The following is a 44,466-nucleotide window of genomic DNA, read 5'->3' as shown; positions in this document are numbered from 1 at the left end:
GCGAGCCGGGAGGCGGCCGGCGAGGTGAAGGGCCTGGTCGAGGGCCTGCGGCGGCGGGGCGAGCCGGAGGCGGATGCCCACCGGCTGATGTACCGGCCGTGGGGCTCCTACCAGCGGATCGACATCGGCGCGCGCTTCCAGGTGAAGCGGATCACCGTGAAGCCGGGCGGCCGGCTGTCGTTGCAGAAGCACCATCACCGGGCCGAGCACTGGATCGTGGTGCGCGGCACCGCCGAGGTGACGATCGACGGGGTGGTGCGGCTGGTGCACGAGAACGAGGCGGCGTACCTGCCGATCGGTTGCGTGCACCGGCTGGTCAACCCGGGCAAGATCCCGCTCGAGCTGATCGAGGTCCAGGTCGGCAGCTATACCGGCGAGGACGACATCATCCGCATCGAGGACGTCTACGGCCGCGGGGGCGGCTAGAGAATTTTCCGACGAAGCGGATACCGGTCCGTCGTAGAAAATGCGGCAAGATCGAAGATTCTAGAGCGGCGTTCGATTCCGACGTGATCGGGCGCGGCTCTCGAGCGTTTTCCGACGAGGCGGAGGCCGGTTCGTCGGAGAGGACGATGCGAAGGCGAAGATCAGGGCAGCGTCGCGTCGTGCCGCTCCGCCAAGGGCAGGCTCGACCACCCGGCTCCCGGGCGAAAAACGGCGCGCCCGACGACGATACCGTGCATGTCGTCGTTCATCTCCGCAGCGATCTCGGCAATTCTGCCACCGAATTTGGTTAAATAGTACCAGTATAGGAAAAATTTCAAAATAAATTTTTTGCAACGTTAAGCGACGTGTAGGTATTTATGACCTAAGGACAGCAATCCATGCCGCAGGTGCGGCGCAGGAAGGCAGCGACCTTGGCTACCGGCTGTTCCACAGGTCCCGACTCGTCCGGCCGCCTGGACTGGCTGCTGCGCTTCGATGCGCGCACCGAGGCACGGTACCAGGCGGAGCACGGTGCCGAGCGCGGTGCCGCGTTGCGCCAGATCATCCTGGTCGGCCTCATCTTCTACAACGTCTACAATTTCACCAGCATGGTGCTGATGCCGGACATCGCCGACCTGAGCGTCGTCGCGCGTCTGCTCGTCATCACGCCGGCCTCCGCGCTGCTGGCCTGGCGGATCGTGCATATCGGGCCGAACCTGCGCGAAGCGCTCATCTTCTACGCGATGATCGGGGTCGTTGCGGCGCCGCTTTTCTTGTTCTGGCTGACGATGGCGCCGCTCGGCGCCTACGCTTTCGCCGATTCGACCCTCGCCATCATCTACGGCAACCTGCTTCTGACCCTGCGCTTCCGGTACGCCCTCGCCTTCACGATCGTGGTCCTGCTCGGCGCCATCCTGGCCGTCGTCACCAAGGTGGGCCTCGACCCGGACCTGCGCCTCGCCCTGCCGGTGCAGTACGGCACCGGCTGCGCCTTCAGCATCTACGCCAATTACCGGATCGAGCGGCAGCGCTGCACCGAGTATCTCCGTGTCCTGGCGGCGCAATCCGCCTCGGAGGCGGCGGAGGAGGCGCGGCGGCGCTACCAGGGCCTGTCGCATACCGATCCCCTCACCGGCCTGCCGAACCGCCGCGTCCTCGACGAGACCGCCGAGGCATGGTGCGCCGAGGAGCCGGCCGTCGCCGTGATGATGATCGACGTCGATCACTTCAAGCCGTTCAACGACACCCTGGGGCATCCGGAGGGCGACGCCTGCCTGCGCCGCCTGGCCGCCCTGTTCGCGAATCTTGCCGCCGGGCCGGACGTCCTGGCCACGCGCTTCGGCGGCGATGAGTTCACGTTCATGCTTCGAGGGGGCGGGGCCCTCGCCGCGGCGCGGTTCGCCGCCGCCCTGGTGCGCAATGTCGAGGAACTCGGCATCGCCCATCCCGGCCGCCCGGACGGCCTCGGCTTCGTCACGATCAGCGTCGGCGTGGCGCTCAAGGAAGCGGGGGTGGCTCGGACCCGGGACGGGCTGTTCGCACAAGCCGACCAGGCCCTCTACCGGGCCAAGCGCCGGGGGCGGAACGGGTACGCCCTCGCGGAAGGCGACGGGGCGGTCGCGGCGATCCCATCGATGGCGGTGGTCGCGTAACCTGCCTGACCCACCCGGCGCGGCCGGACGCGTCCCGCCGCGATCCCGGCGGGGTGCGTCAGCGTGAGGTGCAGTGCAAGGCCTCGCGCTGGCACGCGAAGCCCGGGGTGGAGCAATGGACCCCGTCGGCGCCGCGGGTGCAGATGCGACAGGAATCGGTCCATTCGCGGCAGCCGGGGTCGTCGGCCGGCGACACGATTCCCGCGGAATGCACCGGCCCGCGGGCCGGTGCGAGATGGGCGACGAAGATCGTCGCCAGGGTGGCGGCGGCGGCGATCCACGCGAAGGCGGCGTCGCGGGAGCGGTCGGGTCGGAGTTCGGCCATGCCGGGGGTCCTCACCTGCGGCTCCCTGCCTGTCAATCCAGGTCGGCTTATTCGGCCGCCCGGACCTCGGGCGTGGCGACGCCCGCGGCGGCGAGGCGCGGGGCAGCCGAGGCCTCGGCCACCGGCAGCTCGTCCTCCTCGGCCAGGACCACGAAGCGGCCGGCCTCGCCGTCATAGACCAGCAGATGGCCGGTCTCGATCTCGAACAGCCAGCCGTGCAGGGTGAGCTGGCCGGCGGCGAGCGCGCTCGCCACCGCCGGGTGGGTGCGCAGGTGGTTGAGCTGCACCAGGACGTTCTCCATCGCCAGGGCGTGCAGGCGGCGCTTGTCGTCGATGTTGTCCGGATAGGCGTCGCAGACGATCTTGCGGGCGGCCTCGCCGTGACGCAGCCAGGCGCCCACGTTCGGCATCTTCTCGGCGAGGCCCGGGGTCAGCAGGCCCTTCATGGCGCCGCAATCCGAGTGGCCGCAGATCACGATGTCGCGCACGCCGAGCGCCATCACGGCGTACTCGACCGCCGCGGTCACGCCGCCCAGCATGGTGGCGAAGGGCGGCACGATGTTGCCGACATTGCGGGTGACGAACAGCTCGCCCGGGCCCGCCTGGGTGATCAGCTCCGGCACGACGCGGGAATCGGCGCAGGAGATCACCAGGGCCTTCGGCTTCTGGCCGTCATGGACGAGGCGTTGATAGACCGAGCGCTGGCTCGGGAAAACCTGCTCTCGGAACTGGGTGAACCCCTGAACGATGTTGTCCATCATCGGCAACCTCCTCTCTCACGGCCGCGACCGCGCCGGCCCCGGAGGGCCGCGCCATGGTCCCGAGAACGTGGCTGGCGCCCGCGGGTTGCCCCGGGGGGCGCGTCTGCCTGTGCGTCATCTGGCCCGGCGCCGGGGCGGGATGAGGATCCCGACCTCGGCCGTGACCGGGCGCGGCGGCGCTCGACCCCACCGTGACGGGGACGGACGGATCGGGTTGGGCGACGCGCAGGCGCGGTGCGCTATGACGGCGCGGCGATTTCTGCGACGAAGGGCGCGCCCGCGAAGCCGAGCCCCCGTCCGGAGCCCCGTTCATGCACCCGCACACCTTCCTCTGCGTCGACGCCCATACCTGCGGCAACCCGGTGCGGGTGGTCGCCGGCGGCGGGCCGGTCCTGCCGAATGTCGGCATGGGCGAGAAGCGGCAGATCTTCGTCGCCGAGCACGACTGGGTGCGCCGGGCCCTGATGTTCGAGCCGCGCGGCCACGACGCGATGTCCGGCTCGATCCTCTACCCGCCGTCGCGGGAGGATTGCGAGCTCGGCATCCTGTTCATCGAGGTCTCGGGCTGCCTGCCGATGTGCGGCCACGGCACGATCGGTACCGTCACGGTGGCCTTGGAGCAGGGCTTCGTCGTGCCGCGCGTCGAGGGCCGCCTGTCCCTCGAGGTGCCGGCCGGCAAGGTCGAGGTCGAGTATCGCCGCGACGGCCGCTTCATCGACGAGGTCCGGCTCTACAACATCCCGAGCTACCTGCACGCCGCCGACGTCCGGGTCGAGGTGCCGGGCCTCGGGGCCCTCACCGTGGACGTCTCGTATGGCGGCAACTTCTACGCCATCGTCGAGCCGCAACCCAGCTGGGCCGGCCTCGACGCTATGACCTCCGCCGACATCCTGACCCTCTCCCCGCGGGTCCGCGAGGCGGTGCAGCGGGCGGTGGCCCCGGTCCACCCCGAGGATCCGCGCATCCAGGGCTTGAGCCACGTGATGTGGGCCGACCGGCCGAAGCACCCGCAGGCGCATGCCCGCAACGCCGTGTTCTACGGCGACAAGGGCATCGACCGCTCGCCCTGCGGCACCGGCACCTCGGCCCGGATGGCGCAGCGGGTCGCCCGGGGCCTCCTGAAGGTCGGCGACGACTTCGTGCACGAGAGCATCATCGGCACGCTGTTCCACGGCCGGGTCGAGGCGGCGGCGGAGGTCGGCGGTCGCGCCGCCATCCGCCCGAGCATCGGCGGCTGGGCCCGGGTGATCGGGCACAACACCATCCTGGTCGATGAGCGCGATCCGCTGGCCTTCGGGTTCCAACTGGCGTGACAATGCGGGGGCGAAGCGTCGAGCCGGCAAGTCGAACCTGCGGTTCTCCGATCCTCGACGTCGAGGGGATTTCGTTGCCGGATGACGCGGTTCCGGGAGGGCGTCCTACTGCGACGCCCCCTCCCCGATCACCGTGAATCCTTGCGCCTCGAAGAAGCGCCGGGCGGCCTTGCTCCTGAGATAGGTGAGGAAGCGCGGACCGCCCTCGCCCTTCGCGTCCGCCGTCACCGCGAAGGGATAGATCACCGGCGGGTGGCTGCCCTCCGGAAAGACCCCCACCACCTTCACCCCCGGATCCGACTTCGCGTCGCTCTCGTAGACCACGCCGAGCGGTGCCTCCCCGCGCGAGACCAGCGCCAGGGCGGCCCGCACGTTGTCGGCCTGGGCGAGCCGCGGCTGCACCTGCGCCCACAGGCCCAGCTTCTCGAACGCCGCCTTGGCGTACTTGCCGATCGGCACGGCGTTCACCTCGCCGGTGGCGAGGCGTCCGTCGGGCCCCAGCGCCCGGGCGAACCACTCCGGCGTGAAGGCCGCCTCGGCCGCCGCCGAGTCCTTCGGTGCCACCACGACGAGGCGGTTGGCGAGCAGGTTCACCCGGGTCCCGGGCCGGATCAGCTTGCGGGCGGCGAGGTAGTCCATCCATTCGAGGTCCGCCGAGGCGAACAGGTCGGCGGGCGCGCCCTGCTCGATCTGGCGGGCCAGCGCCGAGGAGGCGGCGTAGCTCGCCCGGACAGGGATCCCGCTCTCGGCCGTGAACGCCTTGCCGGCCTCGTCGAGGGCGTTCTTCAGGCTCGCCGCCGCGAACACCGTCGTCGGCTCCGCCGCGGCGGCGCCCGTCACGGACGTTCCGGCGGCGAGGAGGATCAGGCAGGCGGCCCGGAGGGCGCGGGTGCGTCGCATGGGGTCTTCGTCCTTCGTCGCGGCCGGGCAGGTCGGCTGTCGCGCTATATGCAGCCGCGCAGATCGCCGGCCAGCCCCGATCCCTCCACCAACCATCGTCGGGTTCCCGTGACGCGCTGCCGCGTGCGACACTCCCCCAAACGAACAAGACGGCTTCGGGGGGAACCATCGCCATGCTGCTCTACGAGCACCCGCTCTCGTCCTATGCGCAGAAGGTCAAGATCGTCCTGCGCGAGAAGGGCGTGGCCTTCACCGCCGAGTTGCCCGAGACCTTCGGCACCGGCCGGAGCGACGGCCCGTTCGCGGCGGCCAACCCGCGCACCGAGGTGCCGGTGCTGATCGACGGCGAGGCCCGGATCTTCGAATCGACCGTGATCCTCGAATACATCGAGGAAAGCTGGCCCGTGCCACCGCTGCTGCCCCGCGACCCCGCCGCCCGCGCCTTTGCCCGCATGACCGAGGAGGTCTGCGACACCCAGTACGAGGCGGTGAACTGGGGGTTCGGGGAGATCCTGTGGTTCCGCCGCGCCACCGGGGCGCTGGCCGACCGCCTGCGGGCCGAAGCCGCGGCGCAGACGACCGTGTTGCAGGACTGGCTCGCCGGCCGCCTCGGCGAGGCGGACTGGTTCGGCGGCCCGTCCTTCGGCTGGGCCGACGCGGCGGCGGCGCCGATGGTCAACCGCTCGGTGCATTACGGGCTCGGGCCGCCCGAGGGCAGCCCGCTCGCCCGCTGGCACGCGAGGGTGCGCGAGCGCCCCGCGGTGGCGCAGACCTTCCGGGAATTCGATGCGGCGGCCGCCCGGATGGCCGAGGCCTCCGACCTTTACACGACCGGCGGGCGCCGGCGCGAATACCGCGACCACCGGCTCGAATGGATGGTGAAGTCCGGCGGCGTCGATGTGGTGCTGGCGGGCCTGCGCGACCGCAACATCCGTTTTCCCTGGCCCGGCGCCGCAACCGGCCCCGGCGCCGACACGCCCTGACACGCCCCCCGACCGCCCTCCCGGGAGACCCCATGCACCCCTTGCGCATCCTCGACCGCCTCGAGGAGATCCTGATCGCGAGCCTGATGGCCGGCGCGACGTTGCTGATCTTCGTCGCCGTCGTGCACCGCTACGCCTCCGGCATCGACCTGCTCTACCCGCTCACGACGGCGATCCACCTCTCCTGGGCCCAGGAGCTGTGCATCTACATGTTCGTCTGGATGGCGAAGTTCGGCGCCGCCTACGGCGTGCGCACCGGCATCCATGTCGGTGTGGACGTGGCGGTGAACCAGCTGCCGCCGGCCTGGCGCAACCGGGTCGTGCTGTTCGGCCTGCTCTGCGGCGCCCTGTTCACCGCCATCGTCGGCACCATGGGCGCGCGCTTCGTCTACGGCCTCGTCGACACCGACCAGACCACGCCCGACCTCGAGATCCCGAGCTGGATCGTCTACCTGGCGATCCCGCTGGGCTCCTACCTGATGTGCTTCCGCTTCCTGCAGGTCGCCTGGAGCTTCTGGCGCACCGGGGAGCTGCCCCACCACGATCCCGGCCATGTCGAGGGCGTGGTCGAGAGCCCGCACGCCGCGCAGGACCTCGCGCAGGACCTGGCACACGAGACCCGCACCGGAGGTTCCGCGCGATGAACGCCGCCATCATCTTCGGGCTGCTCATCGCCCTGATGCTCACCGGGATGCCGATCTCGATCGCCCTCGGCCTCTCGGTGCTCACCTTCCTGTTCACCATGACCACCGTGCCGATCGAGGCGGTGGCGCTCAAGCTGTTCACCGGGATCGAGAACTTCGAGATCATGGCGATCCCGTTCTTCATCCTGTCGGGCAACTTCCTCACCCATGGCGGCGTCGCCCGCCGGATGATCAACTTCGCCACGTCGATGGTCGGCCACTGGCACGGAGGCCTCGGGCTCGCCGGCGTGATGGCCTGCGCGCTGTTTGCCGCCATCTCGGGCTCGAGCCCGGCCACCGTGGTGGCGATCGGCTCGATCATCCTGCCCGCCATGGTGGCGCAAGGGTTCCCCAAGCGCTTCGGTGCCGGCGTCATCACCACCTCGGGCGCGCTCGGCATCCTGATCCCGCCCTCGATCGTCATGGTGATGTATTCCGTCGCGACGAGCGGCGCGGTGGTGACCGGACCCGACGGCCAGCGCGTCTCCTCGGCCTCGATCTCGACCCTGTTCGTCGCCGGCGTCATCCCGGGCCTGATGCTGGCCGCGCTCCTCGGCCTCACCACCTGGTACCGGGCGCGCAAGTTCGGCTACCCGCGGATGCCCAAGGCCAGCTGGCGCGAGCGCTGGGTCGCGTTCCGCAAGTCGGTCTGGGGCCTGCTGCTGATCGTGCTGGTGCTGGGCGGCATCTATAGCGGCGCCTTCACGCCGACCGAGGCGGCGGCGGTCAGCGCCGTCTACGCCTTCGTGATCGCGCTGTTCGTCTATCGGGATCTCACCTGGAAAGACGTGCCGCGGGTGCTGCTCGATTCGGCCAACATGAGCGCGATGCTGCTCTACATCATCACCAACGCGGTGCTGTTCTCGTTCCTCATGACGAGCGAGCAGATCCCGCAGGCGATGGCGAGCTGGATCACCGGGGCCGGCCTGAACTGGGTGGTGTTCCTGCTGATCGTCAACCTGCTGCTGCTCATCGCCGGCAACGTGATGGAGCCCTCCTCCATCGTGCTGATCATGGCGCCGATCCTGTTCCCGATCGCCGCCAAGCTCGGCATCGATCCGGTCCATTTCGGCATCATGATGGTGGTCAACATGGAGGTCGGCATGTGCCACCCGCCCGTCGGCCTCAACCTCTACGTGGCCTCCGGCATCACCCGGATGGGCATCACCGAGCTGACCATCGCGGTCTGGCCGTGGCTGCTGACCATGCTGATCTTCCTGGTGATCGTGACCTACGTCCCGGCGATCTCGCTGTGGCTGCCGCGGATGCTCGGAATGATGTGAGGACCGCGGGAGCGGCGCCCGGCCCCCCTGCGATCGGGCGCCGCTCCGGTCTCGGTTCGCCGCCATCGTCCGCGACGAACCGTCATCCCCTTCGTCGGACATGCTCCAGTCGGGCGCGATCTTTTCGCGCTCGGCTTTACCGTTCGTCAGGCTGTGGGTCGTAACGGTTATCCGCTTCCCGCGAGCGGATGAACCGACATGCGCCATGCCCGACGGTTCCTCCCGGCCCTGCCCGCCGCCGGCGCCCTCGCCCTTGTGCTGCTGGTCCCCGTCCTCGCCGCGCTCACCCCCCGCTCGGGCCCCGTCGCGGTGCTCGCGCGCCCCGGGGCCGGGGCGGCGGAGGCCGCCCGCATCGTCGCAGCCGCCGGCGGCCTGCTCGTGCGGTCCGGCCGCTTCGACGCGCTGCTGATCGCCGCCTCGGACGAGCCGGGCTTTGCCCGCCGCCTCTACGCCGCCGGGGCCTGGCTCGTCGTGCATCCGGCGCTCGCCGGCCCCTGCGCCCCCYCCCCGACCCCCACGGACCCACCCCCGCGATGATGACCATCGACACGCTCCGGCGCGCCTTCGCGCGCGTCCTGATGACGCTCCTGTGGCTGCACCTGCCGGTGCTCGCCGCCACGCAGATCCTGGTCGGCGGGTTCGACCCCGCCCAGTTCGCCGGCGCCGGCCTGCTCGCCCTGGTCGCCACGCTGCTGTGGTGGCGCGACCCGATCGGCCTGCCGACCCGGCTGGTCGGCGGCGTCGCCCTGATCGGCATGCCGGCCCTGCTGATCGCCGCCCTCGACGGCCATCCCTGGCAGGCCGACACCCACATGTACTTCTTCGCCTGCCTGGCGGTGCTGGTCGGCTGGTGCGACTGGCGGGTGGTGCTGGCGGCGGCGGGCGCGACGGCGCTGCACCACCTCATCCTGAGCCTGACCGTGCCGGCCCTGGTCTTCCCGGGCAGCTCCACCGGCGACATCGCCCGGGTGCTGCTGCATGCGGGGATCGTGCTGATCGAGACCGGCGTGCTGATGTGGATCGCGCACCGGGTCGCGCTCGCCTGCTCGGCCCTCGACAGCGCCGAGGCGGCCGCGGCCGAGATCGAGCGCCTGCGCCGGCTCGAGGCCGAGCAGAGCAGCGCCGAGGGCGAGGCCGAGCGGACGCGCCGGGCCGCAACGCGCCAGCTCGCCGACGGGTTCGAGGTCGCGGTCGGCGGCATCGTCGGCGAGGTCTCGCAGGCGGCGGACGACCTCCAGGCGACCGCCCATACCCTGTCGGCGGCGGCCGGCCGCAACGCCGCCCAGGCGGGCGCGGTGGCGGGTGCCGCCGCGGGCGCGGCCGAGGCGGTCGACACCGTCGCCCGCGCGATGACCGATCTCGGCGCCTCGGTGGCCGAGATCGGCCGCCAGATCGACGCCTCGGCCGAGCGCGCCGAGGCGGCGGTCGGCGAGGCTGCCCGTACCGCCGAGCTGGTGCGCGACCTGAGCGAGGCCGCGACGCGGATCGGCGACGTGGTCGGGCTGATCTCGTCGATCGCCGACCAGACCAACCTGCTGGCCTTGAACGCCACCATCGAGGCCGCCCGCGCCGGGGCCGCCGGCCGCGGCTTCGCCGTGGTGGCGGCGGAGGTGAAGGAACTCGCCGGCCAGACCGCGAAGGCGACCGACGAGATCACCGGCCAGATCGGGCGGATCCAGCGCTCGACCGAGCAGGCGGTCGGCGCCATCGGGACGATCGGCGGCCGCATCCGCGAGATCAGCGCCGTGACCGGGGTGATCGCGGCGGCGGTGGAGCAGCAGGGGGCGGCGACGCAGGCGATCATCCGCAATGTCGGCGAGGCCGCATCCGGGACGGGCGCCGTGCGCGAGACGATCGGCGCCGTCGCCGGCATCGCCGGCGAGACCGGCCACGCCGCCGAGCGGCTGCTGACCTCGGCCTCCGCCCTGTCACGCCAGGCCGGGCATCTCGACGGCGAGGTCCGCGACTACGTCGCCTCGGTGCGGGCGGGGTGACGGGCCCGGGCTTCGCGCGCGTTCGGGATGGGGTAGGCTGACGGGCGATCCGATCCCGGACCTGCCACCCCGGAGCCTGCCATGTCGCTCGTCGTCCCGGTCATCCTCGGCTCGGTGCGCCAGGAGCGCAACGGCCTGCGTGCCGCCCGCTACCTGGTGCGGAGCCTCGAGGCCCGCGGCCACGAGGCGCCGCTGGTCGATCCGGCCGAACTCGGCCTGCCGCTGCTGACGCGGATGTACAAGGAATACCCGAAGGGCGAGGCGCCGGAGGCGCTGGAGCGCCTCGCCGCGCTCCTGCGCCGCGCCGACGGATTCGTGGTGGTCTCGGCTGAGTACAACCACAGCATCCCGCCGGCCCTGTCGAACACCCTCGACCATTTCCTGGAGGAGTATTTCTGGCGGCCCTCGGCGATCGTCTGCTACTCGGCCGGCCGCTACGGCGGCGTGCGGGCGGCGATGCAGCTGCGCGCCATGCTGGGTGAGCTCGGGACCCCGAGCATCCCGTCGCTCCTGCCGATCCCGGAGGTGCACAAGGCGCTGGACGAGGACGGGCAGCCGGTCCAGCCGTGGTTGGAGCGTCCGACCCGGCGCTTCCTCGACGAACTCACGTGGTACGCCGAGGCGTTGCGGGAGAAGCGGCGGGGCGGCGTGCCGTATTGAGGACGGTCCGGGCCGGGACGTTTCGGCGAGCGCCGAAGCCTCCGGGATGCGCGCGGGGCTAGCGTCCGGCGCCGGCCACCGGCCGGAACCGGAGAGCATCAGCCATGAGCGCAGAAACGAGCGCAGACGCCGCCATCCGCCACATCCACGAGCAGTGGCACGACACCGTGGTGCGTCGCGACATCGACGGATTGACGGCGCTCTACGCCGACGACGCCGTCTTCGAGAGCCCGCTGGTCTGGGCCTCCCTGCCGGGGGGCGGCACCGGCCTCCTCGAGGGGAAGGCGGCGATCAGGGAGTTCTTCGAGTGGGGCTTCCGCTCGCCGCAGAACGGCCTGGGCCGCTGGTACCGCACGAGCGTCTTCTTTTCCAACGGGCGGCAACTGGCGTGGGAATACCCGCGCTGGACGCCCGACGGCGATCAGATCGACCTGATGGAGATGATCGACGTCTCCGGCGGGCTCATCGCCCATCACCGGGTCTATTGGGGCTGGGTCGGGGTCGCGACGCTGTCCCGCCGGCCAGGACCCTGACCGGATCGGTCACGGCCGGGCGGGCGCCCTCACACCACCCCCGCCCGCAGGATGTCGTGGATGTGCAGGATACCCACCGGGCGCCCACGCTCCACCGCGAACAGGGCGGTGATCTGGCTGCGGTTCATCAGCTCCAGGGCGGCGCTGGCGAAGGTGCCGGGGGTGGTGGTGATCGGGGTCGGCGTCATGATCTCCTCGACCCGGCGGGCCAGGAGGTCGCTGTGGCCGTCGCCCCGGCTCATGTGGCGGCGCACGTCGCCGTCGGTGATCATGCCGACGAGCTGGCCGTGATCGTCGACGATGCCGGCGCAGCCGAAGCGCTTGCCCATCACGGCGATCAGCGCCTCCGAGACCCGCAGGCCCCGGGGCACCAGCGGCATCTCCTCGCCGGCGTGCATCATCTGGGCCACGGTCTTGAGCCGCGCCGCGAGCTTGCCGCCGGGGTGGAACACCTTGAAGTCGCTGGCCGAGAAGCCGCGGCGCTCCAGCAGGGCCACCGCCAGCGCGTCGCCCAGCGCCAGCTGGATCACGCTCGACGAGGTCGGCGCCAGGTTGTGCGGACAGGCCTCCTTCACCAGCGGCAGCGGCAGCAGGATGTCGGCGGCCTGGCCGAGCGTGCTCGCCGGATTCGAGGTCATGCCGATCAGCCTGACGGCGAAGCGCCGGGAGAAGCTGATGAGGTCGCCGAGCTCCGCGGTCTCGCCCGACCAGGACAGGGCGATGACGATGTCCTGCTGGGTGATCATCCCAAGGTCGCCGTGGCTGGCCTCGCTCGGGTGGATGAACGAGGACGGCGTGCCGGTCGAGGCGAGCGTCGAGGCGATCTTGCGCCCGATATGGCCGCTCTTGCCGATGCCCGACACGATCACCCGGCCGGGGATGTCGTGGATCGCCGCGACGGCGGCGCCGAAGCCGGCCTTCAGCTCGTGGTCGAGGGCGCGGGCGAGGGTCAGGAGCGCCTCGGCCTCGGTGCGGACGCTGCGGATGGCGGAGAAATGCGCCGCCTCGACCACCTGCCCGCCGTCGGCCTCCGCCGCGTAGCTCCCGGCCCGGTTCGAACTCTCCATCGTGCTCCTCGACGCCGACGCGTACCTTCTGAGGGGCGAGCCTGCCGACTCATTTGCGGCCAGAATACGGGTGGTCCCGCACAGCGCCGGAGATTTTCACGGCCTCCGGCGCCGCTGTGGCGCCCGGGCCTCAGCAGCCGCGCCGCGCCGCGCCGAGATAGCCCTCGACCAGCCCGGTCAGCTCCGCGGCGGTCTCGGCCACGTTGTGGTCGGCGGTGTCGATCACCGCCCGGGCGCGGGCATAGAGCGGCTCGCGGCTCATCAGCACCGCCCGGATCTCCCGCAGGGCGTTGTCGCTGTCCGGCAGCCGGGCCTGGGCGAGGCCCTTGGCGGCCTGCTCGCGCACCCGGTGGATGTGCTCCTCCGGCCGCGCCTTGAGCCAGACGGTGAAGAACGAGGACAGCAGCAGGTCGAAGGTGACCGGCTCGGCGACGATGCCGCCGCCGGTGGCCAGCACCATCGGGCCCGGCTGCTCGGCGAGGCGCCGCAACGCCCCCTGCTCCAGGCGGCGATAGGTCTCCTGGCCGTAGATCGCGAAGATCTCCGCCACCGACAGGCCGTTCTCGCGCTCGATCTCGCGGTTGAGCTCGACGAAGGTCCAGCCCATCCGCTCGGCGAGGATCCGCCCGAGGGTCGACTTGCCGGCGCCGCGCAGGCCGATGAGCGCGACGCGCTGCGTCGGGGCGTCGCCGGGCGCCGCGGAGCCCGAGAGCACGCGCTTGGCCTCGGCGATCTGCTCGGCGCTCGCCTTCTGGAGGAGGTCGCGGACGACCGGCCAGTCCGGCGGGCTCTCGACGGCGGCGATCAGGTCCTCCAGCCGCACCCCCATGGCGAGGGCCACCCGGCGCAGCAGGATGATCGAGACGTTGCCCTGCCCGCTCTCGAGCTGGGCGATGTAGCGCTCCGACAGGCCGGAGGTCTGCGACAGGACCTTGCGCGACATCGCCCGCACCGCCCGCATGGTGCGGACGCGCTGGCCGAGGACGGTCAGGAAGTCGGCTTCGGGCTCGCCGGTCTCGTCGGATCTGGGCGAGGCTGGTTTGTGGATGTCGGTCTCGTCCGCGCCCGGGCGCGAACCGGTTCTGCTGGGCATGGCGGACCTTACCGGGGCCGGCGGGCGAAGCGGCGGCTTCGTCCGGGCGGCAGGAGGGCGGGACCGGGGCTGAGGCGGTGGCGGGTCATGGGATTGCTTGCGCCGCGGGATCCGTCCCGCGGGGGCGGGCGCATCGTCCGGGCGGCTCCGTGGGAAGGGCGAAACTGGTTCATACTTAAACCATGCCGCGCGGCCCCGCCATGGTGCAGTGCGGCACGACAGGGCCATCCTCCACATGCGGCGTTCCGCGCCGATCGGGCCCGGGGCGTCCCGCCGCCGGTGACGAGCCCGCGACGGCGGAGCTCTGCTCCGCACGCCCGAGCGAAGCCGAAATCCGCATGGCACCGAAATCGTCATGGCGCCGAAATCCGCATGGCGACGGCGATCCGGCAGGATCGCCGGAGGCAGGCACGCGGATTTCGTATCCGGCTCCGGTCAGCCGACCCGCTCGACCGCCAGCGCCACGCCCTGGCCGACGCCGACGCACATCGTCGCGAGGCCGAGGCGCCCGCCGGTCCGGGCGAGCTGGAGCGCGACGCTGCCGGCGATGCGCGCGCCCGACATGCCGAGCGGGTGGCCGAGCGCGATGGCGCCGCCGTTCGGGTTCACGTGGTCGGCCTCGTCGGGCAGGCCGAGGCCGCGCAGGCAGGCGAGCGCCTGCGAGGCGAAGGCCTCGTTCAGCTCGACCGCGTCGAAGTCCGACGGCTTGAGGCCTAAGCGCGTGCACAGCTTCTCGACCGCGGGGATCGGGCCGATGCCCATGATGCGGGCCGGCACGCCGGCCGAGGCGAGGCCGAGCACCCGGGCGATGGGGGTGAGGCCGTGGCGCTCGGCGGCCTCGGCCGTGGCCAGCACCAGGGCGGCGGCGCCGTCGTTGACGCCCGAGGCGTTGCCGGCCGTCACCGTGCCGTCCTTCTTCACGAAGGGCTTGAGCTTGGCGAGCCCCTCCGCGGTCGTGTCGGCCCGGGGATGTTCGTCGCGGTCGACCTTGAGATGGCCGCCCTTGCGGTCGGGGATCTCGACCGCGACGATCTCGGCCGCGAAGGTGCCGTCCTGTTGCGCCCGCGTCGCCCGGGCTTGCGAGCGCAGCGCGAAGGCGTCCTGGTCGGCGCGGCCGATCTGGTAATCCTCGGCGACGTTCTCGGCGGTCTCGGGCATCGAATCGACGCCGTACTGGTGCTTGAGCACCGGGTTGATGAAGCGCCAGCCGATCGTGGTGTCGTGGATCTCGGCCTGGCGCTGGAACGCGCCCTCGCTCTTGGCCATCACGAAGGGCGCGCGGGTCATCGATTCGACGCCGCCGGCCACCGCGAGGTCGATGTCGCCGGCCCGGATGGCGCGGGCCGCCGCCCCGACCGCGTCGAGGCCGGAGGCGCAGAGCCGGTTGAGGGTCAGGCCCGGCACCCGCTCCGGAAAGCCGGCGAGCAGCAGGGCCATGCGGGCGATGTTGCGGTTGTCCTCGCCGGCCTGGTTGGCGCAGCCGAGAAACACCTCCTCGACCGCCTCCTTGAGGGCCGGGTTGCGCCGGGCGAGTTCCGCCAGCGGCACGGCGGCGAGGTCGTCCGCCCGCACCTTGGCCAGCGCGCCGCCGTAGCGGCCGATCGGCGTACGCACGTAATCGCAGATATAGACGTCCTGCGGCGCGGTCATGGCATTCTCTCCCGTTCTCGATTTCGAAAAATCGGTACGGCGATGCGCGGCTTCGATCAAGCCCGGACGGGCCGTGCGGGCGAGGAGGCCGGTGCGGAGGGCGGAGGTGTCGGCCCGCCGCACCGGCGACACGCGGCGGATCGTTCCGGCGCGTCGCCCGGCGCGCGACGGGTCATACGACATCCGACCGATTGCTTCGCAATGCGGATTTCGGCGTCGCACGGATGCCCCGCGGGCCGGTGATCCCATTTCCGGAGGTCGTCGTTCGGAAACGGGATCACACGGCGGCGGCCGCCGGTTCCAGCGGTTCCCCGCTCCACTTGCTGGGCAGGTCGATCCGCGCCCGGCAGGTCCGGTTGCGGCCGCTGACCTTCGCCTCGTAGAGCGCCGCGTCGGCGAGGCGGAAGAGGTCCTTCGACGAGGGAGTCCGGCGGACCAGGCCGCAGGCGAGGCCGATGCTCACGGTGATCGGACCGACGCCGCCGCCGTCCACCTCGACCGAAAGCCCGGCGACGACCTCGTGCACCCTCCTCGCGACGCAGGCGGCCCCCTCGACGTCGGTCTCCGGCAGGAGGATGGCGAATTCCTCCCCTCCGATCCGGGCGACGACGTCGCTCGGGCGGTGCGCACTGCTCGACAGGGCGCCGGCGAGGGCCTGCAGCACCAGATCGCCCACGGCGTGGCCGTGGCGGTCGTTGTAGCGCTTGAAGTGGTCGGCATCGACGATGAGCAGGGAGAGCGGGCCGCCGCTGCGGCGCGCCTCCACCCATCTCTGCTCGAACGCCGTCTCGAAATGGCGGCGGTTGGCCAGTCCCGTGAGCATGTCCGTATGCGCGGTCCTCTCGATATGCTCGATCAGGATCTCGGCGCGCAGGTATTCGAGGAAGCCGTGACGCTCCGTCCGCTCCAGGATGAACGACCCCATCAGCAGGAGACTCGCGCCGGACAGATAGAAGCTGACGGCGAACTCGAAGGATGCCGCGTCGATCTCCGGCCGGCGCGACAGGCACCAGATCTGGATCGCCACCGCCGCGACGAGAACGACCACGGCCAGCCGGAACCGCACCCTCTGCACCAGCGTGCAGTACGACATCGTGATCATGCCGCCGAACAGATAGATCAGGACGTAGGGCGACGTGCTGAAGACGGAGGCCGCCGACGGCAGCAGGATGGCGACGACCGTGCATCCGACGATGATCAGATCGCTCTGGCGCGTCGTGGTCGTGCGGGGATGGATCCAGAGTGCGAGAAGGGCTACTGGCGTGAAGACGAGCAGCCGCAGGACGGTGAGCCAGCCGGCCATGTCGGCCATGACGCGCCAATCGGCGAAGATGGCGGCATCGTAGATGATGACGGCAGCGAACACGGTGATCTGAGACGAGCGCAGCCGACGGGCCCGGACCTCGGTGTCGAAACGCGCCTCGATGGCGGGGATGAAGCGCAGGCGATTGAGGCGATCGAACTCGATCTGGACCCCAGGCGCATGCGGCAAGTTCGACACGACGGTGTCCTCGGGGTACGAGCGGACTGGTTTTTCCCCTACAGCCCAACCGTTACGTTACCGTTACGTCAATGATGCGTAGGAACTAACGTCTCTTGGGCGCTTGCGAAAATCCAACGGAAGCGTTCGTTCCGGTTCGGAGTGACAATGATAGTATCGGGGAATTTATAGCCGTCATCAATGCCGGCGTCGTCTTCGTTGCGCATGAGGAAGCGGCGAGCGCGATCGAGCTGTGCGAGGTTGACTGGACGGGAGGTCGGGCGGGGCTGCGACCGCCACCATCGACCGTCCTACGACAGAATGTCGCGACGCCTTGTGCGATGCGGCCGGAACCCCCACTGTTCCGCTCTGTGACCGGCCCCCTTTGGACATCTCTCGCGCGTTTCTGCGCGACCGCCCTTGTCGGCCTCGGCCTCGCCCTCCTGGCGGTGTCGGCGGCGGATGCCGCGGCCGGCCGTCCGCAGCCGGTCCTGCGTGCCGGCCACGGCGCCTCGCCGATGGCGAGCCTGCACGCGCACTGGGTGAAGAGCCCGGCCTGCACCCTCACGGCGGCCGGTGTCGACACGCCCCGGCCGGACGACGGCAGCGCAGCGAGCACCAACCTCGCCTGCCCGGCCGAGGATCCGTCGGCGCGCGCCGCCACGCTCATGCCCCCGCGCCGCCTCGGAACCCTGGTCCAGGCCGGCGCCCCCCTGCCCGAGCGCCCGCCGAAGACCTGAGCCTGAAAGATCTGGGCCCGACGGACTCTCCGCTCTTCCCTAACGGAAGTGGGCGTGCCGTCATATCTCCGCCTCGGAACCCTGCGAGCCTTCAGGCTTGCCGCTGCCGTCTGGCAGCCGTGCCGACGCGCGCTCCCGAGGCTCGCCCCGCGAGCCCCGCCCGACCTTTGCCCGGAAGCCCGGCGGCGCGAGGCGCCCCGGCCGCTTCCCCATCGCGCAGGAAAGACCGACCCGTGATCCAACGCCGCCGCATCCTCCTCGGAGCGACCGCCCTCTTCCTCGGGCTCGCCGCCTGCAAGCCGGCCCAGCAGGCCGCCGCACCTGCGGCGCCGGCCGCCCCGCCGGAAGTCTCGATCGTGACGGTCAAGCACCAGCCGATCCCCTACGAGCGCGACCTGCCCGGCCGCGCCGCGCCGACCCGCATCGCCGAGGTGCGCGCCCGCGTCGCCGGCCTCGTCATCAAGCGCACCTTCGAGCAGGGCAGCTTGGTCAAGGAAGGCGACATCCTCTACAAGATCGACCCGATGCCGTTCCGCGCCGACCTCGCCAGCGCCGAGGCGACGCTGGCCAAGGCCGAGGCCGCCCTGGTGCTGACCCGCCAGCAGGCCGAGCGCCTGGAGACCCTGCTCTCCCGCCAGACCGCGAGCCAGGCCCAGTACGACGCCGCCTTCGCGGCCCAGAAGCAGGCCGAGGCCGAGGTTGCCGGCGCCAAGGCCGCCCGCGACCGGGCCCAGCTGAATCTCGGCTACACCGACGTGCGGGCGCCGATCTCGGGCCGCATCGGCCGGGCGCTGGTCACCGAGGGCGCGCTCGTCGAGCAGGGGGCGGCCAGCAACCTGGCGACGATCCAGCAGCTCGACCCGATCTACGTCGACATCACCCAGTCGGTCGGCGAGCTGAACAAGCTGCGCCGCGACCTCGCCAGCGGCGAGCTCGACCGCCTCGCCCCCGACGTGGCGAGCGTGCGGGTCATCATGGATGACGGCTCGCTCTACCCCGAGCCCGGCCGCCTGCTGTTCTCCGACGTGACCGCCGATCCGAGCACCGGGCAGGTGACGCTCCGCGCCGTGGTACCCAACCCGCATGGCGAGCTGTTCCCCGGCATGTATGTCCGCGCCCGGATCAAGCAGGGCATCGATTCCGACGCCATCGCGGTGCCGCAGCAGGCGGTGCACCGCTCCAACGACGGCCGCGCCCAGGTCTGGCTGGTCGGGCCCGACCAGAAGGTGATGCTCCAGCCGGTCGAGGTCGGCCCGGTGGTCGAGGGCCAGTGGGTGATCCGCGAGGGGCTGAAGGAGGGCGACCGGGTCGTCGCCGAGGGCTTCCAGAAGATCGTCGCCGGCACCCAGGTCTCGGCCGTGCCGTTCGAAACCACCACGATGGCGGCGGCGACGACGGGATCCCATCCCGCTCCGGCCTCGACCGAGCAGCGCTGAGGAGACCCGCACCTTGGCCAGCTTCTTCATCGACCGGCCGATCTTCGCCTGGGTCGTCGCACTGTTCATCTGCCTCGGCGGCGTGCTCACGATCCCGATGCTGCCGGTGGCGCAGTACCCGATCATCGCGCCGCCCTCGATCGCCCTCTCCACCGCCTTCCCGGGCGCCTCGGTGGAGGACCTCTATACCGGCACCACGCGCCTCATCGAGGATGAGCTGAACGGCGCGGCCAACATCCAGAGCTTCGAATCGGCGAGCGACTCGTTCGGCGTCGTCGAGATCACCGCCAACTTCGAGCCGGGCACCGATCCGGGCTATGCCGGCGTCGAGGTGCAGAACCGCCTCAAGCGCGTCGAGGCGCGGTTGCCTGCGGAAGTGCGCCAGCAGGGCATCCTGGTCGAGGAGGCCTCGGCGGCGACGCTCAACATCATCACCCTCGTCTCCAAGGACGGGTCGATGGACGAGGTGGCGCTCGGCGACTTCCTGATCCGCAACGTCATCAACGAGATCCGCCGCATCCCGGGCGTCGGGCGCGCCACCCTGTACTCGACCGAGCGCAGCTTGCGCGTCTGGATCGACCCCGACAAGCTGCGCGGCCTGTCGCTCAACGCCTCCGACGTGACCCAGGCGATCACGCGCCAGAACGTCCAGATCGCGTCGGGCGCCGTCGGCGCCCAGCCGAGCCCGGAGACCAACGCGGTCAACTATCCCATCACCGTCAAGGGCCAGATGCGGGCGCCTGAGGAGTTCGGCGCGGTCGTGCTCCGGGCCAATCCCGACGGCTCGACCGTGCGCCTGCGCGACGTCGCCCGCATCGAGCTCGGCGGCGAGGACTACAAGTTCACCACCCGCCTCAACGGCGGGCCGGCCGCCGGCATCTCGGTGACGCTCGCCCCGGACGGCAACGCGCTGGACACCGCCAAGGCGATCCGCGCCAAGATGGTGGAACTGTCGCAGTTCTTCCCCGACACGGTGAAGTGGGACATCCCCTACGACATCACGCCCGCCGTCGAGGCCTCGATCGAGAAGGTGCTGCACACCCTCGTCGAGGCGGTGGTGCTGGTGTTCATCGTGATGTTCCTGTTCCTCCAGAACATCCGCTACACCCTGATCCCGACGATCGTGGTGCCGATCGCCCTGCTCGGCACCTGCACGATCATGCTGCTCGCCGGGTTCTCGATCAACGTGCTCACCATGTTCGGCATGGTGCTGGCCATCGGCATCCTGGTCGACGACGCGATCGTCGTCGTCGAGAACGTCGAGCGGATCATGACCGAGGAGGGCCTGTCGCCGAAGGAGGCGACCCGCAAGGCGATGGGCCAGATCACCGGCGCGATCATCGGCATCACGCTGGTGCTCGTCGCGGTGTTCATCCCGATGGCGTTCTTCCCCGGCTCGGTCGGCATCATCTACCGCCAGTTCTCGATCGCGATGGTGACCTCGATCGCCTTCTCGGCCTTCCTGGCGCTCTCGCTCACCCCGGCGCTCTGCGCCACGCTGCTGAAGCCGGTCGAGGCCGGCCACCACCACGCCAAGCGCGGCTTCTTCGGCTGGTTCAACCGGATCGTCGACCGCGAGACCGCCCGCTACGGCCGCGGCGTCGCCTGGGCGGTGAGGAAGGCCGGCCGGATGATGGTGGTCTACCTGATCCTGGTCGCGGGCGTGGCCTACGCCTTCGCACGCCTGCCCGAGGGCTTCCTGCCGGTCGAGGACCAGGGCTTCTTCACCGTCGACATCCAGACCCCGCCGGGCTCCTCGTTCAACCGCACGCTGGCGGCGGTGAAGAAGACCGAGGAGTACCTGCTGGCCCAGCCGGGCGTGGCGACCGTGACGATCGTCAACGGCTTCTCGTTCTCAGGGCAGGGCCAGATGACCTCGCAGGCCTTCGTCACGTTGAAGCCCTGGTCGGAGCGCGGCAAGGACCAGTCGGCGGCGGCGCTGGTCGCCGGCACCAACAAGGCGATGGCGGGCTATCGCGATGCGGTGATCCAGGCGCTGGAGCCGCCGCCGATCGACAACCTCGGCAACGCCTCGGGCTTCAGCTTCCGCCTCCAGGACCGGGCCCAGAAGGGCTACGCGGCCCTGGTGGCGGCGCAGGAGCAATTGCTCTCGCTCGCCCGCAAGAGCCCGCTCCTCAAGAACGTCTATGTCGAGGGCCTGCCGCCCGCGCCGCAGGCGGAACTGGTGATCGACCGCGAGAAGGCGGCGGCGCTCGGCGTCAACTTCGCCGACATCAACGACACCATCCAGGTCAATCTCGGCTCGGTCTACACCAACGACTTCCCCAACCGGGGCAAGATGCAGCGGGTGATCGTCCAGGCCGAGGACGGCCAGCGCCTCAACGCCACCGACCTCTTGAACTACGGCGTCAAGAACCAGCAGGGCACGATGGTGCCGATGTCGTCCTTCGCCCATCTGAAGTGGAGCGTCGGCCCGGCCCAGATCATCGGCTTCAACGGCTACCAGTCGGTCCGCTTCACCGGCGAGCCGGCGGCGGGCTTCACCTCGGGCGAGGCGATCGCCGAGATGGAGCGGCTGATGACCCAGCTGCCGAAGGGCTTCGGCTATGCCTGGACCGGCCAGTCGCTGCAGGAGAAGCAGGCCGGCTCGCAGGCGACGCTGCTGCTCGCCCTGTCGGTGCTGATCGTGTTCCTGTGCCTCGCCGCGCTCTACGAGAGCTGGTCGATCCCGCTCGCGGTGATGCTGGTCATCCCGCTCGGCGTGATCGGCTCGGTCGCCGGCGTCCTCATCCGGGACATGCCCAACGACGTGTACTTCAAGATCGGCCTCATCACGATCATCGGCCTGTCGGCCAAGAACGCGATCCTGATCATCGAGTTCGCGCGTGAGCTCTGGAAGCCCGGCACCAAGCTGGTGCCTGCCACGGTCGAGGCCTCGCGGCTGCGCTTCCGTCCGATCGTGATGACCTCGCTCGCCTTCATCTTCGGCGTCGTGCCCCTCGCCATCGCGACCGGCGCGGCCTCGAAGAGCCAGCAGGCGATCGGCACCGGCGTGATGGGCGGGATGATCTCCGCCACCGTGCTGGCGGTGATCCTGGTCCCGGTCTTCTTCGTCGTCGCGATGCGGTTCTTCCAGAGGAAGCGCGTGAGGGAAGAGAACCTCGATGCGGCGCCGGGGACGGTGCAGGCACCGGAGCCGTCGCGGGAGCACGTGCACGGGCATTGAGGTGAGGCGATCGGGCCGGCTGAAAGCCGGCCCGATCGTTCCCGGGCCGGACCGACAGGCCCGGACAGCGATCATCCCCACCGCGGCATCCCGGGCTCCGCTGCGCGGCCCCGGAATGATCAGGGGTGTGGCAGTTCCGTCGCCCGAGGGTGAACGGGCTCTCGGCCATCAGTCGGCCTCGCCCCGACGCGCTCGCAATGCTCTATTGCGGGCAACCGGCAGGCGCCCGATCGACGTGGCGCCGCAATGCGACGGGAGTGACACCATGCGCGCCCTCACCCTCTGCGCCGCGCTCGCGCTCCTGGCCGCAGGCCCGGCGGACGCCGAGCAGGACATGCTGCTGGGCGCCGACATGGCCTCCGCGGCGATGACCAAGGCCGAGATGAGCCGGGCCGAGATCGAGGCGCTGATCGCGAGGGGCGGGCCGGTCGATCTCTCGGGCAAGGCCCTGTCCGGCCTCGACCTTTCCGGGCTCGACCTGCGGGGCGCCAACCTGCGCACCGCGCGCCTGAACAGGGCCACCTTGCGCGGGACCGATCTCAGCGGTGCCAATCTCGAGCAATCCTGGTTCCTCAAGGCGGATCTCTCCGGCGCGCGGCTCGTCGGCGCGCGGATGTTCGGCATCACGGCCCGCGACGCGAGCTTCAGCGGCGCCGACCTCACCCGCGCGAACCCGATCGGCGATTTCCGCGGCGCCAACCTGAGTGGCGCGAACCTCGCCGGCCTGAAGGGCGGCGCCGATCTCCGGAACCAGTCGATGGGCCTGATGCGGACGGTGTTCGTCTCGGTGAACCTGTCCGGGGCAAACCTGCGCGGCGCCGATCTCGGCCGCGCCCGGCTCGATTTTTCCGACCTGCACGGCGCCGACCTCACCGACGCGGTGCTGATCGGCGCGGACCTGTCGGGGGCGAACCTGACCGGTACGACCGTGGCGGGGACGGATTTCAGGAATGCCGATGTCGGCGGGGCGCGGCTCGTCGACCTGAAGGGGCAGGACCGGGCGAAGGACTGGGCGGCCCGGGTGAATGCGGACCGGGCGATCGTGCAGATGTCCCGATAGCGACGAAGCCTGATCGGATCCGACCATCCGCCGGACTGCCGTGGAGCGGCCATCGCCTTCGCGATGCATTCCGGACGGCATCGAGCGCATGCGAGCATGCCGTCCGCGTGAGCGACCCGACCCCGAGGATCAGTCCGAAGTGAAGCGCTGACAACCAACGGTCGTTGACAACGACCTTTGGTCCTGTTCTCGAATTCTTGCCAAGCCTCTGGCCCGGCATCGAAAATTCGAGATGGGTCCAATGGCCCGATGCGTCGGCATCTTGAGCCATCGGTATGAGTGCCTGTGCGAGTTGGCCGCTCGAGTCCACCTCGCCTCGTCGTCCCGGGTTGTCGCCGGCGGCGAGCCCCAGGACGACGAGGCGGGTGTCAAGATTGTCGAGCAAGTCAAACAGGCTCTACGCTTCGTCGCTCGTCAGGATTGCCTCGCGCAAGGGGGCGTCGAGGGTGAAGACCAGCCCGTCCGGGCGATAGGCGATGTCCGTCGTGCCGCCAAAATACGAGCGCAGCGAGCGCTCGATCAGGGTGCTGCCGAACCCGCGCCGGGTCGGTGCCGTCACCGGGGGGCCGCCCCGCTCGCGCCAGTCGAGCCGGAACCGCGCCCCCTCGCCTTCCCCCTGCACGTGCCAGCGCAGGTCGACGAATCCGGCATCGTTCGACAGCGCGCCGTATTTCGACGCGTTGGTCGCCAACTCGTGCAGGGCCAGCGCCAGGGCCACGGCGACCTGGGGCTGAAGGGTGAGGGCAGGCCCGGCGAGCCGGATCCGCCCGCCGATCTCGCCGTGGGGGCCGAGCGCGCCCTCGATCAGGTCGCGCAGGTCGGCCGAGCGCCAGGAGGCGTGGGTGAGCACGTCGGTGGCGATGCCGAGCGCCACCAGCCGCGACGACAGGTCCTCGCTCGCCTGCCGCATGTCGGTGGCGCTGCGCAAGGTCTGCCGGGTGACCGACTGCACCACGGCGAGGACGTTCTTGAGCCGGTGCGCGAGCTCGCCGTTGAGGAGCCGCAACTCCTCCTCGGCCTGCTTGCGGGCGCGGAAGTCGCGGGTCACCGTGCCGGTGCCGACCACCCGCCCCTCGCCGTCGGTGACCGGGAACAGCGAGGACAGGACCGGGATCGTCGCGCCGGTGCGGAAATCGCGGAAGGTCAGCTCGCCGGACCAATGGCCGTCGCGCTCGACCGCCGGCAGCACCTCGGCCGTGACCAGCGCAACCTGCTCCGGCTGGACGAGATCGGTGAGGGTCAGCGCCGCCGGGCCGGCGTCGTCGAGGCCGACCATCCGCCGGGCAGCCCCGTTGAGGTAGACGATCCGGCCGTCGGTCTGCGCCATGCCGATGAAGTCGGTGCTGTTCTCGGCCAGCCGGACGAAGTGGTCGCGGGCATCCTCGCTCTCGCGCAGGGCGGTGATGTCGCGCGAGACCGACAGGATCCGGTCGAAGGTACCGTCCGGGTTGCGGATCGGGCTCAGCGCGACGTGCCACCATTTCGGCGTCCCCCGCATCGTGCAGGCCCGCCCGACGAAGCTCCGCGCCCGCCCTTCCCGCGCGGCCGCCAGGGCGGCGACGGCCTCGTCATGACCCTGGCCAGTCCAGAAGCTGGGCCAGGGGCAGCCGCGGATCGCGTTGAAGTCGCTCACCTCCATCACCTGCTGGCCGCCCTCGGACATGAAGGTCAGCCGCCCGTCGAGGTCCAGCACCTTGATGCAGTCGGTCGAGGCGGCGAGCACGTTGGTCACGAAGGCCTCGCGCTCCGCCGCCGCGGCGGCGCTCCGCGTCAGGGCCGCGTGCGACGTCTCGGCCTCGATCAGGGCGTGCCGCAGGGCGACCACCAGGCCGACGAGGCCCGCCGTGGTGACGATGAACACCGCCGAGGCGACCCATTGCGTGAGCGACAGCTCGCCCACCGGCGGCGCCGCCAGCAGCACGGTGCCGGCGAAGGCCGCCGCCAGGACCGTGGCCCACAGGCCGGCGGCACCCCCGAGCAGCAGGGCGATGAGGACCACGGCGGGCGTGAACAGGAACCACGGGGCGAATTCGGAGAACAAGGCCGCCCGCAGGAGCGCGATGCCGCCGACGACGAGCACCGGGATCCCGGCCCGCACGAGGAGGGACGGCCGGCGAGCCACGACGGTGGTGCGAAGGCGGTCGAGGAGGCCGCGCAAGCGGGCGTCGAGTGCCGTTGGACCCATCTGGAGCGCCGACCCATGACCCGCACTGACGCAGGTGTCACGGGCTTCCGGTCCCATGATCGGTCGGCTCTAGCATGGGGGCCCGAGCCTCATCCAGAGTGCCGGGCCGGTCGAGGGCCCGTCATCCCCGGTTCACCACAGCAGAGGATGCCGGAACACTGCGATCCGGTCCCCCTCCTCCACCTTCGTCACCGCCTCCGGCAACTCGGCGAGACCGTCGCTGCCGGTGAGCGAGGACAGGATGCCGGCGCCGTCGCGGGGGAACTTCACCGCCTCGACGCCCCCGTCCGCCCCCCGCCTCAGCGAGACGCGGACGTATTCCCGCCGCCCGGCCTTCTTGGCGTAGCCGAAGGCGGCGCGGGCGGGCTCGCTCGGGGGGGCGTCGAGCACGGCGCCGCCGAGGCGGGCCAGCAGCGGGCGGACCACGAAGAGCAGCGTGACGTAGACCGCGACCGGGTTCCCCGGCAGGCCGACGAAGGCGGTGTCGCCGATGAGCCCCATCGCCACCGGCCGGCCCGGCTTGATCGCGAGGCGCCAGAACACCAGCCGGCCGACCGCCTCCACGGCCGCCTTGACGTGGTCCTCCTCGCCGGTCGAGACGCCGCCCGAGGTGACGATCAGGTCGTGGCCGCCGGCTGCTGCCATCAGCCTCTCCGGCAGGCCGGCGGGGTCGTCGGGCAGGATGCCGAGGTCGCTCACCTCCGCCCCGAGGCGGCGCAAAAGCGCGACGAGCAGCACCCGGTTCGAATCGTGGATCGCCCCGGGCCTCAGCGCCGCCCCGGGCTCGGCCAGCTCGTCGCCGGTCGAGAACACCGCCACCCGCAGGCGGCGGCGCACCGCGATCCGGGCGTGGCCGGTGGCGGCGGCGAGCGCGAGGTCCGGCGGGGTCAGGCGCCGGCCGGACGGGATCACGATGCTGCCGCGGCCGACATCCTCGCCGGCCAGCCGCCGGTTGGCCCCCCGCTTCAGGCCCGCGGGCAGGACGACCGCGTCGCCCTCGCGCCGCACGTCCTCCTGCATGAACACCGTATCGGCCCCCGGCGGCATGGCGGCGCCGGTGAAGATCCGCACCGCCGATCCCGCGACCGCGGCGGTCTCCGGTGCGGTGCCGGCGGGCAGGCGCCCGCGCACCGGCAGCACGGTCTCCGCCCCGGTCGCGAGGTCGGCGAAGCGCACGGCGTAGCCGTCGACGGCGGAATTGTCGAAGGGCGGCAGGTCGAGCCCGGCCGGCAGGTCGGCGGCGGCGATCCGCCCGTCGGCCTCGATCAGCGGCACGGTCTCGGTCCCGGCCAGCACCGGCAGCCGCCCGGCGATCAGGGAGGCCGCCTCCTCGACGGAGAGCAGCGGACCGCCGAAGGCGAAGCAATCGTCAGTCAGCTGCGCCATATGATTCCAGCCTCTCCAGGACCGCGGCGAGGGGCTCCGACCGCGCCAGCACGATATCGGCGACCGCCTCGACCGCGTCGAGGGGGACGACCGGCCGGCCCGCCTCCGGGAAGGGATGGTCGCTCGCCACCGCGACGATGCGGGGATCGTCCGGATGGAGGGCCGGGCGGCCGTTGGCGTGGCGGTAGACCTCGAGCTTCGGATGCGCCTCGCGCTTGAAGCCCTCGACCACCGCGAGGTCGCAAGGGCCGAGCCGGCGCAGCAGGTCGGGCAGGCGCGCCTCCTCCTCGACCTCGCGGATCTGCACGGTGCGCCGGCTCGACGAGACGATCACCTCGCTGGCGCCGGCCTCGCGGTGGCGGAACGAATCCTTGCCCGGCTGGTCGACGTCGAAGGCGTGGTGGGCGTGCTTGAGCGTCGCCACGCGCAGGCCCCGCGCACGCAGGACCGGGATCAGCCGCACGAGGAGCGTCGTCTTGCCCGCTCCCGACCAGCCGGCGAGGCCCATCACCCGCATCGTCAGTCTCCCCGGGTGAAGCCGAGGGCGGCGAGGTCGGGGGCCAGCGCCGGATCGTCGAGCAGGGCCAGGAACGTCGCGAGCGCCGGCTCGTCGCGGCGGCTCTCGCGATAGGCGAAGTCGTAATGCTCCTCGGTGAGCGGCAGGAAGCCGAGGCCGTAGGCCTCCGCCACCGTCCGGATCGCCACGCCCCAATCGGCGCGGCCCTGAGCCACCGCCGCCGCGACGGCGTTGTGCGAGCGCGGCTGGTTCCAGTAGCCGGCGGGCCGGGCGCCGTTGAGCAGCCCCTCGACCAGGGCCCGGGTGCCGGCGCCGGTGTTGCGGTTGACCATCACGGCCTCGCCCTCGGAGAGCACGCCCGCCACCGCGCCCTCCGCCGAGCCGCTCGCGAAGCGGGCATCGCCCCGGCGGAACACCACGCCCTGCAGCCGGCGCCAGCCCGGCGCCAGGGCGAGGCCGGGAGTGAGGTAGGGCGCGTTGTAGCGCCCGGTCTCCGGATCGAGGAGGTGCATGGCGGCGAGGTCGCACTCGCCCCGGCGCAGGGCCGCGAGCCCGCCGGCGGAACCGACCCAGAGGGTGCGGGCCGAGACGCCGCGCGCGGCGAGATGACCGACCAGCCGGTCGAGGCCGAGGCAGTGGCTGCCGACGATCATCAGGTCCGGCGGCCGTGCCGCCCGGCCGATCCGGGACACGAGCAGCGTCTCGCCGGCCTCGATGCCGGCCCGGTTCGCCGGTACGGCGAAGAACCCGTCGGCCTGCGAGAACGCCGTCACGGCGCCGGAGCCCTTGGCGAGGGGGAGCGCCACGAATCCCTCCCCTCCCTTGCCGTCGGTCGCTCGCGAGAGCGCCGCCATCACGTACTCGGTGCGGCCGAGCTCGGAGGGCAGACGCTGCGGCAGGCGCGCCTCCACGGTCTCCTCCTCGCGGGCCGGCAGCCCGGCGAGCGCCCGGATCAGCGGCACCACGAATTCGTGGAAGGTGAACATCGCCGAGGTCGGGAAGCCCGGCAGCACGACGACCGGCACGTCGCCGGCCTTGGCGAGGCAGAGCGGCTTGCCGGGCTTCAGCGCCACGCCGTGGACCAGGATGCCGGGTTCGCTCAAGCGCGACAGGATGCGGTGCGAGACGTCGCCCGCCCCCTTCGAGGTGCCGCCCGACAGGACGACGAGATCCGCCGAGGCGAGGGCCGTCTCGAGTGCGGCCTGCAACGCCGCCTCGTCGTCCCGCACGATGCCGCCCGGGACCGCGACGCCGCCATTCTCGGTCACGCTCGCCGCCACGATGGCGCCGTTCGAATCGTAGAGCCGCGCCGGCCCCAGGGGGCGGCCCGGTGCCACCAGCTCGTCGCCGGTCGACAGGACGGCGACGCGGGGCCGGCGCACCACCGGGACCTCGGCGAGGCCGCAGGCCGCCAGCATGCCGATCTCGCGGGCGGTGACCAGGGTGGCGCGGCGCAGAACCGTCTCGCCCCGCGCCATGTCGGCCCCGGCATAGCCGACGAACCGGCCCGGGCCGGCCGCCTGCGCGAGGGCGATCGCCGGCTCCGGCTCGTCCTCGAACTCCGTCGCCTCGATCATCACCACCGCGTCGGCACCCCGGGGCAGCACGCCGCCGGTGGCGATCGGGGTGGCGGTGCCAGGGCCGACCGTGAGCGCCGGCGCGACGCCGCAGGCCAGGATCTCGCGGTTGAGGACGAGGCGGCGCGGATCCGCCTCGCTCGCCCCCTCGGTGTCGGCGCTGCGGACCGCGAAGCCGTCGACGAGGGCGCGGTCGAAGGGCGGCACGTCGATCGGCGAGGCGATGTCGGCGGCGAGCACCCGGCCGAGAGCCTCGCAGAGCGGCACGGTCTCGGGCGGCAGGGGTGCGTGCGGCACGGCCGCGCGCCATCGCGCCATCGCCTCGTCCCGGCTCGCCACCGCCAGGAACTGCTCCTGGCGCGAGGCCGCGGCGAGGCGGGCGAGGAAGGAATCGGCAGGGGGAGCGGTCACAGCGGCAGCACCTCGACGGGGGTCCCGGCGGGATAGCCCTCATGGGCCGGCGGCACCAGCAGGGCGGCCTCGGCGCGGGCCAGCCGGTGCAGCGGGATCTCGGCCCCGCCGAGCGGCTCGGCCCCCGCCGCCACGCGGCGCAGGAAGACCACCTCGGTGAGGCCGATGACGGAGGCGACCTTGCGGGTCAGCGGGAGGACGGCCGGCGGGTCCGCCGCGGCGCCGGCCAAGGCCGCCAGCAGCGGCTGCCCGAGGGCGAGCCAGGCGGCGAGGCAGGCATCCGGCCGTCCCGGCAGCAGCAGCACCGGCCGTCCCCCTGCCTCGCCGAAGCCGGCGCTCTCGCCGGGGCGCAGGGCGAGGCCGTGGGCGTGCAGGCGCCCGGCCCGGGCCAGGGCCTCGGCCCCGGCGTCGCGCCGGCCGGGCCCGGTGCCGCCGATCACCACCACGGCGTCGGCACCCGGCCGCACCACGGCCTCCGCCAGAATCTCCGCGAGGGCCTCGGCCTCCGCCGGCCGGAAGGCCGCCTCGGCGGTGCCGCCCCCCGCTGCGATCCACGCCCGGAGCAAGGGCGACAGGGTGTCGGGCGCGGCCGCGAGCAGGCGCAGATGCGGGCGGCGCACCGGTATGCGGTCGAGGCCGGCCGCCGCCAGGGCGAGGCCGTGGAGCGGCGTCACCCGCTCGCCCGCCGCGACGAGGCGGGCGCCCGCCGGCAGCTCGGTCCCGGGTGCGCGGGTGCCCTCCCCGGACGCGGCCTCGGCCTCGATCTCCAGCGGGTCGGCGCCGATCGCCTCCGGAGGCAGCAGGGCGTCGGTGCCGGGGGGAAGCGGGTCGCCGGCCTCGACCCAGGCGGGAGGCCGCACCAGCCGCACCGGTGCGTAGGGCGAGGCGCCGACGATAGCGGCCGCGTTCACCGCCCAGCCGTCCCGCAGGGCGATGCGGTCGCGCGGCAGGCCCTCCGCCACCAGATCCCGCGCCGCCGCCGCGCCGACGGCCTCGCGCAGGCCCGCCTCGACGACCGCGACCGGGCGCGCCAGGCGGGCGAGCGCCGCCGCCGCCTCGGCGACGGGCATCAGCGCGGTCGTGGGCGCCCGCGGGATCACCGGCGGGCGCCCGGGCAGGTCGGCGTGGCCATTCGGGCTGTCCTGATCCCGGGACGGAGGGCTGAGCCGATGGGCCAAGCGCCGGCCGGGATCAAGGTTTCGGCACCGGGCGGGGCGCCCGGCGGGAGAAAATGCCGCGGGGCCGCTCCCCCGTCAGCCCTCCGGAGCGTCCGCGCCGGGATCCGGCAGCACCAAACCGGCGGACCGTGTGCCTTCGAAATTCCGCTGCGGCCACCGGTTCAGCATCTCCACCCCCCAGCCCAGTCGAGGCGAAGGGCCCGAACGACGGTCCGTCGAAGCGACGCGGAGCCGTGCCGTCCCCGGCGGGCGAGCCGTGGTCGGCGTCGATGATCGGGGCACGCCAATACTCGGCGTGGCCCTTCCAGTCCGCCCGGTCGACGAGGGGCGGCGCATCGAGAAAGGCTCCACTGGACACGGCCCCTGCGTTCCGGAGGCGAGGTCGCGACCCATCGGGGCGGATCCGCGGGCATGGCGGGGCCCGCGCCGGGCCGTGGCGTTCCGGCCCCTTTCCCGCCCGGGATCCGGGCGCGTAGACCGGCTCTGACCCATCCGGACCTGCCATGCCCGCCTTTCTCCGACCCGCCCTCGCGGCGTTCCTCACGGCCCTCCTGCTCCCGGGCTTTCCCGGCACCTCCGCCCGCGCCGAGGTGCCGATGCGTGGCCATGGCGGGCCGGTGCGGGCGCTCGCCGTGACGCCGGACGGGAGCCGGGCGCTCTCGGGCAGCTTCGACGCCTCGGCGATCCTGTGGTCGGTCGAGGACGGGGCCGCCTTGCGGATCCTGCGCATCCATGACGGGGCGGTGAACGCCGTGGCGCTCCTGCCCGATGGCGGGCTCCTCACCGGGGGCGAGGACGGCCGCATCGCCCTGTGGCGCGACGGCCCCGCGCCGGAGCGGATCCTCGGTTCCCATGCAGGCCCGGTCTCCGGCCTCGCGGTCGCGCCGGACGGGCGCCGCATCGCCTCGTCGTCCTGGGACGGCACCGCCCGGGTCACGCCGCTGGACGGGTCTCCGGCGCTTGTGCGGGAGGGTCATCGCGGCCCGGTCAACGGCGTCGCCTTCCTGCCCGGCGGCCGCCTGGTGACGGCGGGTTACGACGCCACGGTCCGGATCTGGCCCGAGACGGGGCCGCCGCTCACGGTGCAGCTCGAAGCGCCGGTCAACGCCGTGGCGGCGGCCCCCGACGGCGAGGTGGCGGCCGCCGGTGCCGATGGCGGCTTGCGCCTGCTGCGCCCGGACGGGACCGTGCGGGCGAGCCTGGAGATCGGCCCGCGGCCCGTGGTGGCGCTCGCCCTCTCCCCCGACGGGCGCCGGATCGCCGCCGCCACGGTCGGCGGCGCGGTGGCGGTCGTCGACCGGGCCGAGGCGCGGGTGCGGCTCACCCTGGTCGGGCCCGGCCTGCCGGTCTGGTCGCTCGCCTTCCGCGGCGCCGACGAACTCGTCACCGGCGGCGGCGACCGGCTGGTGCGGCGCTGGGACCTGCGCACCGGCGAGCCGGTCGGGCCGCTGGCGATGGGCCGCCCGGCCGACCCGCTCGCCGCCTATGCGGGCGACCGCGGCGCCGAGGTCTTCCGCGCCTGCGAGGCCTGCCACACCCTGACGCAGGACGGGGGCAACCGCGCCGGCCCGACCCTCCACGGCGTCTTCGGACGCCGCATCGCGACGGTGCCGGATTATTCCTACTCCCCCGCCTTCCGGCAGCACGACATCGTGTGGGATGCCGAGACCATCGCGCGGCTGTTCGAGGTCGGCCCCGCCCGCTTCACCCCCGGCACCAAGATGCCGGAGCAGACGATTTCCGCGGAGGAGGACCGGGCGGCGCTGGTGCGGTTCCTGGAGCAGGCGACGCGGTGAGGCTCACCCCTCCCGCGCCCGGACGTAATCCTCCGAGGTCCGGGGCCGGTTCTGCTCCGCCGCGTGCGGGTCGAAGCCCTCGGTGAGGACGTGCGAGACCCGGCAGGTGTCGCACATCATCAGGGCCTTGATCCGCTGCTCGCCCGCCTGGCCGGCGAACATCCAGTGGCGGTCGCGCAAGCGGCCGATCACCCGCTCGATGGTGCTGCGGGTGCCGAAGGCCTTGCCGCAACTGATGCAGTCGAACGGTTCCTCCTCCTTGAGGACCCGGCGCGGCGCCGCCCAGGCGGCGAAGTCGAGCTGGGGCTTCAGCCCGATCACGTCCTCCGGGCAGGTCGCGGCGCACAGGCCGCATTGCACGCAGGCGCTCTCGGCGAAGGTCAGGCGCGGCCGGTCCGGATCGTCGGCGAGCGCCCCCGTGGGGCAGGCGCCGACGCAGGCGTGGCAGAGGGTGCAGGCCTCGGTCTTGAAGTCGAGACCGCCGAAGGGCGCGCCGGCATCGAGCGGCACGAGGTCGACCGGGCGCGGCGCCGCATGGTGCATCTCCGAGACCGCGAAGCGCAGCACGCCGCGCAGGTCGCCGTCCGGCCGGAAGCCCGACGGGACCGGGGCCGGCGTGAGGCGGGCGGTTCCCGTCACGGCCCAGCCCAGGGCATCCGGGTCGTCGGTCTCGATCAGCGAGACCACGCCGGTGCCGTAGCCGAGGGCCCGGGCCACCGTCTCGAAGCGCGCGGCGTTGCGGGCGAGCGCCGCGATGTCGTGCCTGGGCCGCGCCCGGACCAGGAACCGCACCGCGCCGACGCCGTAGGCGAAGGCGGCGGCGATCGCCTCGGGGCCGACTTGGGTCACCTCGTTGACGGGGAACGGCAGCACGTCGGCCGGCAGGCCGTCGCCGTAGCGGGCGAGCGCATCGATCAGGGGGGCGCCGTGCGCCTCGTCGTGGATCAGCAGCACGGGCGCTCGGCCGCCGGCCTTGGCGAAGGCGGTGAGCAGCGTGCGCAGCCGGCGCAGCAGCGCGTCGGCCGGCGGCAGGGCGTAGGCGGCGGCGCCGGTCGGGCAGACCGAGGCGCAGGAGCCGCAGCCGGCGCAGACATGCGGGTCGATCGCCACGTGGTCGCCGGCCGGCGCGATGGCCCCCGTCGGGCAGACGTCGAGGCAGCGGGTGCAGCCGGTGATGCGCGAGCGCGAATGGGCGCAGAGTTCCGCGTGGAAGTCGACGAAGCGGATCTTGTCGAAGGTGCCGACGAGGTGGGACGCCTCGAACAGCACCCGCTCGACCGCCGCCGGGTCGCGGGGATCGGCGCGCAGATACCCGCTGCGCACCTCGTGGCCCGGGAAGAGCGGCGTGCCGCCGGTCAGATCCACGACGATGTCGCAGGTCGAGGTCGCCCCGTCCCGGGACGGCCCGAATTCCAGGGTTCGGCGCGAGGAGGGCAGCGGCAGGGCGGTGTCGTCCACCCGGAGGCTGAAGGCGCCGAGATGGCCGGTCGCGGCCCGCACGGTGCCCTTCAGCACCGGGATCTCGCCCGAGCGCGGCGGCGCGACGTCGCCGGGGCGGGAGAGCAGCACCGTGACGTCGAGATGGTCGGACAGGCGCCGGCCGGCCTCGATCGCGACCTCGTCGCGGCCATAGACGAGCGCCACGCCCTGGCTCTCGAAGCTCACGCTGGCCGGGACCGGCACCGGCTCGACTGCTGCGGCGAGGAGCGCCGCCATCTTGGGGCCGGCTTCCCCGGCCTGCGCCGACCAGCCGGCCGTCTCGCGGATATTGGCGAAGGCGACGCGGTCCCCGGCGCCCAGTTCCTCCGCCACCTCGCGGAACAGGGGCGCCTTGAGGGTGCAGGACACGGTGACGGGGCTGCCGGAGGCCATCGCCGCCCGCACGCGCTCCAGCTCGCGCCCGCAGAGCTGGTCGCCCGTCTCCAGCGTTCCCCCGCAGGCCCTGCCGATCGCCGCCGCGTCGAGGGGCATGCTGCCCTCGCAGGAACAGGCGATCACGATCCGATCCGACACCACGCGCGTCTCCCAGGGCCCTGCGCCCCTCGAACGTCTCTCGGGCGCCCACGCGCCCTCGATCGTCTCTTCGGCGCCTACGGCGCCCTCGATCATCGCTTGGGCGCCTACGGCGCCCCTGGGGCGTCATGCCCCTTGTTCACCGGGGAAGCGCTATATACGAGCCGTTAAAAAGAACGACCCGACACGTGCGCGCAGGCGTCCCCGACATCCCCATGACCGTTTCCGAACCACCGGGCCTGATGCTGCCCCCGGCCTTCCGGCCCTTGCGCCTCGCGGCCTGCGCCGGGACGGCGCATGACCGGGCCTGCGCGCTCGCCGAGGCCGACGGCGAGGCCGCCGGCACCCTGGTTGTCGGGGCACGGCCGGGCCTCGTCGACCTCGCGGTGGTGCTGGCGCCCGAGGAGCCGCTCGCGCCCGCCCGCCGCGTCGGGCTCGTCGGCCTCACCGCGCTCGCCGAGGCGGTCGGCAGCCACGCGCCGCCCGACAAGCCGGTGATCCTCGATCGGAGCGGCACGCTGGTCTTCGACCGGGCCCGCCTCGGCGGCGGGCGCCTCGCCTGGCCGCAGGATTGCGCCGAGGAGGCGGTGCCGGACTGGCTGGTCTTCTCCGGCATGCTGATCGCCTCGAAGCGCGAGGCCGGCGATCCCGGCCACACCCCCGGCTCGACCTCGCTGGAGGAGGAGGGCTTCGAGGCCGGCGCCGACGCGCTGGTCGAGAGCTTCGCCCGCCACCTGCTGCGCGGCCTGTCGCTCTGGGCCGAGGACGGGCCGGCCGCGGCGGTCGCCCGGGCGCGGGACTACCTCGACGCCGATCCGGACGCCGTGCGCCTCGACGGGACCGGCTGGTTCGACCCCGCCCGGGGAGGCCCGCGCCTGTGAGCCTCAAGCTTCCCCGCACCCTGCGGCTCGACCCCTCCGACACCCTGGTCTTCCCCCATGCCGCCCCGCCCGGCGAATGGGCGGTGACCGGCAGCTTCCTGTTCCTCGACGCGGATCCCGCCGCCCTCACGGCCAAGGAGCGGGCGGCGTTCCGGGCCGGCTTCGTCGGGATCGACTCCTTCGGCTTCTCGACCCTGGTGGTGGTGAGCGAGGCGAGCGCGTCCGAGCGCGAGGCCGCCGTCGCGGCGCTCGCCGCGCAAATTCAGGCCCGCCTCGGCGCACCGGACCGGGCGAGCGCCGAGGCCGCCGCCCGGGAGGAGATCGCGGTCGCCGAATCCCTCTGTGCCCCGCCGGTCGGCACCGTGCTCGCCCTGCACCGGACGGTCGAGGACGGCGAGATCCGCGAGCGCTTCCGGGCGCTGCGCCCGCGGGAGGGCGCCGTGCCCGGCACCGACCGGCGCCACGCCTATGCCCGCGCCTTCGACTTCTACGAGACCGACGAGGAGCCCGAGGAGCGGGTCGACCTCGCCGGATTGCTCGACCGGAACCCGTCCTGAGAGCCCGCCATGCCTGAATTCTGGGTCTCCAGCGGCCATCACCTCACCCGGCGCGACGAAGGCGGCGGGCTCGTCGTCACCGACGAGCTGCTGCTGGCCTATCTCGCCCGTCCCGAGCTGCTGCCGCCGGACGAGGCCTGCGACGCCGAGCGGGCCCTCCACGCCGCGCTCCTCGCCGATCCCCGCCGTCCGGTGACGCCCGCCGAGGTGGCGGCTCTGGCCGACGCCGATGCCCGCGAGAACTGGGAGATGATCCTCGCCTTCCGCGACCGGCTGCTCGCCGCCCGCTCGGTCGAGGCGGCCTATCTCGACCTCGTGCGGCGGGGCGCTTCCGGCACGCCGCCCCTGTTCCTCAACCAGCTCGTCCACCTGATCCTGCGCAATGCGCTGGACGGCTGCGACGACCCCTATACCTTGCGGGCGGCCGAGCTGTTCTTCCGCCCGCAGCGCGCCTCCCTCGGCGACGGGACGCTGCTCCTCGCCGATGCCGAGCTGATCGACGAGGCCGAGGGTGCCGGCCGCCCGTCCCCGCTCGTCGCGATGCTCGGGCGCGAGCCGGCCTCCGAGCTCGACGTGCTCACCGCCGACACCGCCTGGACCTACTGGAGCCGGTCGGACGCCTTCAGCATGGCGCTCAATCTCGGCTCCGACCCGAAGAGCCGCGAGGGGCTCGCCCGGGCGATCGAGGCCTTCATCCGTCACCTGCTGGCGGTCGAGGTGACGATCGCGCCGATCGCCGCGATCGAGGACGAGGACTGGCGCTGGTTCGTCGGGCTCGATGCGGAAGGAACGCGGATCGGCAACGCCCTGTGGCGCGGCGAGGCGGTGGATGCGGCCACCCGCGAGCGGGTGCTGGCCCTGTTCCGCCTCACGATCGCGGAGGCGCCCCGGGCCGATCCGCGCCTCGGCGGCAAGCCGGTCTACCTGTTCCTCGCCATGACTCCGGACCGGCTGGTGACGATGAAGCCGCAGAACCTGATCGCCGGCCTCCCCGTTACCCAGACGGGAGAGGCTTGATGAGCACGCAGCTGATCTCCGTCGGGGTCGTCGTCGCCAAGCGCCGGCTGAAGGGGCCGTGGGCGAGCCATGCCTGGCTCCCCGTCGCGGTGCTGCCCGGCCTGCCCGGCACCGAGCCCTGGACCCGCCTCTCCGCCTCCGAGGACGAGGAAACCTTCTACGCCGGGTCGTACGAGGTCGAGCTGCACCCAGCCGAGACGGCGCATTACGGCGACAACCTCGCGGCAGCCCGGCCCTCGCTCTGGGTGGCGCTCCGCGAGACGGGCCCTGAGACCTACGCGGTCGCCACCGTGACCGCCGACCCTTACGAGGGCGAATCGCTCGCCGAGGGCATCGGCGAGATCGTCGAGGCGGTGCCGATGCCGCCGGAGATCCAGGCCGAGGTCGGGGCGTTCTACCGGGCGTTCCACGTCGAGCGGGTCTTCCACAAGCGCAAGCGCGACCGGGCCGACCCGGAGGCCCTGGCCCGCCAGGGAGCCGGCGCCCGGCGCCGGCCGGAGGAGCCGTGAGCGACGGCTTCCTCGCCCGCTGGTCGCGGCGCAAGCGCGACGAGGCGCGCCGGGTCCCGGACGTCGCGCCGGAGGCCGCGCCGCCGGTCGCGCCCGGCGAGGCCCCGCCCGGGGACGAGGTCGTCCTGAGCCAGGAGGAGCTGGCGCAGCTCCCGTCCCTCGACGCGCTCGACCCCGCGACCGACCTGACCCCGTTCCTGCGCGCCGGCGTGCCGCGGGCCCTGCGCAACGCGGCGTTGCGCCGGATGTGGTCCATCGACCCCGCGATCCGCGACTTCGTCAGCGAGGCGCGCGAATACGCCTACGACTGGAACACCCCCGGCGGCGTGCCCGGCACCGGCGGCGCGATCTCGGCCGAGGACGTGCGGGCGATGGTGGAGAAGGTGTTCGGGGCGGGGGAGGCCCCTGCCGACGATCCCGACGATGACGAGAGGAGCGCCGGCACCCCCCCTCTCGCGTGCGGGGATGGGGGTGAGGGTGCCGAGGTTCCGTGTGCAGCGCCGAGCGTCGCGCTGGACGCCGAGCAGCCTGCCTTCGATCCGGCGCCGTCTCCACTCCCGCCCCTGCCCCTCTCCGTAGAGGGGATCCCGCGCCATTCGCCGGATCGTCCCGATCCCGGGCCCGAACCACCCCCTGCCCCTCCCCGCCTGCGACGCCATGGCGGGGCGCTACCGATTTGAAGCGTTAGAAAGTAGAATTGTGCGCCACGGATTCCTCGCTATGGTGCCGGCGACGGGGCGCCGTATCCTCCAAATGGAGGAGGCCGGGAGCGGCCGGCCCCGAAGGGTGTAGCGCGAGGTGACGGTGAACCAGGGGCCCGGTCCGGTCGACGAGATCGACGCTCTGCGCGCGCAGGAATACGACCTCCTGGCGACCGTCCTCGGCCGCGCACCGGCGCCCGGCCTGCTCGCCGCGCTGCACGGGCTCGACGGCGACGGCTCCCCCCTGGGGCAGGCCCATGCCGCCCTCGGCCGCGCCGCCCGCGAGGCCGATGCGCGCGAGGTCGGCCGCGACTACTTCGCCCTGTTCGTCGGCGTCGGGCGCGGGCTGATCATGCCCTACGCCTCGTACTACCTCACGGGCTTCCTCAACGAGCGGCCTCTGGCGCGGGCGCGCCAGGATTTCGCCGAACTCGGGCTCGAGCGCGATCCCTCGTCGAGCGAGCCGGAGGACCACGCCGCCACGCTGCTCGAGGTGATGGCGAACCTGTCCTCGGGCCGCCTGCCGGCGGAGCCGGGGGCCGACCACCGCTTCTTCGAGCGCCACCTGAAGCCGTGGATCGGGCGTTTCTTCACCGACGTTGCGGCGCAGGCGACGACGCCGTTCTACCGTGCGGTCGGCGAGCTGGGCGAGGTGTTCACGACGATCGAGGCCGAAGCCTTCGCGATGGAGGCGTAGGATGGGCCGAGACGATGCGAGACGACAAGATTCGAGCCGGGACGCGGACACGAAGAGGAGAGCCGCCATGCGGCAGGACGACCAGACCCGGAAGACCGACAAGACCCGCAAGGACGGCGAGACCGGGCTCGGACGGCGGCAGTTCTTCCGCGCTCTGGGCGGCGGCACCGCCGCGGCGGCGGCCGCGGTCGCCGCCGTGCCGCTCGGAAGCACCGAGGCCCAGGCCTACGATCCCGGCAATGCCGAGACCCGGTCGCGCTACCGCGAGACCGACCACGTCAAGGCCTTCTACCGCACCAACGGCTACGAGACGCTGAAGAAGTGAGACCGGCGATGCTGACCAAGCGCAGGAGCGGCGTTGCGGGCCGCGGCAGCCACCAGGCCCTCGCCGCGGGCCTGACCGCCCACACCCTCGACCGCCGCGGCTTCCTGCGGAAATCGGGACTGGCGGCCGGTGGCCTCGCGGCCCTCGGCACGATGCGGCTCGGCGCGGTGCGCCCGGCCCAGGCTGCCGGTTCCTCTGCCGATCCGGCCCAGGCCGTGATCCGCAAGAACGTCTGCACCCATTGCTCGGTCGGCTGCACCGTCACGGCGGAAGTCGTGAACGGCGTCTGGGTCGGGCAGGAGCCGTCCTGGGCGAGCCCGATCAACCGCGGCGCGCATTGCGCCAAGGGCGCGGCGATCCGCGAGCTGGTCCATAGCGACCGCCGCTTGCGCTACCCGATGAAGATCGTCAACGGCGAGTGGCACCGCATCTCCTGGGACCAGGCGATCGACGAGATCACCGACAAGCTCCAGGCGATCCGCAACAAGAACGGCGCCGACTCGGTCTACTGGCTCGGCTCGGCCAAGTTCACCAACGAGGCCTCGTACCTGTTCCGCAAGTTCGCGGCTTATTGGGGTACCAACAACGTCGACCATCAGGCCCGCATCTGCCACTCGACCACCGTGGCGGGTGTCGCCAACACCTGGGGCTACGGCGCCCAGACGAATTCCTACAACGATATCCGCAACGCCAAGACGATGATCATCCTCGGCGGCAATCCCGCCGAGGCGCACCCGATCTCCATGCAGCACGTGCTGTCGGGTAAGGAGATCAACCGCGCCAACATGATCGTCATCGATCCGCGCTTCACCCGCACGGCGGCGCACGCGACCGAGTACGTCCGGATCCGCTCAGGCACCGACATCCCGGTGATCTGGGGCATCCTGTGGCACATCTTCCAGAACGGCTGGGAGGACAAGGCTTTCATCGAGCAGCGCGTCTACGCGATGGACGACGTCCGCAAGGAAGTCGCCAAGTGGACGCCCGACGAGGTCGAGCGGGTCTCCGGAGTGCCGGGCGAGCAGCTCAAGCGCGTCGCCGAGCTCTTCGCCAAGGAGAAGCCCGCCACCCTGATCTGGTGCATGGGCGCGACCCAGCACACGGTCGGCACCGCCAACGTGCGGGCCTTGTGCATCCTGTGCCTTGCCACCGGCAACGTGGGCAAGCCGGGCACCGGCGCCAACATCTTCCGCGGCCACACCAACGTCCAGGGCGCCACCGACCTCGGCCTCGATGTGACGACGCTGCCGCTCTATTACGGCCTCGTCGAGGGCGGCTGGAAGCACTGGGCCCGGGTCTGGGAGGTCGAGTACGACTGGCTGCAAGCGCGCTTCGACGAGGTGCCCGCCAGCGCCGGCCGCAAGGCCCGCTCGCGCAAGGAGAACATGGAGACCCCCGGTCTCACCTCGACCCGGTGGTTCGACGCGGTCAGCCTGCCGGCCGAGCAGGTCGACCAGCGCACCCCGCTCAAGGCCATGATGGTGTTCGGCCACGGCGGCAACACCGTGACCCGGATGCCCGAGGCGGTGAAGGGCATGGCCGAGCTGGAGCTGCTCGTCGTCGCCGACCCGCACCCGACGACCTTCGCGGCGATGGATGCGCGCAAGGACAACACCTATCTCCTGCCGATCTGCACGTCGCTGGAGATGGACGGGTCGCGCACGGCCTCGAACCGCTCGATCCAGTGGGGCGAGCAGATCGTCAAGCCGGCCTTCGAGTCGAAGAACGACTACGAGGTCATCTACCGGATGGCGAAAAAGCTCGGCTTTGCCGAGTCGCTGTTCAAGAACGTCAAGGTCGTGGACGGCATCCCGGTCGCCGAGGACCTGCTGCGGGAGATCAACCGCGGCGGCTGGTCGACGGGCTATTGCGGCCAGAGCCCCGAGCGCCTGAAGGCGCACATGAAGAACCAGCACAAGTTCGACCTCGTCACGTTGCGCGCGCCGAAGGACGATCCGGAGGTCGGCGGCGACTATTACGGCCTGCCCTGGCCGTGCTGGGGCAAGCCGGAGATCCGCCATCCGGGCACCCACATCCTCTACAACACCGCGCTCCATGTGAAAGAGGGCGGCGGCACCTTCCGCGCTCGGTTCGGCACCGAGCGCAACGGGCAGACGCTGCTGGCGGAAGATTCCTTCTCCAAGGGCTCCGACCTCACCGACGGCTATCCGGAATTCACCTTCGGGGTGTTCCGCAAGCTCGGCTGGGACAAGGACCTGACGGCGGACGAACTCGCCACGATCCAGCGGATCGGCGGCAACAACCCGGACACGGTCAGCTGGGCCACCGATTTGTCGGGCGGCATCCAGCGGGTCTGCCTCGACCACGGCGTGATCCCGTTCGGCAACGGCAAGGCGAGGGCGAATGCCTGGAACCTGCCCGACCCGGTGCCGGTCCACCGCGAGCCGGTCTACTCGCCGCGGCCCGACCTCGTCGCCAAGTACCCGACGCGGCCCGACGAGCGGCAGTTCCGCATGCCCAATGTCGGCTTCTCGGTGCAGAAGGCGGCGGTCGATCGCGGCATCGCCAAGCAGTTCCCGATCATCCTGTCCTCGGGCCGCCTCGTCGAATACGAGGGCGGCGGCGAGGAGACCCGCTCGAATCCCTGGCTCGCCGAGTTGCAGCAGGACATGTTCGTCGAGGTCAACACCCAGGACGCCGCCGACCGCGGCATCAAGGACGGCCAGTTCGTCTGGGTCTACGGCCCGGAGAACACCGCCAAGACCAAGGTGAAGGCCCTCGTCACCGACCGCGTCGCCAAGGGCGTGGCCTGGATGCCGTTCCACTTCTCGGGCTGGTACCAGGGCAAGGACATGCGCGACTTCTACCCGAAGGGCGCCGATCCGGTGGTGCTCGGCGAGAGCGTCAACACCGTCACTACCTACGGCTTCGACCCGGTGACGGGCATGCAGGAGACCAAGGTGACCCTCTGTCAGATCAGCGCGGCGTAAGGGGGATCCTCATGGCCAGAATGAAGTTCCTCTGCGACGCCGACCGCTGCATCGAGTGCAACGCCTGCGTCACCGCCTGCAAGAACGAGCACGAGGTGCCGTGGGGCATCAACCGTCGCCGGGTCATCACCCTCAACGACGGCAAGCCCGGCGAGCGCTCGGTCTCGATGGCCTGCATGCACTGCACCGACGCGCCCTGCGCGGCGGTGTGCCCGGTGAACTGCTTCTACACCACGGCCGACGCCGTGGTGCTGCATTCCAAGGACCTGTGCATCGGCTGCGGCTACTGCTTCTACGCCTGCCCGTTCGGGGCGCCGCAATACCCGCGGGTCGGGAATTTCGGCTCCCGCGGCAAGATGGACAAGTGCACCTATTGCTCGGGCGGCCCGGAGGCCGACCTCTCGGTCGCCGAGTACGAGAAGTACGGCTCGAACCGCCTGGCGGAAGGCAAGCTGCCGCTCTGCGCCGAGATGTGCTCGACCAAGTCGCTGCTCGCCGGCGACGGCGAGATGATCGCCCAGATCTACAAGGAGCGGGTGATCAAGCGCGGCTACGGCTCGGGCGCGTGGGGCTGGAAGACGGCCTACCGCGAGACGATCGCGATCTGAGGATGATGCCGATGCGCAGGCTGACCTCCATCGCCCTCCTGGCGGCGACCCTGGCGCTGACGGTTCCCGCCGTCGCCCAGGTGCGCGCGCCCGACGGCGCCCCCAACCCCACCGCCTCCTCGGTCAACGAGGAGATGCTGTTCAAGCAGGACCCGAAGATCCACGGCCGGATCTCGATCCCGAACGCCACCGCCGCCAACCTGATCCAGCCGCAGGGACGGGAATGGCGCGAGTTCCGCGAATCCTGGATGCCGTGGATCGGGGCGCTCGCCGTGCTCGGCATGATCGCCGCGCTCGGCCTGTTCTACTTCACCCGTGGGCGCATCCGCCTCGAGCACAGCGAGGAATCGGGTAAGAAGATTCTTCGCTTCAACGGCTTCGAGCGCTTCTCGCACTGGATGACGGCGTCCTGCTTCATCGTGCTGTCGCTGTCGGGCCTCAACTACATCTTCGGCAAGCGGCTGCTGATGCCCTTGATCGGGCCGGAGGCGTTCGCGACGCTCGCCCAATACGGCAAGTACGCACACATCTATCTCGCCTGGCCGTTCATGCTCGGCGTGCTGTTCATGCTCGTGCTGTGGATCAAGGACAACATCCCGGGCAAAATCGACTGGATCTGGCTCAAGCAGGGCGGCGGCCTGCTGGGCGACGCGCATCCGAGCGCCGGCCGCTTCAATGCCGGCCAGAAGATGGTGTTCTGGATGGTGGTCGGCTTCGGACTCGCCATGGGCGCCACCGGCATCATGATGATCTTCCCGTTCGCGGCGACGGACATCAACGGGATGCAGGTCATGCAGGTGATCCACTCGCTGATCGGCGTGGTGTTCATCGCTGGCATCCTGGCCCACATCTATATCGGCAGTCTGGGCATGGAGGGCGCTTACGACGCCATGGGCAGCGGCGAGGTGGACCTGGCCTGGGCCAAGGTACACCACGACCTCTGGGTCAAGGAGCAGCAGGCCAAGACCGCGAGCGGGCCGCAGCTCGGCCGCGGCCAGGTTCCGGCAGAGTGAAATCCGGGCGGAGCAAGCGGGTGCGGAGAGAGCGATGAAAGCCTTCCTGGTCGCCGTGGCGGCGGCCCTGGTCCTGGCCACCGCGGCGAGCTTCCTGCTCGCCGAGAACCAGCGTTTCGCCTACCAGGCCTTCGCCACCTCGGGCGCACGGGTCTCGGATCCGGGCACCAACCTCGTCGGCCCGCGTTGGACCGGCGACATCAAGGAGCCGGGCGCTGCGGGTCACAAGCCGGCCGGCCACAAGGCGGAGGCGGGCTCGTGAGCCGGATCGGCATCGTCACCCTGGCCGCCATCGGCCTCGCCGCGTCGGTGAGCGCGGCACAGGCCGCCGGCCCGCCGGCCAACCTGTGCCAGGAGCTGGTCGCCTTCGTGCACCCGAAGGCGCCGGACGCCGGCGCGAGCCCGGCCCAGGCCGCGACTCCCGCCGTGCAGGCGCCCGACCGCGGCGCGGCGCAGCAGCCGAGCGCCGGCGCCGGCGAGACGCAGCAGAAATCGGGCCTGAGCGGCCCGGTCGCCCAGACCGGCCCCGGCGCGGCGGGCCCGCAGGGCCAGGCGCAGGCCCAGTCCCAGGCCGCCCCGGCCGGAGCGCCGGCCCCGAAGAAGCCGAGCCCCGAGCAGATCGCGCAGGTCGATGCGGCGGCGGGCGCCAACGATATCCAGGCCTGCCGCGCGGCCGCGCAATCCATTCGCCGGGCCGGCGTGGTGATGCCGCCGGCGCTGATCGCGCTGTCGGCGCTCGATCCGAAGTTCTTCGCGGCGCAGTGAGGGAGACGAGGTCCGGAAGATCCATTCCGGACCTCGTCTCACCAGCCCGCTCGGCGGAGCCGGAGGCTCCACACGCGCGAGCGAAGTCGACTTCCGCATGGCGAAGGCGAGTGCGCAGCAATCGCCGAGCAATCAATCGGAAGTCGCATGATG

At 71.9% G+C, this 44,466-nt stretch carries 40 protein-coding genes; 27 read left to right on the top strand and 13 right to left on the bottom strand.

Going from position 1 to position 44,466, the window contains the following annotated elements; all coding sequences use genetic code 11:
• Both G4G93_RS22035 and G4G93_RS22030 read left to right on the top strand, forming a co-directional pair.
• Nucleotides 1-426: cupin domain-containing protein (locus G4G93_RS22035; RefSeq protein ID WP_165087171.1), on the top strand; the 426-nt coding region annotated here is incomplete at its 5' end.
• A 431-nt stretch (nt 427-857) separates the two neighbouring features.
• On the top strand, nt 858-2,078 hold the full coding sequence (locus tag G4G93_RS22030; protein WP_165087169.1) for a diguanylate cyclase: 1,221 nt from the start codon (nt 858-860) through the stop codon (nt 2,076-2,078).
• A gap of 58 nt (nt 2,079-2,136) precedes the next feature.
• On the opposite strand, the gene G4G93_RS22025 is transcribed toward G4G93_RS22030, so the two are convergent.
• Nucleotides 2,137-2,403: a hypothetical protein gene (locus tag G4G93_RS22025; protein ID WP_165087168.1), complete on the bottom strand. Its 267-nt coding sequence runs from the start codon at nt 2,401-2,403 to the stop codon at nt 2,137-2,139.
• A gap of 47 nt (nt 2,404-2,450) precedes the next feature.
• Nucleotides 2,451-3,161: a carbonic anhydrase gene (locus tag G4G93_RS22020; RefSeq protein ID WP_165087201.1), complete on the bottom strand. Its 711-nt coding sequence runs from the start codon at nt 3,159-3,161 to the stop codon at nt 2,451-2,453.
• A 314-nt stretch (nt 3,162-3,475) separates the two neighbouring features.
• Here G4G93_RS22020 and G4G93_RS22015 point away from each other — a divergent pair, with 314 nt between their 5' ends.
• Nucleotides 3,476-4,477, top strand: a complete 1,002-nt coding sequence (locus tag G4G93_RS22015; protein ID WP_165087166.1) for a 4-hydroxyproline epimerase — start codon at nt 3,476-3,478, stop codon at nt 4,475-4,477.
• Nucleotides 4,478-4,582: 105 nt separating this feature from the next.
• On the opposite strand, the gene modA is transcribed toward G4G93_RS22015, so the two are convergent.
• The gene (gene modA, locus G4G93_RS22010) at nt 4,583-5,377 is read right to left on the bottom strand and encodes a molybdate ABC transporter substrate-binding protein (RefSeq protein ID WP_165087164.1); all 795 of its coding nucleotides are present in this window, start codon (nt 5,375-5,377) and stop codon (nt 4,583-4,585) included.
• Nucleotides 5,378-5,550: 173 nt separating this feature from the next.
• Here modA and G4G93_RS22005 point away from each other — a divergent pair, with 173 nt between their 5' ends.
• From G4G93_RS22005 to G4G93_RS21975, 7 genes are all read left to right on the top strand, one after another.
• Nucleotides 5,551-6,360 carry a glutathione S-transferase family protein gene (locus tag G4G93_RS22005; protein WP_165087162.1) on the top strand — a complete coding sequence of 270 codons (810 nt, stop codon included), beginning with the start codon at nt 5,551-5,553 and terminating at the stop codon, nt 6,358-6,360.
• A 32-nt stretch (nt 6,361-6,392) separates the two neighbouring features.
• Entirely contained in the window at nt 6,393-7,004 is a 612-nt protein-coding gene (locus G4G93_RS22000; protein ID WP_165087160.1) for a TRAP transporter small permease, read from the top strand.
• On the top strand, nt 7,001-8,326 hold the full coding sequence (locus G4G93_RS21995; protein WP_165087158.1) for a TRAP transporter large permease: 1,326 nt from the start codon (nt 7,001-7,003) through the stop codon (nt 8,324-8,326). The genes G4G93_RS22000 and G4G93_RS21995 overlap by 4 nt, the downstream gene beginning before the upstream one ends.
• 198 nt (nt 8,327-8,524) lie before the next feature.
• Complete coding sequence (locus G4G93_RS21990) at nt 8,525-8,863, top strand: hypothetical protein (RefSeq protein ID WP_165087157.1); 339 nt, start codon at nt 8,525-8,527, stop codon at nt 8,861-8,863.
• Nucleotides 8,860-10,320, top strand: coding sequence for a methyl-accepting chemotaxis protein (locus G4G93_RS21985; protein ID WP_165087156.1), 1,461 nt, complete (start codon nt 8,860-8,862; stop codon nt 10,318-10,320). The genes G4G93_RS21990 and G4G93_RS21985 overlap by 4 nt, the downstream gene beginning before the upstream one ends.
• Nucleotides 10,321-10,401: 81 nt before the next feature.
• The gene (locus G4G93_RS21980; protein ID WP_165087154.1) at nt 10,402-10,980 is read left to right on the top strand and encodes an NADPH-dependent FMN reductase; all 579 of its coding nucleotides are present in this window, start codon (nt 10,402-10,404) and stop codon (nt 10,978-10,980) included.
• A 104-nt stretch (nt 10,981-11,084) separates the two neighbouring features.
• A complete protein-coding gene (locus tag G4G93_RS21975; RefSeq protein ID WP_165087152.1) occupies nt 11,085-11,513 on the top strand; it encodes a nuclear transport factor 2 family protein in 429 nt (142 codons plus the stop codon).
• Between the two features lie 29 nt (nt 11,514-11,542).
• Here G4G93_RS21975 and G4G93_RS21970 read toward each other — a convergent pair whose 3' ends face one another.
• The 4 genes from G4G93_RS21970 to G4G93_RS21955 all read right to left on the bottom strand — a co-directional run bounded on the left by G4G93_RS21970 (nt 11,543) and on the right by G4G93_RS21955 (nt 16,824).
• On the bottom strand, nt 11,543-12,580 hold the full coding sequence (locus G4G93_RS21970; protein WP_165087151.1) for an SIS domain-containing protein: 1,038 nt from the start codon (nt 12,578-12,580) through the stop codon (nt 11,543-11,545).
• 130 nt (nt 12,581-12,710) lie between these two features.
• Nucleotides 12,711-13,673 (bottom strand): helix-turn-helix transcriptional regulator, encoded by a 963-nt coding sequence (locus tag G4G93_RS21965; RefSeq protein WP_165087149.1) that lies wholly within the window; start codon nt 13,671-13,673, stop codon nt 12,711-12,713.
• A gap of 435 nt (nt 13,674-14,108) precedes the next feature.
• Complete coding sequence (pcaF, locus tag G4G93_RS21960) at nt 14,109-15,323, bottom strand: 3-oxoadipyl-CoA thiolase (protein WP_165087147.1); 1,215 nt, start codon at nt 15,321-15,323, stop codon at nt 14,109-14,111.
• 277 nt (nt 15,324-15,600) lie between these two features.
• Nucleotides 15,601-16,824 carry a GGDEF domain-containing protein gene (locus tag G4G93_RS21955; RefSeq protein ID WP_312892194.1) on the bottom strand — a complete coding sequence of 408 codons (1,224 nt, stop codon included), beginning with the start codon at nt 16,822-16,824 and terminating at the stop codon, nt 15,601-15,603.
• Nucleotides 16,825-17,174: 350 nt separating this feature from the next.
• Here G4G93_RS21955 and G4G93_RS21950 point away from each other — a divergent pair, with 350 nt between their 5' ends.
• The 4 genes from G4G93_RS21950 to G4G93_RS21935 all read left to right on the top strand — a co-directional run bounded on the left by G4G93_RS21950 (nt 17,175) and on the right by G4G93_RS21935 (nt 23,226).
• On the top strand, nt 17,175-17,543 hold the full coding sequence (locus G4G93_RS21950) for a hypothetical protein (protein WP_165087146.1): 369 nt from the start codon (nt 17,175-17,177) through the stop codon (nt 17,541-17,543).
• Nucleotides 17,544-17,776: 233 nt separating this feature from the next.
• Complete coding sequence (locus G4G93_RS21945; protein WP_395413014.1) at nt 17,777-18,979, top strand: efflux RND transporter periplasmic adaptor subunit; 1,203 nt, start codon at nt 17,777-17,779, stop codon at nt 18,977-18,979.
• A 13-nt stretch (nt 18,980-18,992) separates the two neighbouring features.
• Nucleotides 18,993-22,166 carry an efflux RND transporter permease subunit gene (locus G4G93_RS21940; protein ID WP_165087144.1) on the top strand — a complete coding sequence of 1,058 codons (3,174 nt, stop codon included), beginning with the start codon at nt 18,993-18,995 and terminating at the stop codon, nt 22,164-22,166.
• A 265-nt stretch (nt 22,167-22,431) separates the two neighbouring features.
• A complete protein-coding gene (locus G4G93_RS21935) occupies nt 22,432-23,226 on the top strand; it encodes a pentapeptide repeat-containing protein (protein WP_246736934.1) in 795 nt (264 codons plus the stop codon).
• Between the two features lie 397 nt (nt 23,227-23,623).
• Here G4G93_RS21935 and G4G93_RS21930 read toward each other — a convergent pair whose 3' ends face one another.
• From G4G93_RS21930 to G4G93_RS21910, 5 genes are all read right to left on the bottom strand, one after another.
• A complete protein-coding gene (locus G4G93_RS21930; RefSeq protein WP_165087142.1) occupies nt 23,624-25,411 on the bottom strand; it encodes a PAS domain-containing protein in 1,788 nt (595 codons plus the stop codon).
• A 132-nt stretch (nt 25,412-25,543) separates the two neighbouring features.
• The gene (glp, locus tag G4G93_RS21925) at nt 25,544-26,797 is read right to left on the bottom strand and encodes a gephyrin-like molybdotransferase Glp (RefSeq protein ID WP_165087140.1); all 1,254 of its coding nucleotides are present in this window, start codon (nt 26,795-26,797) and stop codon (nt 25,544-25,546) included.
• Nucleotides 26,781-27,314 carry a molybdopterin-guanine dinucleotide biosynthesis protein B gene (gene mobB / locus G4G93_RS21920; protein ID WP_165087138.1) on the bottom strand — a complete coding sequence of 178 codons (534 nt, stop codon included), beginning with the start codon at nt 27,312-27,314 and terminating at the stop codon, nt 26,781-26,783. The genes glp and mobB overlap by 17 nt, the downstream gene beginning before the upstream one ends.
• 2 nt (nt 27,315-27,316) lie before the next feature.
• Nucleotides 27,317-29,302: a molybdopterin biosynthesis protein gene (locus tag G4G93_RS21915; RefSeq protein WP_165087137.1), complete on the bottom strand. Its 1,986-nt coding sequence runs from the start codon at nt 29,300-29,302 to the stop codon at nt 27,317-27,319.
• Nucleotides 29,299-30,372, bottom strand: coding sequence for a molybdopterin-binding protein (locus G4G93_RS21910; protein WP_206289937.1), 1,074 nt, complete (start codon nt 30,370-30,372; stop codon nt 29,299-29,301). The genes G4G93_RS21915 and G4G93_RS21910 overlap by 4 nt, the downstream gene beginning before the upstream one ends.
• Before the next feature lie 611 nt (nt 30,373-30,983).
• Between G4G93_RS21910 and G4G93_RS21905 the strand changes: the two genes are divergently transcribed.
• Entirely contained in the window at nt 30,984-32,276 is a 1,293-nt protein-coding gene (locus tag G4G93_RS21905) for a c-type cytochrome (protein WP_165087135.1), read from the top strand.
• A gap of 3 nt (nt 32,277-32,279) precedes the next feature.
• On the opposite strand, the gene G4G93_RS21900 is transcribed toward G4G93_RS21905, so the two are convergent.
• Nucleotides 32,280-34,247, bottom strand: a complete 1,968-nt coding sequence (locus G4G93_RS21900) for a 4Fe-4S binding protein (protein WP_165087194.1) — start codon at nt 34,245-34,247, stop codon at nt 32,280-32,282.
• 257 nt (nt 34,248-34,504) lie between these two features.
• Between G4G93_RS21900 and G4G93_RS21895 the strand changes: the two genes are divergently transcribed.
• The 12 genes from G4G93_RS21895 to G4G93_RS21840 all read left to right on the top strand — a co-directional run bounded on the left by G4G93_RS21895 (nt 34,505) and on the right by G4G93_RS21840 (nt 44,313).
• Nucleotides 34,505-35,170, top strand: coding sequence for a biotin/lipoate--protein ligase family protein (locus G4G93_RS21895; RefSeq protein ID WP_165087133.1), 666 nt, complete (start codon nt 34,505-34,507; stop codon nt 35,168-35,170).
• Nucleotides 35,167-35,727, top strand: a complete 561-nt coding sequence (locus G4G93_RS21890) for a DUF6505 family protein (RefSeq protein WP_165087131.1) — start codon at nt 35,167-35,169, stop codon at nt 35,725-35,727. Before G4G93_RS21895 ends, G4G93_RS21890 begins: the two co-directional genes overlap by 4 nt.
• A 9-nt stretch (nt 35,728-35,736) precedes the next feature.
• Complete coding sequence (locus tag G4G93_RS21885) at nt 35,737-36,744, top strand: DUF6352 family protein (protein ID WP_165087129.1); 1,008 nt, start codon at nt 35,737-35,739, stop codon at nt 36,742-36,744.
• Nucleotides 36,744-37,253: a DUF3305 domain-containing protein gene (locus G4G93_RS21880; RefSeq protein ID WP_165087127.1), complete on the top strand. Its 510-nt coding sequence runs from the start codon at nt 36,744-36,746 to the stop codon at nt 37,251-37,253. The genes G4G93_RS21885 and G4G93_RS21880 overlap by 1 nt, the downstream gene beginning before the upstream one ends.
• Nucleotides 37,250-37,933: a DUF3306 domain-containing protein gene (locus G4G93_RS21875; protein ID WP_165087126.1), complete on the top strand. Its 684-nt coding sequence runs from the start codon at nt 37,250-37,252 to the stop codon at nt 37,931-37,933. The genes G4G93_RS21880 and G4G93_RS21875 overlap by 4 nt, the downstream gene beginning before the upstream one ends.
• A 124-nt stretch (nt 37,934-38,057) precedes the next feature.
• Nucleotides 38,058-38,651: a molecular chaperone TorD family protein gene (locus tag G4G93_RS21870; RefSeq protein ID WP_312892192.1), complete on the top strand. Its 594-nt coding sequence runs from the start codon at nt 38,058-38,060 to the stop codon at nt 38,649-38,651.
• A gap of 67 nt (nt 38,652-38,718) precedes the next feature.
• Nucleotides 38,719-38,976: a formate dehydrogenase gene (locus tag G4G93_RS21865; protein WP_165087123.1), complete on the top strand. Its 258-nt coding sequence runs from the start codon at nt 38,719-38,721 to the stop codon at nt 38,974-38,976.
• Between the two features lie 8 nt (nt 38,977-38,984).
• The gene (locus tag G4G93_RS21860) at nt 38,985-41,927 is read left to right on the top strand and encodes a formate dehydrogenase subunit alpha (RefSeq protein WP_165087121.1); all 2,943 of its coding nucleotides are present in this window, start codon (nt 38,985-38,987) and stop codon (nt 41,925-41,927) included.
• An 11-nt stretch (nt 41,928-41,938) separates the two neighbouring features.
• Nucleotides 41,939-42,535 (top strand): formate dehydrogenase FDH3 subunit beta, encoded by a 597-nt coding sequence (gene fdh3B / locus G4G93_RS21855; RefSeq protein ID WP_048448809.1) that lies wholly within the window; start codon nt 41,939-41,941, stop codon nt 42,533-42,535.
• Nucleotides 42,536-42,546: 11 nt separating this feature from the next.
• Nucleotides 42,547-43,548 (top strand): formate dehydrogenase subunit gamma, encoded by a 1,002-nt coding sequence (locus tag G4G93_RS21850; RefSeq protein WP_165087120.1) that lies wholly within the window; start codon nt 42,547-42,549, stop codon nt 43,546-43,548.
• 34 nt (nt 43,549-43,582) lie between these two features.
• Complete coding sequence (locus G4G93_RS21845; protein WP_165087118.1) at nt 43,583-43,810, top strand: hypothetical protein; 228 nt, start codon at nt 43,583-43,585, stop codon at nt 43,808-43,810.
• The gene (locus tag G4G93_RS21840; protein ID WP_165087117.1) at nt 43,807-44,313 is read left to right on the top strand and encodes a hypothetical protein; all 507 of its coding nucleotides are present in this window, start codon (nt 43,807-43,809) and stop codon (nt 44,311-44,313) included. Before G4G93_RS21845 ends, G4G93_RS21840 begins: the two co-directional genes overlap by 4 nt.
• Nucleotides 44,314-44,466 lie beyond the last annotated feature (153 nt).

This window comes from Methylobacterium sp. DB0501 (assembly GCF_011043735.1).
GTDB classification, from domain to species: Bacteria; Pseudomonadota; Alphaproteobacteria; order Rhizobiales; family Beijerinckiaceae; genus Methylobacterium; species Methylobacterium alsaeris.
The sequence above is the reverse complement of the archived record's forward strand: the minus strand, read 5'-3'. Positions and strand labels throughout refer to the sequence as shown.

Excerpts from the sequence above, each read along its gene's own strand:
- G4G93_RS22025 (WP_165087168.1), bottom strand. The coding sequence starts at position 2,403 with ATGGCCGAACTCCGACCCGACCGCTCCCGCGACGCCGCCTTCGCGTGG.
- G4G93_RS22020 (WP_165087201.1), bottom strand. The coding sequence starts at position 3,161 with ATGGACAACATCGTTCAGGGGTTCACCCAGTTCCGAGAGCAGGTTTTC.
- G4G93_RS22015 (WP_165087166.1), top strand. The coding sequence starts at position 3,476 with ATGCACCCGCACACCTTCCTCTGCGTCGACGCCCATACCTGCGGCAAC.
- modA (WP_165087164.1), bottom strand. The coding sequence starts at position 5,377 with ATGCGACGCACCCGCGCCCTCCGGGCCGCCTGCCTGATCCTCCTCGCC.
- G4G93_RS22005 (WP_165087162.1), top strand. The coding sequence starts at position 5,551 with ATGCTGCTCTACGAGCACCCGCTCTCGTCCTATGCGCAGAAGGTCAAG.
- G4G93_RS22000 (WP_165087160.1), top strand. The coding sequence starts at position 6,393 with ATGCACCCCTTGCGCATCCTCGACCGCCTCGAGGAGATCCTGATCGCG.
- G4G93_RS21995 (WP_165087158.1), top strand. The coding sequence starts at position 7,001 with ATGAACGCCGCCATCATCTTCGGGCTGCTCATCGCCCTGATGCTCACC.
- G4G93_RS21985 (WP_165087156.1), top strand. The coding sequence starts at position 8,860 with ATGATGACCATCGACACGCTCCGGCGCGCCTTCGCGCGCGTCCTGATG.
- G4G93_RS21980 (WP_165087154.1), top strand. The coding sequence starts at position 10,402 with ATGTCGCTCGTCGTCCCGGTCATCCTCGGCTCGGTGCGCCAGGAGCGC.
- G4G93_RS21975 (WP_165087152.1), top strand. The coding sequence starts at position 11,085 with ATGAGCGCAGAAACGAGCGCAGACGCCGCCATCCGCCACATCCACGAG.
- G4G93_RS21970 (WP_165087151.1), bottom strand. The coding sequence starts at position 12,580 with ATGGAGAGTTCGAACCGGGCCGGGAGCTACGCGGCGGAGGCCGACGGC.
- G4G93_RS21965 (WP_165087149.1), bottom strand. The coding sequence starts at position 13,673 with ATGCCCAGCAGAACCGGTTCGCGCCCGGGCGCGGACGAGACCGACATC.
- pcaF (WP_165087147.1), bottom strand. The coding sequence starts at position 15,323 with ATGACCGCGCCGCAGGACGTCTATATCTGCGATTACGTGCGTACGCCG.
- G4G93_RS21935 (WP_246736934.1), top strand. The coding sequence starts at position 22,432 with ATGCGCGCCCTCACCCTCTGCGCCGCGCTCGCGCTCCTGGCCGCAGGC.
- G4G93_RS21930 (WP_165087142.1), bottom strand. The coding sequence starts at position 25,411 with ATGGGTCCAACGGCACTCGACGCCCGCTTGCGCGGCCTCCTCGACCGC.
- glp (WP_165087140.1), bottom strand. The coding sequence starts at position 26,797 with ATGGCGCAGCTGACTGACGATTGCTTCGCCTTCGGCGGTCCGCTGCTC.
- mobB (WP_165087138.1), bottom strand. The coding sequence starts at position 27,314 with ATGCGGGTGATGGGCCTCGCCGGCTGGTCGGGAGCGGGCAAGACGACG.
- G4G93_RS21910 (WP_206289937.1), bottom strand. The coding sequence starts at position 30,372 with ATGCCCGTCGCCGAGGCGGCGGCGGCGCTCGCCCGCCTGGCGCGCCCG.
- G4G93_RS21905 (WP_165087135.1), top strand. The coding sequence starts at position 30,984 with ATGCCCGCCTTTCTCCGACCCGCCCTCGCGGCGTTCCTCACGGCCCTC.
- G4G93_RS21900 (WP_165087194.1), bottom strand. The coding sequence starts at position 34,247 with ATGCCCCTCGACGCGGCGGCGATCGGCAGGGCCTGCGGGGGAACGCTG.
- G4G93_RS21895 (WP_165087133.1), top strand. The coding sequence starts at position 34,505 with ATGACCGTTTCCGAACCACCGGGCCTGATGCTGCCCCCGGCCTTCCGG.
- G4G93_RS21885 (WP_165087129.1), top strand. The coding sequence starts at position 35,737 with ATGCCTGAATTCTGGGTCTCCAGCGGCCATCACCTCACCCGGCGCGAC.
- G4G93_RS21880 (WP_165087127.1), top strand. The coding sequence starts at position 36,744 with ATGAGCACGCAGCTGATCTCCGTCGGGGTCGTCGTCGCCAAGCGCCGG.
- G4G93_RS21865 (WP_165087123.1), top strand. The coding sequence starts at position 38,719 with ATGCGGCAGGACGACCAGACCCGGAAGACCGACAAGACCCGCAAGGAC.
- G4G93_RS21860 (WP_165087121.1), top strand. The coding sequence starts at position 38,985 with ATGCTGACCAAGCGCAGGAGCGGCGTTGCGGGCCGCGGCAGCCACCAG.
- fdh3B (WP_048448809.1), top strand. The coding sequence starts at position 41,939 with ATGGCCAGAATGAAGTTCCTCTGCGACGCCGACCGCTGCATCGAGTGC.
- G4G93_RS21850 (WP_165087120.1), top strand. The coding sequence starts at position 42,547 with ATGCGCAGGCTGACCTCCATCGCCCTCCTGGCGGCGACCCTGGCGCTG.
- G4G93_RS21845 (WP_165087118.1), top strand. The coding sequence starts at position 43,583 with ATGAAAGCCTTCCTGGTCGCCGTGGCGGCGGCCCTGGTCCTGGCCACC.